A 57,671-nucleotide genomic window follows, 5' to 3' on the forward strand; every position below is an offset into this window, starting at 1 on the left:
TAACAATTGCGAAAATGAAATACACCAATTATTAGGCAATTATCAGATCGTAAAAGACAAAGGCTATGAAGTCATTACCGTAGCTGCTGATATGACCAAAGAAGCTGGAGATGGTCACGGTCACGAATTCCCTTGGAAAGAACAGCTTTGCGATTATAAAGGATTTGCAGGACCTAATTTTATCTCTTATGGTATTATAGGAACTCCAACCTTTTTTACTATAGACGAAAAAGGAAAAATAACAGGTCGTTATGCAAGATTAATTGATGCTAATATTTTGAATAATTTTGTCTTGACAACTGATAAATAATAATTTTATTAAATGAAAATCTAAAAATCAGGAAATCAAAAAAACGAATCTTTTCGATTAATAATTTTAATCTGAAAAATCACTTACAGAAACCTCGGAAGAAATGGCTTTCGAGGTTTTTTTGTAACATAATATTTCTGATATTTGTTTAAAATTGTGAAATCATGAAAAATTCTGCCCTAATTATTTTTGCTACTATACTGTTTTCTAACACTATAAATGCGCAATTAAAACCTGTAAAATATGCTGACGGCGATCAGGTATTAAATGGTTTATCTATAAAATCTGCTAAGAAAAGCAGCAATAATCCTGGTATTCTACTTTTGCCAGCCTGGTTAGGAATTGACAAAGCTTCAAAAGATATTGCGACTGAGTTATCTAAATTAGGCTATACGGTTTTCATCGCTGATATTTATGGTGAAGGAAATTATCCAAAAAATACTTCAGAAGCAGGAAAACAAGCCGGATATTACAAAACCAATTTTGCGGTTTATCAAAAAAGAATCAATGCAGCGTTACAGGAATTAGTAAAATCCGGCGCAAATGCAGATAATATTGTTGCTATTGGATATTGTTTTGGAGGAACCGGAGTTCTTGAAGCTGCCCGCGGACATTTGAACTTAAAAGGTGTGGTTTCATTTCATGGTAGTTTAGCCAGAGATGCAAGTCGCCAAGTTGAACCTATTACAGCCAAAGTTTTAGTTTGTCATGGTGCCGATGATCCATTTGAATCTAAGGAAGAAATTACAGCTTTCCAACAAGAAATGCGTGACTCTAAAGCCGATTGGCAAATGATTTATTATGCAAATGCCGTTCACTCTTTTACAAATCCTGAAGCCGGAAACGACAATTCTAAAGGTGCCGCTTATAATGCTGTTGCCGCAAAAAGATCATTCGAGCATTTACAGCTTTTCCTGAATGAAGTTTTGAAAAAATAGAAATTGTACGCAGATGACGCGGATTTAAACAGATTTACACTGATATTTAATAAAATAAATTCGTGCTAATTTGTGCAATTCGTGGCAAAAAAAAATAGCACGCAGATGACACAGATTTAAACAGATTTACGCTGATATTTAATAAAATTAATTCGCGTTAATTTGTGCAATTCGTGGCAAAAAAGGAATCAGCGAAAATCCGTTTAAATCAGCAACATCCGTGGGCAAAAAGCAAATAATTAACCAAAAAAATAAACCAACTAAAATAACCAATGTCACACAGTCCGATTAGAAAAGACAAAACCTGCTTAAATTGCAGGCATGTTGTTGAACAAAAATTTTGTCCAAATTGCGGACAGGAAAACACAGATAGCAGGAAAACATTCCACCATTTGTTTATCCATTTCTTTGAAGATTTAACGCATTATGAAAATGCTTTCTGGAAAACGATTAAAAACCTGCTTTTCAAACCTTCGACATTAACCAAGGAATATCTTTCAGGAAAACGACTGTCGTACCTTGCTCCTGTTCGTCTTTATATTTTTATAAGTTTTGTTACTTTTCTTTTAATTGCTTTATTTCCGAATAAAGTAAGCGAGAATCTTAACAAAAGTCAGGAAGAAATTAGTTCAAATTTTGAAAAGCCTAGCAAAAATAAAACTGAAAAGCACGGCAAGAAAGACTATTTGGAAGATAAAACGATGAAACAACTCGATAAAAAATACTTTCAATTAAGGCCGATGAAAGAAATCGACTCTATTCAAAAGTATGGAAAAGAGAGTGAAAAACTTTCTGATTTTGCCTATTGGACTTATGAAAAAGCGGTTCATGTCACGGAACATAATACAAAAAAGGAAATCATTGAAAAATTCATAGAATCTTTCATTCATAATATTCCAAAAATTCTGTTTATTATAATGCCTTTCTTTGCTTTCTTTTTATGGATTTTTCACAACAAAAAGAAATGGTACTATTTTGATCACGGTATTTTTACTTTGCATTATTTCTCCTTTTTGCTTTTAATTTTCCTCATCTTATTTATTATCAACAAAGTAATTGGCTTATTTGGAGAGGACACTCCGCTTACAGTCGTAGGTAATATTATTAATTTTGTTGGTATTCTTTGGATGTCTTATTATTTTTATCCTGCACATCATCGCTTTTATGGCGAAACCAGAATAGTGTCATTTATTAAAAGTTTCATCTTATTTTTTATAAACTTCTTTTTTATCCTATTTTTACTTGTTTTTTATATGTTATACATATTTATCAATTTACACTAACTAATCAATGAAAAAAACCTTACTCCTGTTATTAATTGCATCTGCGTTTTCTTGTTCGACTACAAAAGACGGTGTTGCTAAAGATAACTCAGATCCGACTAAATATATAAAAGTCATTACAGAAAAAGATCTAAAAAAAATGCTTTATGTTGTCGCTTCTGACGAAATGGAAGGTCGCGAAACTGGATCTAAAGGCCAGAAAAAAGCAGGTTTGTATATGATCGAACAATACAAAAAAAATGGAGTTTCGTTTCCAAAAGGAGCAACAGATTATTACCAACATATTCCCGCAGCTTTCTTAAATGCAAAACGTAACGAAAACCTACCGGATTCTGAGAATATCTGGGCGTATATTGAAGGTTCTGAAAAACCGAATGAAGTATTGGTTATTTCAGCGCATTACGATCACGTAGGAATAAAAAATGGCGAAGTTTATAATGGTGCCGATGATGATGGTTCCGGAACTGTTGCGGTTATGGAAATTGCTAAGGCTTTTGCAAAAGCAAAAAAACAAGGTCATGGTCCAAAACGTTCTATTTTATTCCTTCACGTAACTGGCGAAGAGCACGGATTACACGGTTCTCGTTATTACTCTGAAAATCCTTTGTTTCCTATCGCAAATACAATCACGGATATCAATATCGATATGATTGGTCGTCGCGATGTAGAACATGCAAAAACAAACAACTATGTTTACGTTATTGGTGCTGACAGATTATCATCAGATTTACATAATGCTGTTGTAGCTCAAAACGACAAATACACTAAAATAGATTTAGATTTTAAATTTAATGATCCTAAAGATCCAAATCATTTTTACGAGCGTTCTGATCACTACAACTTTGCAAAACACGGTATTCCAGCTGTTTTCTTCTTTAACGGAGTTCACGAAGATTACCACGGAAAAGGCGACGAACCTCAAAAAATTGAATACGACGCTTTAACTAAAAGAACACAACTGGCATTTGTTGTTGCCTGGGATTTAGCAAATAGAGAAAACAGACCGGTAGTTGATAAAAAATAGTTTTTTTTAAGGTACTGAGGTTCTGAGTAACTAAGGCTCTAAGGTTTTCTTTATAGACTAAAGTCTACAACCTGAGAAAAACAAAAAAGGGATGAGTTTTAAAAACTCATCCCTTTTTTATATTTATAGATTCCAAAAGAAAAACCTTAGAACCTCAGCACCTTTGTAACTTAGAACCTTCCTCTAGTCATTCATAGAAATCAAAAACTCTTCGTTGTTTCTTGTTTTCTTGAAACGATCATTTACAAAATCCATAGATTCTACAGGATTCATATCTGATAGATATTTACGCATAATCCACATTCTTTGTAAAGTTTTCTCGTCTAATAATAAATCATCACGACGTGTACTTGATGAAGTAAGATCGATTGCAGGGAAAATACGTTTGTTGGCAATTTTACGATCCAATTGTAATTCCATATTACCGGTACCTTTAAATTCTTCAAAGATAACTTCATCCATTTTAGAACCAGTTTCTGTCAATGCAGTTGCGATGATACTTAATGAACCACCATTTTCTACATTTCTTGCTGCTCCAAAGAAACGTTTTGGTTTTTGTAATGCATTTGCATCAACACCTCCACTTAATACTTTTCCTGATGCAGGCTGAACGGTATTGTAAGCTCTTGCTAAACGTGTAATTGAATCTAATAAGATTACAACATCATGACCACATTCTACCAAACGTTTTGCTTTTTCAAGAACGATATTTGCAATTTTCACGTGTTCTTGTGGTTCACGGTCAAATGTAGAAGCGATAACTTCACCACGTACGCTACGTTGCATATCTGTAACCTCTTCAGGACGCTCATCAATCAAAAGAACAATAAGGTAAACTTCAGGGTGATTTGCAGCAATTGCATTAGCAATGTCTTTTAACAACATTGTTTTACCTGTTTTAGGCTGAGCGACAATCATACCACGTTGTCCTTTTCCTATTGGAGAAAATAAATCGATAATACGAGTTGAAACTGAACTACCTTTTTCGGCTAATTTAAATTTTTCAGAAGGAAAAACTGGTGTCAAGTGCTCAAAAGAAACTCTATCACGAACAACTTGCGGATCGTGACCATTGATTTTAAGTACACGAACTAAAGGGAAAAATTTCTCACCTTCTTTTGGAGGACGAACCACTCCTTTTACTGTATCTCCAGTTTTAAGACCGAATAATCTGATTTGTGAAGTTGATAAATAAATATCATCCGGAGAAGCTAAATAATTATAATCTGATGAACGTAAGAATCCGTATCCGTCAGGCATCATTTCTAATACACCTTCACTTTCGATAATTCCGTCGAATTCAAAATCTGAATCTCTGAAATTATTCTTTTTATTTTTATGATTTGGGTTTTGATTTCCGTTATTTCCATTTCCATTCCCGTTTTGATTTGGATTCTGATTCGGGTTTTGATTTGAATTTGGATTTTGATTCGGATTCTGATTTTTATTCTGGTTCGGATTTATCTTTTTTACAGGAGCAGTAACTTCTGTTTTTTCTGTGATTTCCTTTTTTTCTTCTGTAGTAATCTGAGCTTCAGGAGCTGTTTCTCCAACCTCTTCAGAACCCACTTCTTTCGTAGCTTCTTTTTCTTTTTGCAAAGCGACCTTTTTCTCGTAAGCTGATTTATTAAACTTTACAATTTTTGGTCCTTTTTTTTGTATTTCTTTATTTTCAGAAGCTTCCTGAACTTCTGGTGTAACTTCTTCTTTTTGTATTTCTTCTTTTTGTACTTCTACAGCTTTTGGTGCTTGTTGTGCTTTTGGAGCTGCTTTTGAAATTGCAGGAGTTTTTACTTGTTTAGGAGCTTCTTCTACCTTATCAAATTCAAGAACTGGAGCATCTTTAGCAATAGGAGTTTTCTTTGCAGGAACTATTCTTGCTCTTTTTGGTTTGTCATCCTCTACTTTTTCGGCCACAGCATTAACTGGCGGCGCTACAGTCGATTCCTGATGTGCTAAAATCTGACTTATTAAAGTCTCTTTTTTAACGCCATTAAACTTTATAGTTTTAGCTAACTTAGCTATTTCTTGAAGCTCAGAAAGCTTCATTTCTTTTAATGCAGAAATATCAAACATGAATGTTCTATGAATTTAATTATTTTAAAGGAAATACTGTAAAAAGAATAGGTAGATATTTTTTTTCAATTGCCCGCAGTATGAAGTGCTTACGGTATTATGATGCAATAATACGAATAAAATTTAATCATACAATAGTATTTTAAAAAAAGAAAATATATTTTTGTAAAACAATTTTAGATCATGATACAACGAATTCAGACTATATACTTACTTCTTGCCTTTATCGCAACAAGTGTTTTAATGCTTTTTATTCCACTTTGGACATTAAATACAGGTAAAGTATTTTATTTTAATCAAGATCCAATTTATACTGTAATAGTTGGCTTAAGTACAATGTTAACTATCATTAGTATTATTTCATATAAGAAAAGACAAAATCAGTTTGTGATGAACAGACTGAACATAATATTAAATTTAATTTTATTAGGATTATTTGTATATCGATCTCTAAATTTATCTGGAGAAACTATTGTTTCAGAGAAAGGTATTGGGATGTTTCTACCTATTGTTGCTATCGTGTTATTAGTTTTAGCTAATAAAGCCATCAAGAAGGATGAAGATCTTGTAAAATCTGTAGACCGTTTGAGGTAAACCTATAAACTTAATTTTTTTGTGCGAAGAGAACCCGAATTTTATATTCGGGTTTTTTTGTGCCTTATTTTTATAACTTATTATGATATAAATTAATCCTATAAAGACCATTATACAGCGTCATTACTTTTAAGTTTGTACAAATCTCAACAAACACAAATGATGAACAAAATAAGAATCCATCTTGCTGACGATCATCAAATACTTATTGATGGTTTGACTAATTTATTAGGTACAATCGAAAACTTTGAGGTTGTAGGCAGTTCTAATGATAGTTCAAATATTTATGAGGATATTGCACAAAATAATGCTTGTATTTTAGTTATGGATATAAGCATGCCAAAAAAAGATGGTATTGAAGTTTTAAAAGAACTTAATCAAAAAGGAATTTCTTGCAAAGTAATTATTTTATCCAGTTATGACGATCTAAAAAGTATAAAAGACGCCATAAAACTAGGTGTTAACGGTTATCTAACAAAAAAATGTGCCGGTCAAAATATCATCGAAGCAATTAAAGCCGTTCATCAAGGTCAGGACTATTTTTGTAATACTGTAAGAGAAAAAATATTCAACAGTTTCACACAAAACAATTCGGAATTAAATAAAAAAATCCATACTGAAAATCATACTTTAAGCAGAAGAGAAATAGAAATTATCACTTTGATTTCACTTGAATATAGCGGAAAAGAAATTGGTGAGTACCTTTTTATCAGTACCAATACTGTTGAAACTCATCGAAAAAATATTATGAGAAAACTACAAACCAAAAACACAATTGGTCTTGTAAAATATGCTCTTAAAAACAATTTGATTAATGCTTAATTAGATTCTAAAATCTTTATTCAATATCTTTATACAATCGTTTTTAAAGCTTTCCTTGTACTTTTATTTACAACAAAATGCGCCCTCAAAACTACATTTGTAACGCATCAATAAAACTTTACTTCTTCCCTATTTCAATAATTTCGAGATCCTTAATTTTATCATCGTCAATTACAAACCTAAGCATTGTGCGAACTTGATGAAAACCACTTTTTCCAGCCGCACCAGGATTCATGTGCAGTAAATTGTTTTTCTTATCAAAAATCACTTTCAGAATATGTGAATGTCCGCAAATAAATAATTTAGGTGGATTCAATGCCATTTCTTCTCTTATTGCAGGATTATATTTCCCCGGATAACCTCCAATATGTGTAATCCAAACTGAAACATTTTCGCAGAAAAACCTGTTGTGCAATGGAAATTCCAATCTTGCTTGCGCGTCATCTATATTTCCGTAAACACATCGCAAAGGTTTAAGCTTTTTTATTGTATCCGTAACATTCAAATCACCAATATCTCCAGCATGCCAAACCTCATCGGCCTGATTAACATATTTTAAAATAGTATCGTCAATATGACTATGAGTATCGGAAAGTAAGAGGATTTTTTTCATTCTTTTTTTGAAGGGACAAAGGTTCAGAGGTGCAAAGGTACAAAGGTTTTTTTTAAAGATGCTAAGGTTCTGAGGTGCTAAGTTGCTAAGCTTTTAATAAAAAAATCCGATTCGCTTACGCAAATCGGATTTTCATATTTAATGTTAGATGCGTTTTTTTCACATCTTCACATTTGACATCTAACGTTTTACACCTATTAACAATTATTGTTTCTTAGGATTCTTAACATCTTTTGAATCTTTAGTATCCATCATTTCCATTAATTTCAAACCTAACAGACCACTAATTGATCCATCAGAACCACCGTTTCCGGAAATTAAAACATCTGGAATCACTTTGATGTTTCCTTTTCCAATTTCTTCTGTTACTTTATATCTGGTGAAATTATCGCCACCCATTGCACTAACTTGAAGTTGGTAAGATTCTGCAGTAGATTTACCAATTGCCATGATTTTTTCGGCTTCAGCCAAACCTGTTTTAGAGATTCTTTCTGCTTCTGCGCTTGCGTTTAGTTTCGTAGCTTCTGCCTGTGCTCCTGCTCTTGCTTTGGTAGCTTCGGCTTCTGCATTTGCACGCATTTTTGTAGCTTCAGCTTCAGCGTTTACATTCAGTTTTAAACTGGTTGCATCTCCTTCTGCTTTTTTAACTGTTGCATCTGCAGTACGTTGTGCGATCTCAACACTTTGCGAAGCACGAACGATCTCTTTTTGCATATCCGCAATCGCCGTTTCTTTCTCCATTCCCTGACGTTGTTCTTGCGCCATCCTTTGAGTTTGATACGTTTTTTGCTCTTCTTCAGCTAGTTTTCTGTCCGTTAACGTTTTCATCAATGAATCTGGCGGAACGATATCTCCAATCAAAGTATCAACAGCATTTACGTTGTATTCGTCAAGTACTAATTTGATATGATTTTTAGCCGATTCCTGACGTTCTTTTCTTGTACTTAAGAACGAAATTACATCGCTATCTTGCGCCGAGTTTCTGAAATAGTTACCAATTGTAGGCTCTAAAACCTGAGAAACCAAGTTGTTCATACTTCCAAAACGTGCAATTACTTTTGGAGCTTCTGCAGCAGGGACGTGGATAATCTGAGCTACGTCCAGGTTAAACGGGAAACCATCTTTTGAACGAACTGTAATTGTCGAAAGGTTTTTATCTAAATCATGTGATTCACTTCTCGCATTTGCCCAGTTCAAAACCAAGTTAGTTGTTGGAACTGCTTCCAATTTAGTCGTATATTTATTCAATGCATATTTTCCCGGTCCAAGTGGTTCCATCCAAACACCACGTTGTCCTTTCGAAACAATATTTCCGTGTTTAAAAGTATCTCCGGTAACATCTTGTCCGTCTTCTCCAATATACGAAATTACAACACCTACATAACCAATTGGCACATCAGTCATTGGGTTTTGCTCGATTTGTATTCCCCACGTATTAATGTAATATGATCCAGCCAACATTACCTGAGGCTGCAAACCACGATTTCCGCCAGTATCCAGGAACTTATCAAAATCCTGAAAGTTATTATGACCTTCAACAAATTTTCCGGCAATTTGCCCTTGCGGAATTGGTTCTCCATCAAGAGCCGTTACGATCCCAATCATGTTCTCGTAAATCTTAATTTGATCTGCAATTACAATTTCGAATAAGAACGTATTAATACGATACGAACCCGTTGTAATAAATGCAGTTTGACGTCCTTTTTGCCCGCCATTGTCTAAGAAAAAAGTAGCATCCTGAAAGTTATCACTGTCTACTTTTCTAGCCAGAATTCTACCAGTTGGGATTTCTTGTCCGTCCTTACTTAAAACAAGTCCAATTTTCCCTTCTGGAATAACTGTAAATCCTGTCATATCAATTGAATATTGCCAGATCCACATTCCCCAGTATAAACCCGGAGCAAGCGTTTTTGCCTGATAACCTGCTTCTCCTTTTGTCGCAATAATACGACCATCAGGAAGTGACTTGTCTGCACCAAACAAAACGAATTTTTTGGTCACTAAACCAATTTTATCTTCTGGAACCATTACCATTCCGAAGAAAACGCGTAAAATAAATTTGTAAAAAATAATGGAGAATAGGATTAAAAGTATCCACCAGTAAGAAGTAATTTCATTCATAATTTTGATATTTAGACTACAAACATAGTAGAAATACTTCCTGTTAAAATGAAATATTTTAAAAATTAACTTTTGCCAATTTTCTCCAAAAAATGTTAAAAAAAAGGTTTGATTAAATCGTGTGAATTGTCAATTTCTGACACGATTTTTTGTTGGATAAACTATGATTGGTATTTTTGGTTTTAACAGTTTTTTGACAAGGTTCTGAGATTCTGAGATACTAAGGAACTAAGTTTCTCTTTTGAAATTTTTGAAATTGAGTTGTAAAGAAAAATACCAGTTTTTCTGCGAAGATTTTGAGGTTTTCCGTAAAAATGATTACATATTATATGCATAAAAACCGTTATCCCGTTATGTTAGACGCACTACTGTGCGTCTCTACGATATACGTTGCAAAAAAAAATCTCAGAACCTTAGCTACTCAGATCTTAGCAACTTTTAAAAAAAACCTTTGTACCTTTGCATCTTAGAACCTTTGAACCTTCACCTTGAGATATTTTATTCAATTTGCTTATAACGGAACACATTATCATGGCTGGCAATTTCAGCCCAACGCTTCTTCTGTTCAGGAAACTTTAAACAAAGCTTTTTCGGTTTTATTAAATGCTCCTATTAATATAATGGGCGCCGGAAGAACGGATACTGGTGTTCACGCACAGGAAATGTACGGGCATTTTGATTTTGAAAACCCTATTGATGTTCCGACTTTAGTACATAAACTGAATTCGTATTTACCAAAAGATATTGCCATTTTTGACATTATATTGGTTCATGATGATGCGCATTGCAGATTTGACGCTACTAAAAGAACATATGAATATCATATCAATACTGTTAAAAATCCATTTTCGGAGGAATTGAGTTGGTATTTTAACCAAAAATTAGACGTAGCTTTGATGAATGAAGCCGCAAAAATCTTACTGAATCATACCGATTTTCAATGTTTTTCGAAAGTAAATACGGATGTAAATACTTTTGATTGCACGATTTTTGAAGCTTATTGGAAACAAGAAAACAACAAACTAGTTTTTACGATTTCGGCGAATCGTTTTTTACGAAATATGGTTCGCGCCATTGTGGGAACTTTGGTAAATATTGGTTTACATAAAATTTCTCTGGATGATCTGGAAAGCATTATTGCAAGTAAAAGCAGGGAAAAAGCCGGATTCTCGGTTCCGGCACACGGATTATATTTAACCGAAATTTATTACGATTACTTATAGCTGTAGGCCTTAAGCTTTAAGCAATAAGCTTTCACCGCAAAGTGTTAAGAATATTGTCTAAAGCTTATAACTTAAAGCATTGAAAAAATAAAAATGAAAGCAAAAGCATTTGATACCGGATTATTCAAACGAATTTTAAAATATACAAAACCTTATAAATGGCGCTATTATGGCGTTATCATTTTTGCCGTTTCACTTTCGATTTTTGCGGCACTTCGTCCTTATTTATTAAAACAAACGGTTGACGGCTATATCAAGACGCATGACAAGCATGGTTTGTTGATGTATATTACATTAATGGGCGTTGTACTTTTATGCGAAGTTTTCTCTCAGTTCTATTTTGTGTTTTGGGCAAACTGGCTTGGACAGGACATTGTTAAAGATATTCGAACCAAACTTTTCAAACATATTTTGAGTTTTAGAATGAAATATTTTGATTTGGTTCCAGTGGGACAATTGGTTACCAGATCAGTTTCGGACATTGAATCAATTGCTCGTATTTTCAGCCAAGGTTTGTTTATGATTATAAGTGACTTGATGAAAATGTTGGTTGTTTTGATTTTTATGTTTTATATGAATTGGAAACTGACATGGATTGTGGTTGTTGCAATGCCAATTTTGGTTTACATTACCCGAATTTTTCAGCGCAAAATGCAAGTTGCTTTTGAGGAAGTTCGTACGCAAATTGCCAACATGAACTCGTTTGTACAAGAGCGCGTTACGGGAATGAAGATTGTTCAGCTTTTTAATCGTGAAAAAATTGAAGCCGAAAATTTTAGAGTTATCAATGATAAACACAGAGTTGCCTGGATAAAAACGATTCTTTATAACTCGATATTTTTCCCAATTGCCGATATTATTTCGTCTATTACTTTGGGATTAGTTGTCGTTTACGGTGGATTTAAAATCCTGAACGGAGATCATTTTACGACTTTCGGAGATTTATTCTCTTATACCATGTTTATTGGAATGTTGTTTAATCCGTTGCGTCAGATTGCGGATAAATTCAACGAGATGCAATTAGGAATGATTGCTGCCAATCGTGTTTTTGATATTATCGATACTCAGGATCATATTCAGGATACAGGAACGCTTGAAGCTCCAGTTTTTAATGGAAGCATCGAATTTAAGGACGTACGTTTTAGTTATATTCCAGAAGAAGAAGTTATAAAAGGTATCGATTTATCTGTAGCTTCAGGGCAAACTATTGCCATTGTCGGTTCGACTGGAGCCGGAAAATCAACTATTATCAATTTACTGAATCGTTTCTACGAAATTAATAGCGGTACTATTTTTATCGACGGTCACAATATTGAAAATTATACTTTGGCTTCTTTACGAAAACAAATTGCTGTGGTTTTGCAAGATGTTTTTTTGTTTGCCGATACAATTTACAACAATATCACTTTGCACAATCCTGAAATTACGCGTGAACATGTTTTGAATGCTGCCAAAAAAATTGGTGTACACGATTTTATAATGAGTCTTCCGGATAATTATGATTTTGATGTAAAAGAGCGTGGTGTAATGCTTTCGTCAGGACAACGACAATTGATCGCCTTTTTACGTTCATATGTGAGTAATCCGAGCATTTTGATTTTGGATGAAGCTACGTCTTCGATTGATACTTATTCTGAAGAATTAATTCAGCGTGCAACCGAAACAATCACTAAAGGAAGAACTTCTATTATTATTGCACACAGATTGGCTACGATTGTAAATGCAGACAAAATTGTGGTTATGGATAAAGGTTTGATTGTAGAACAAGGAACGCACCACGAATTGCTTAATAAAATCGACGGATATTACAAAAATCTATACGATTCGCAATTTTCAGTCGCTAACTGAGATTTGAAATGCTAAAAAAGTTCTTAAAAAAGTTAAATTAGCGTTATAAGAATCATAAATGTGGTGCTTCGCAACCAGCACTATAGCAGTCTTTTTTATTGGATTCTTTATCTTTGAGATACAGAAATCAAATGTAAAAGAAAATGCCACAAAACAGATTTTATCCAAACGAACAGTTCAAAGAAATAGAAATAAATGCTTCATTACAACTACGTTATGCCATTTCAAACAGAGGCCGATTAATAAGCTTTACTGATGAAATTGAAAACGGCCGTCTCTTAAAAGGCGGACTAAGTGATGGATATCCAACTTTTAGATTTAAGGTAAAAAAAGACGACAAGATTGTCAATAAATATCTCTTTTTATACAAATTAGTTGCCCAATATTTCCTTCCGAAAAAATCAGAAGAACAAACTTATGTATTGCATCTGGATTACAACCGAAGTAACGATGATGAAAAAAACTTACGCTGGGCGACAAAAGCCGAAATGATGGAACACAGCCGCAAAAGTCCGCGTGTGATTCAGGCGAAAAAGAACCTTATCGAACACAACTTAAAAGCTGATGGACGAAAATTGACAACCACAAAAGTGATGTTGATCAAAAAAATCCTGGCTCGTCCGGAACAAAAAACACGTCTAAAAATGATCGCAAAACAATTTGGCGTAAGCGAAATGCAAATAAGACGTATTGCCAGCGGAGAAAACTGGGGACACGTTAAGGTCTAATTATTAATTGTGAATTATTAATTTATTTCACTGTGAGCGAAGTCGAAGAGTTTTCCAATGAGAAAGGTCTTCGACTTTGCTTTGTTAATGAAAGTTTTATTTTGCAGATTTAGAGTAAAAAACATAATTTTAAATTAATAATTGATAATTAACAATTCACAATTCGCACAATCTCTGTGAAAAGATCAAAATCAGTGTGGGTAAAAATAAAATTTCAAGTGTTTTTTAAAATAATTCCTTAAATTCGCAATCACAAATAACAAAAAGAAAATCGGAAAAGAGTTTCGGAATTATAAACCTCATTTTCGGTATTAAATACTAAAAACCAAAAAAATGAAATACGACGTTATTGTTTTAGGAAGTGGTCCTGGCGGATATGTAACAGCTATTAGAGCTTCACAATTAGGCTTTAAAGTAGCTGTAGTTGAAAAAGAAAACCTTGGTGGTGTATGTTTAAACTGGGGATGTATCCCAACAAAAGCATTACTAAAATCAGCTCAGGTTTTTGATTACTTAAAACATGCTTCTGACTACGGATTGAAAGTTTCTGAATTTGACAAAGATTTCCCAGCAGTTGTACAACGTAGCCGTGGTGTTGCTGAAGGAATGAGCAAAGGAGTTCAGTTCTTAATGAAAAAAAACAAAATTGACGTTATTGAAGGTTTTGGAAAACTAAAACCAGGTAAAAAACTTGACGTTACTGATAAAGACAATAAAGTTACTGAATATAGCGCTGATCACATTATCATCGCAACTGGAGCTCGCTCTCGTGAGTTACCAAACTTGCCACAAGATGGTGTAAAAGTAATTGGTTACAGACAAGCAATGACTTTACCAACACAACCAAAATCTATGATTATTGTAGGTTCTGGAGCTATTGGAGTTGAATTTGCACATTTCTACAACTCAATGGGAACTGATGTTACTATTGTAGAATTTATGCCAAACGTTGTTCCTGTAGAAGACGAAGATATCTCAAAACAATTTGAGCGTTCTTTGAAAAAAGCCGGAATCAAAGTTATGACTAACTCATCTGTTGAGCGTATTGACACAACTGGTGCGGGAGTAAAAGCATTTGTTAAAACTGCAAAAGGTGAAGAAGTTCTTGAAGCTGACATCGTTCTTTCGGCGGTTGGAATCAAAACTAACATTGAAAACATAGGTTTAGAAGAAGTTGGAATCGCTGTTGACAGAGATAAAATCTTAGTAAACGCTTACAACGCAACTAATATTCCTGGATATTATGCAATTGGAGACGTTACTCCGGGTCAAGCTTTGGCTCACGTAGCTTCTGCTGAAGGAATTAACTGTGTGGAGAAAATTGCTGGTTTACACGTAGATCCAATCGATTACGGAAACGTTCCTGGTTGTACTTACGCAACTCCAGAAATCGCTTCTGTAGGTTTAACTGAAAAACAAGCTAAAGAAAAAGGATACGAATTAAAAATTGGTAAATTCCCATTCTCAGCTTCAGGAAAAGCAAAAGCTGCCGGAACTCCAGACGGATTCGTAAAAGTAATTTTCGATGCAAAATACGGAGAATGGTTAGGATGCCACATGATTGGTGCTGGTGTTACTGATATGATTGCTGAAGCAGTTGTAGCTCGTAAACTTGAAACTACAGGTCATGAAATCCTTAAATCTATTCACCCTCACCCAACAATGAGCGAGGCTGTTATGGAAGCTGTAGCTGATGCTTACGGCGAAGTAATTCACTTGTAAAAAATATTGTATTGATGCATTTGCATTAATACGAGTTACATATTATTTTCAATTTAAAATCCGATTTGTGAAAGCAAGTCGGATTTTTTTGTGCTATTAAAAAAGCAGGCATAAGCACGAATCAATACGAAAACTTGTGGAGCTATAAAAATTAAGGATGAATTTAACCGCAAAGGGCGCAAAGCTTTTTTTGTTATAGATTACGCTCATTAAACGCAAAGTTCGCAAAGCTTTATCAATATAGCTTTGCGAACTTTGAGTTTATATAAAACCTTACGAATAAAAAACCTTTGCGCCCTTTGCGGTTAAAATAATTAATCAATACAAAATATTTTATATTTTTCCACAGTTTTTTCTGTTGATACATAAATACATAAAACATTCTTAAAATCGACAATTATCATTGGCTGTTTTGTAGTAAAAAAATTATATTTACCTAATAAAAAAAATATCATAAAATACATGTAATGGAAAATACACCAATATTTTTTGCAGACGGAGAAAGCCCTAAAATGATTGAGGCATTTAAAAAAGCACAGGAAACTTTTAAATATTTTTGGAGAGAATTATCATGGGAATATCGCCGAATAGTTCCGGCACTCAATGTAGCTTGTGTAAAACTAGCCTTTACACAAGAAATAAATAATAATACCGCAGTTGAGCATATGTGGATTAATGAGATTAATTTTGATGGCGAAAAAATAAAAGGCATCTTAGTAAACGATCCAAACGAATTAACAAATGTTGCTAATGGTGATTATGTCGAAATTCCGGTAAACCAAATTAGCGACTGGTTATTTGCTACAGATGATAAAACATACGGAGGTTTTACAATACACGCTATGCGATCAGAAATGAGCGAAACCGAAAGAGAAGAACATGACGAAGCATGGGGTTTAAATTTTGGTGACTTTAACGATATTCTCGTTGTATATGAGCAGAAAGAGAAACCAGAAAATATCGTCGAACATCCTATGAGTAAAAACATGAAAGAAAGTCTTGTTGAGTTCATAAAAACAAATCCGAATGAACTTACAGCGCAAGACGAATCAGGATATACTTTTTTACATAGAGAAGCAATTGCCGGAAATAGTTCTATTGTCGAAGTTCTACTAGAATCAGGTGCCGATAAAAACGCAAAAACTTACAGCGATAAAACTGCACTAGATTTCGCAGAACAACTAAAATGGGAACATTTGATTTCGCTTTTAAAATAACATTATCTAAAATCCGATTTGTAAAAGCAAGTCGGATTTTTTTTTACTTCATATAATTCTATTCTGAAAAAACTTCTAAAGAATACAACTCTGCAAGAGATAAAACAAAATTCTGTAATACAATCAGATACATACAAAAATTTTGAAATTTAATCTTTTTTCGTACATTTAACTGTCTTACAAGCCTGATCTTCAATCAGATTTATCTTCGCCTGAATAACTTTTATATCAGCACAAAAAAACAATCAAAGAAACTTTATTCCAATCTGAATAGAAGTTCTGTCACACTCAGTCAATTTATTTAAAGGCTGAAAAAAGATGAAATCCTAAATTTTGTAATCACTATAAATTGCTATTATGAAAAAAATTCTTCTTTCTTTTTTGTCTGTGTTGTTACTTACAGCCTGCAATAAAACCACCACTACAGAAAATACCGAAAAAACAAACAATGCAGATACTGCAACTACTGCATTTAAACCCGCTAACATCAAAGAAGAAATTCTTTATCAGCGTGGTGTTGAAACCGCTATTTGGGGAATGCCTGCTGTAAATTATCTGTTAATGTACGATGCTTTGACTAAAATAAACGGTGAATATAATCAAGTTGTTATCTGGCCAAAACTATTAGATTGGAAAAATCAAACCTTAACACCAAATCCTGATGTTATTTATCTAATGCCTTTCTTCAACACAGAAAAAGTTGGACCAGTAGTTCTTGAAATTCCGCCTGCTGACAATGGAGTTTTCAACGGAAGCGTAATGACTTATTGGCAAAATTCTATTCAGGATGTTGGTCCGGGTGGCATAGATAAAGGAAAAGGAGGAAAATACCTTTTTCTTCCGCCTGGTTTTGACAAAACTAAAATACCTTCTGGCTACATAATACTACAATCAAATACTTATCGAGGTTATGCATTGTTGCGATCCGTATTAAAAAGCGGAAGTGCAGCTGATGTTGCCGCAGCTGTTGACTATGCTAAACGCATTAAGGTTTATCCTTTTAGTGAAGCTTCAAAAAATCCTGCTACGGTTTTTGTAGATGCCAGTGAAAAGATATATGAATCTAACATAGCTTTTGATTTCAGTTATTATGAAACATTAAATAAAATAATTCAGGAAGAGCCTTGGTTAGAAAGAGATAAAGCCATGATTGATCCATTAAAAACCATTGGAATACAAAGAGGAAAACCTTTTAATCCTGATGCCCGTACAAAAGAAATACTTTCTGCCGCAGCCAAAACTGCTCACGCCTATTTAAATGATAATTTAGAAGCAACAACTCCATTTTTCAAAGATACACATTGGATTTTTCCTGTAGCTCCAGAATTTGGCGCAAATATACAAGGCGATTATCAAGTTCCAGATTCTTATCCTACAGATAATAGAGGGCTTTTGTACACTATAGGTTTTTTCAGTGCCAAACATATTGGAGAATCTCAATTTTACTTAATGCAAATAGTTGACAAAGAAGGCAATCCGCTAGACGGAAATAGTACTTATAAAGTAAATGTTCCTGCCAATGTTCCCGTAAAACAATATTGGTCCATGACCGTTTACAATCGCGAAACCCACACATTTATTCGCAATGCAAAATGGGCTGGACGTTCCTCACAAACACCCGGACTTAAAACAAACAGCGATGGTTCTGTAGATCTTTATTTTGGTCCAACTCCACCTGAAAGTGGCGAATCTAATTGGGTTCCAACAGATCCTAAAGGCAAGTTCGAAATACTGGCACGTTTTTATGGCCCAAAACCAAACTTGTACGATCAAAGTTGGAAATTGAATGATTTAGAAAAAGTGAAGTAATTAAAAACTGCATTTCTTAATTTTTGATAAAAACCAAAATCCGATTTGTGAAAACAAGTCGGATTTTTTTATCATTCTATAGAAATAAAAATTAATTATAGAAACAATATAGAACCTGATTTTTAATAATAAAGCACTAATTTTGCAACGCCAAAAAACAAATCTACATGAAAAAATTAGTGCTCCTTTTAGCAATTTCTCTTTTTTTATCACACAATCTATTTGCACAAACAAAAGTTGAAACCAAAAGTATTTTTGCAAAATCATATACTTATGTAAATGACTTTGAAAAAATTCTTACTGCAGATCAAGTCAAAACTTTAAACGATTTTTTAAAATCAAACGATACAAAAAACAAAAACAAAGTACTGATCGTAACAACATCTTCTATAGCTCCATATACTGATTTGGGCGATTATTCATTAGAATTAGATAAATATTTGATGTCTAAATTAAATATTGATACAACTGTTTTAATCGTCATTAGTAAACAATTAAGACAAATTAGAGTTCAGGGAACCGATAAAAGGCAAACTAAAATAAGCGATCAGGAAATAAAAGATGTTGTGTCTGCTTATATAATTCCGGAATTAAAAAAAGGCGATTACTACAAAGGTTTATACGAAGGTACGCATCAAATTATTAAAAAAATGGAATAAGAAATAAGGAAAGCCATTTGATTCCTATCATTATTCTTTCCGGAGACACTGTAATATTATCACCTATATTTTCATAACTTTATAACAAATAAATCAGGTTATGAAAGAAATATGCATTGTTGAATTTCCGTCTAATTTAGGTTTAAAAGAACCTCAGCCCGGAAAAGAACCCGGCGTAAAAAAGTTGCCCGATTGGTTTTGGAAACATAATTTGCACAAAGCCATAAATCCTGCAAATATTCTAAGGTTAGATCCTCCCAGATATTCAAATATCAGAGATCTGGAAACCAACATTCTCAATGCAAATTCATTAGTCGAATATGCGCGAGAACAAGCCTATTTAATAAATAATTTATTGAGCCAAAACAAATTTCCTTTTGTACTTGGCGGTGATTGCAGTATTCTTTTAGGACCAGCAATTGCATTAAAACAAAAAGGCAATTACGGATTATTTTACCTCGACGGACATACTGATTTCATGGATATTTCACTTTCTGAAACTGGAGGCGTTGGCGGAATGGCAGCTTCTATTGTAACCGGAAACGGACCTCAAAAACTGACCAATATCCTCAATTTATCTCCTTATATAAAAGAAGAAAACCTCTGGTGCGTAGGCAATCGCGAATATGATGACAAATACGAAGATCAAATTAAAAATTCCACAGCAACGTATATAAGCCTTCATGCACTACGAAAGCAAGGTATTTTAAATTGCCTACAATCATTCCTTTCTCAGATTAAGAACAAAAATCTCGATGGATTTTGGCTTCATATCGATGTCGATGTTTTAAACGACTCGATAATGCCATGCGTTGACAGCAGAACTCCTGACGGCTTGACTTATGACGAGTTTAACGAACTTACCTCCTATTTATTTCAAAGTGATAAACTAAGCGGACTCGAAATAACAATTCTCGATCCAGATTTGGACACAACCGGAAAATACACAAAAGATTTTGTTGCAAATATCACCAATACTTTTAACTCAGTAAAGAATTAGATTTATGTGATATTAAAAAAACTTCTTGTGGCTATTTTATAAGTAGAAGCGAAATAATTTTGCACTGTTTCACAAAAACATCTAAAAACTTAAAAATCAGCACATGAAAACAAAAATATCACTTCTTGCGCTTATAGCTTTTTCAATAACTTTTTCAATACTTAGCTGTAAAAAAAGCAACACGACAAAAAAAGACAAAGAATTAACTGCAATTGAAAAACTAACCGAAGGAAACAAACGTTTTCTAGACGAAAAAACAGTTCATCCACACCAAAACAAACAAAGTATCTTAGCAAATCAGGACGGACAAAAACCTTTCGCTGTAATTATCACTTGTTCAGACAGTAGAGTTTCGCCAGAAATCGTATTTGATCAGGGAATCGGAGATTTATTTGTGATTCGTAATGCAGGAAATTTAATTTCTGATATCGATATGGGAAGTATCGAATATGCTATCGAACATCTCGATACAAGATTAATTGTTGTTTTAGGTCACACTGAATGTGGCGCCGTAAAAGCATATATTAATGATAAAGACGGAGCTTACAAAAAACATTTCAATCATATCGATAATATAGTTGAAACAATATCACAAGAAAAAGAAGAGATCGACGCAGATAAAACTACTCCAAAAGCAACAAATTATTTAGGAGCAATTGACGCTAATATCAAACATTCTACAAAATTAATTCAGGACAATCCAATCGTAAAAGAACATAAAATTCAAATTGTTTCTATGCGCTACGATGTACATACCGGAAAAGTGGTGCAATTGTAACCAACATTCAATATAAAATACTAAGATCCGATTTGTGAAAGCAAGTCGGATTTTTTTTATTTGAGCGATGTTCGCCGCGGCGAATCGGGCTATTCGCTACAAGTCCTCGCACTTCCTTCGTCAGGCTGTGAGCTTTCCAATTCTATCCCAATGCTATTAAGTTAAGCTTTTAGAAAATAAAATCCGTTTTTATCTGCGTTTTTACGAAGTAAATCTGTTTTATCCGCGTCAAAATTAAACGCTGATTTTACTGATTCGTTAAAGCGAAAACGCTGATAAAAACGGATTTTTCTAATCACTTTCTTGATTAAACTGTTAAGTAATTTTGCAGATTTCCCCTTAACTTAATGATATTGTCTTCTATCCCTCACGCAAACACAAAACTTCAAAACAATATTCATTTTATATTGATTTATTACAATAAAAAAAAGACTAATTTAGCTATGAAAAATAACTTCAAAAAAGTCTTGCAGCAAGTTATTCACCGATTCAAAATCAAATAAAAAAGCTCATTATCATGAATGCAGCCGTACAAGATTATAACAATTCGCAAACTAGTTCAAACAAAGAAATCTGCAATCAATTGGCAATTATAATCAACGAGAATCTGTCAGATTACGAGAACAAAATCTGGCATGCACATCCGGTTTGGTTTCTTGACGGAAATCCAATTGTAGGTTACAGTAAACTCAAAAATTCTGTTCGCTTATTATTCTGGAGCGGACAATCTTTTGATGAAGAAAAATTGGCAAACGAAGGCTCATTCAAAGCTTCAGAAATTCGTTATACAGCTGCCGAACAAATAAATAAAGAAGACTTAAAACGATGGCTCAAAAAAGCCACAGAAATACAATGGGATTATAAAAACATCGTCAAACGAAAAGGAGTACTCGAACGATTAAAATAACATCATTATTTAGCCATATAAAAAAATAGATCTTATTTTTAATATCGAAAAATGCCCGAAAACGAATTCAAAGCTTTTAAATAGAAAATTGTTTTAAACCAAATGAAAATAATTCCCATTAGAAAAAACGACTATGATTCCTTAAGAAAGTTGTTTTTAAAAGAAAGGCAAAACACCTTTCATTGGCTTGATTCTGAAGAATTTCAATTAAATGATTTCGATCGATATACAAAAGGAGAAGTTATATTGGTTGCTATTCTTGACGATATTCCCGTTGGTTTTATTTCAATCTGGATGAAAGACAATTTCATTCATCATTTGTATATTGATCAAAAATATCAAGGAAACGGCATCGGAACCGAATTATTAAAAGCTGCAATCCAGAAAACCAAACTCCCAATTACTTTAAAATGTCTCGAAAACAACACAAAAGCCGTTGAGTTTTATCTCAAAAAAGGTTTTTTCGCAGTAGAACGCGGACAATCTGACCATGGCGGATATATACTTTTCGAATTATTAAAAAACATTAACTAACTCCCAAAATAAAAAATGAACACGCAAACTATAATTCTTCTAAGCGGTCTGCTACTTATTTTAATTTCCATATTTTCGTCTTATCGAAAAACTCAAAAAAGTAAAAACCTACAAACACTTAATCCAAATGAATTAATACCAGGACCAATAGTACACGATAAGCTAACCGATGACCAAATTGAAAAAATCAAAAAAATCCAATCCACTTTTTCAGATGTTTACCCAATATCTTTAGAAGATACTATTACAAATTTTAAAAGAGATCGAAATCCTGATAACGAAATAAGAGTTTGGTTCAATATGATGCAGGCTTATGAAAAATTCATCTTAAAAGATTCCGAAATAACGTTAGAAAAAAAATCTGAAGTCTTCAAATTAATTCTATTACGTTCTATGATGGACGAAAGTCAAGTACGAAGTCAAACTGAATGTAAAATATTAACTGAAATTGAAATCAACGAAATCTTTGAGTACTATACATTTGAATCTAAACCATTAATAATAGAATAATTTTTTAATAGCAATCCTATTTTGAACCGAGCATTTCAAATATTTCTTTTTCTTTTAGTTACTACCTTTTCAGTGGCACAGGATAATTCTAAATCAGAATTAAAACTTACTAAATACAATAATATTCTGCATACTAAAATTTATAGAATTGAAATTAATGATTATCAAATTGTAGAACTTATAGCTTTAAAAAATGGAGAATACGATGGCTACCTTATCAATTGTATTTGGAAAATAAACAAAAACCAAAACAGGACCAAATCGATTACTCAGAAGATAAAAATTCAAAATTTAACTGTCAAAAAGTTAATGGCGGAATTAGAAAATGGAAAGTTCGAAACCATTCCTGATTGTCAGGATTTAAAAGGCTGTATTGAAGGATTAGATGGAACAACAATTAGTTTTTATGTCTATAAAGAAAATATTTCGCGCAACTACTCTTACTGGGAACCCGAATCAGATTATTATTATAAAGATAAAATAATCCCCGAAATACTTCAAATAAGAGAAATCTTGAAATCTATCAATCATGAATTTGATCTAAGAACAAGTTTTGCAGAATTTCGAGATAATTTACCCAAAGGAAAATATACTTATGGAATGGTCATAATTGAAAAAAAATAAATTAAATAACCCCTAAAAAACGAAACAAAACCCAAATGACACAAATTACAAAAAAAGACATCGACAAACCAATTGGAGGATTATTCTTCATGATTATCAACACAACAATTTGGTCTTTTATAGCCGAATATTATCTCGAAAATAAAGATTACAGACTTGTTGGAGTTCTTTTAGGTTTTATCATTACAGCTTTTTTATACTTCTATTTTACGTTTACCAAAGCACAAAAAACGTTGGCTGATACTGTCGAAGAAAAAACCACCGAAGAAAAAGCTAAAGAAAAATGGTTCTTAATCATCTTTGGTTTAGAAGGTTTGGGAATACTTGTAGCTAGAAATGTTTTAATGAACATTAATCATAACGAATTGTTTATTTCGTTTTTTGCTCTGGCAGTTGGTTTGCACTTTTTTCCGTTAGCCAAAATTTTCAACCGTACTTTCGATTATTATATGGGAACCTGGACTTGCTTCTTTGCCATTCTTGGTATTTATTTAATAACTCAAAAAGTAATACCAGTAAATCTTGCAAACGTTGTGGTTAGTTTAGGTTGTGCAATTGCAACCATTTCTTACGGCGTGAGAATGATTAATGAAGGCAGAAAATTACTCTTGGTTAAAGCAAATTAAAAATATAGAACTCTTTATTTTCAGCCGCAAAATCAAAGAAGGTCTTAAAAAATCATAGATTTCTGGCAAAGCCCCGATTGAAACGGCATCCTTTTCATCCGCTTTTCGCGGATGAAAAGATATAGTGGAAAGCGGGACAAGAGTTCTTATTAAAATATTTTTTCTGCTCCTTAAAAAAATTAAAAAACCTTGATTTTATTGAATACAGTCATTCTTTTAAAAAGTCTAAAAAACTTTTTAAAGGCAAATATTTTATATTTATAAATAAAAATTTATCGTTTATCAATAAATTTTTATTTATATTTGTCCTGTATTTATCTAAAACAAAATATCATGTCAACAAAATCAACCATCATTTTAAAAGTCCTGAATGTTGTTTCATGGATTGCATTTATTGGAGCTTGCATAAAAGCGGGATCACTTTTGGTCTCTTATTTTATAAGTATGTTTTACGACGAAGTTGGAGCAAAAAACTTATCGTTGGGTTTAGATTTATCTCAGCTAAAAGCTTACGATCAAGTAGATTATTCTATAATGGTTTTCTGTATTATTGTGATTACTGTATTTGAAGCTTTGATCTTTTATACGCTGATTCAGATTTTCATGAAAATAAATATGGTTAGTCCTTTTCATGAAACTATTGGAAAATTAATTGAGAGAATGAGCGGATTCGCTTTATTAGTTGGAATTTTTAGCGAAGTTGTAGTTTCTTATTCTCAAAAATTTACTGTTCTGAAAATAAATCTTCCAAATCTTATGGAACATATCGGACTTGGAAGTTCTTTTCTGTTCTTTGCCGGAATCTTGTATTTTATTTCTCAGCTTTTTGCGAGAGGCATTGAATTACAAAAAGAAAACGAATTAACGATATAAACTATGCCAATAATAGTAAACTTAGACGTAATGATGGCGAAAAGAAAAATGTCATTAAACGAACTTTCTGAAAAGGTAGATTTAACTTTATCCAACCTTTCGATCTTAAAAACAGGCAAGGCAAAAGCGGTTCGGTTTAGCACGCTCGAAGCAATCTGTAAAGTGCTGGATTGCCAGCCGGGCGATATTTTAGAATTTGTAGCCGACTAATTTTTATTCCGATTTTAGTATTAAAGAACAGTTCTCTTTTTCTTTTATAATAAATTCCCAAATCTGTCTGAAATCCCCCTTATAATTGTCGGCTTAACACCCTAATATATTGATTTTTAGAAAGTAAATTTGTTATATTAATTTCTAAAAACAAATAATTATGAGTGCATCAGATTTTACCACAACTATAAAAGTAGATCAATCTCCTCAGGAAGTTTTTAATGCTATTACCAATGTTCGTGGTTGGTGGTCAGAAGAAATTGACGGAAACACAGCAAAACTTAACGACGAATTTGAGTATCATTATGAAGATGTTCATCGCTGTAAAATAAAACTAATCGAAGTGATTCCGAATCAGAAAATTGTTTGGCTAATTGAGAAAAACTATTTCAAGTTTACAGAAGACAAAACAGAATGGACAAACACAAAACCTACGTTTGAAATTTCGGAAAAAGACGGCACAACCGAACTTCGTTTTACGCATTTTGGTTTGGTTCCGGAATACGAATGTTTTGATATCTGCAGAGATGCCTGGACAACTTATATTCAGAAAAGTCTAAAAAATTTAATTACTACCGGAACCGGAAATCCAAATGGAAAAGACAAACCTCAAACCGAAAATGAGAAGAAACTTTCTGCAAAATAATACAAGTACTATTTTAGGCTAAGACAATCGTAGATTTGGCTAAAGCAATTGATTTGTTGTTATGGAACTTTGTAACAACAAAAAAACAGAACGATGAAAATTATAATTACAGGTTCTCTAGGGAACATTAGCAAGCCATTAGCAACGAAACTGGTTCAAAAAGGACACGACGTTTCAATAATTACGAGCGATGCAGGAAAACAAAAAGAAATTGAAACTTTAGGAGCAAAAGCAGCAATTGGATCTGTAGAAGATGCAGCGTTTTTAACGCAAACTTTTACTGGAGCAGATGCCGTTTATTGCATGATTCCGCGTGCAAATTATTTTGATCCTAATCTTGATTTGGACGCTTTTACTCGCAAAATAGGAAATAATTACGCAGAAGCTATCAAAAATTCAGGTGTAAAACGTGTGGCTTTTTTAAGTAGTATTGGCGCACATTTAGAGAAAAATTCAGGAATAATTCAGCGTTATAATGAAATAGAAAGTATTTTGAACAAACTTTCAAATGTTGGGATTACTTTTATGCGTCCAACTTCTTTCTATTATAATCTGGAAAGCTATATTCCTATGATTAAATTTCAAGGTCATATTACCGCCAATTATGGTGCTGACGAAATTATTCCGTGGGTTTCGCCTTATGATATCGCAGAAGCAATTGCTGACGAACTTACAACTCCGCTTGACGGAAAGAAAATTCGTTATGTTGCAAGCGAAGAATTAACAGGTCATGAAACAGCCAGAATTTTGGGTGAAGCAATTGGAAAACCAGATTTAAAATGGGTTTTATCAACAGATCAGCAAACTTTGGATGGTTTAATAAACATTGGAATGCAGTCAAAAATTGCCGCAGGTTTGGTCGAAATGTACGCAGGACTTTACAATGGTTCTCTTGGTGAAGATTACTATAATAACAGACCAGCAGAAATGGGGAAAGTAAAACTAGCAGAATATGCAAAACATTTTGCGGCTTTATATAACCAAAATTAAGTAACTTGTAACATGGCAAATCAGCAACCTCATCGTATAAAAAGTATCAGCGAATTTCATGAATTTAGAGATTTGCCAAAACCTGAGCATCCATTAGTCAGCGTTTATAACTTTGAAGATCTTAAACATCTGAACGAAGCGGAACCAAAAAGTTTGATGCTTGATTTTTATTCGATTGCCTTAAAACGCCATGCAAATGCAACCATGAGATACGGTCAGCAGGAATATGATTTTAAGGAAGGTGTTTTGCTATTTATTGCGCCGGGACAAGTTTTTTCTATAGAAGGAAATGCAGAACTTCAGCATACAGGATGGTCCTTATTGGTCCATCCTGATTTTTTGTGGAATACGCCGCTTGCCAAAAAAATCAAACAATATGAGTATTTTGGATATTCAGTTCATGAAGCTTTACATCTTTCTGATAAAGAAGAAAAAATGATTATCAATATCATCAAAAACATTCAGAACGAATATCAATCTAATATTGACAAATTCAGTCAGGATGTAATTATTGCTCAAATCGAATTACTTCTTACCTATTCTGAACGCTTTTATAACCGCCAATTTATTACCCGAAAAATCAGCAGTCATAAGATGCTGGAACGTTTAGAAAATCTATTAGAAGACTATTTCTCAAATGATTCTTTATCCAAAAAAGGATTACCAACGGTTCATTATGTTGCCGAAAATTTAAACGTTTCGCCAAATTACCTAAGCGGATTATTAAAACTACATACTGGTCAAAGCACGCAACAACATATTCATGATAAATTGATCGAAAAAGCCAAAGAAAAACTCTCGACAACTCATTTATCAATTAGCGAAATTGCCTTCGAATTAGGTTTTGAACACCAGCAATCCTTTAGTAAATTATTTAAAATCAAGACAAATGTTTCGCCTTTAGAATTCAGGCAATCTTTTAGTTAAGTATAATCTCTACAGGACAAATATTGCATTCCTAATTATTTGTTACCAATATATAATCTCTACGATATATGATTTTCAGAATCTAAATACGGTTCAAAAAAACTCAATAATTTGATTATTAAGATATAATCCTTTAGGATTTAAATATTGGTAAAAAAACTAAACTCTTAAAATAAAAATATCCCATGGGGATTACACTTATATGTTTTATAATCCAAATCATTTACAGAATTATTAGGTTATAAAATCGGATTAATTAACACAATGCAAGCAGAACAATAGCATTAATTTCCCTAAATTCGTCGTTAATAAACGAAAGATATGAATCCGATTTTTAAAAGTGTTCTGGCCGTTATAATTGGTCTTTTTGTAGGAAGTGTTGTCAATATGTTCATCCTATTATTGAGCAACTCGATTATTCCAGCTCCAAATGGCGCCGACGTTACAACTGTAGCAGGTTTAAAAGCAACCATACATTTATTCGAACCAAAACATTTTATTTTTCCATTTTTGGCACACGCACTCGGAACTTTTGCCGGAGCAATAGCTACCGTTTTAATTGCTTCGACTCACAAAGCAAAACTGGCTTTAATAATTGGCTGTTTCTTTTTATTAGGCGGTATTGTAAATACTTTCACACTGCCTTCACCTCTTTGGTTTACCATTGTAGATTTAGTTTTTGCTTATTTACCAATGGCATATCTGGCAATAAAATTGTTCTCAAAAAAGGATCTAAAAGCTGTAATCTAACGCAAAGAATAATCCCGAATAAATCAATGAAAAAAATTGGACTTGTTGGCGGAACCAGTTGGGTTTCTACAATCGATTATTATAAATTCATTAACGAAGGTGTTAATAAAAAACTGGGCGGATTACAATTTGCAGAATGCCTGATTTATTCTTTGAACTTTGGAGACATTCAGGAAAAAACCTGGCCAAACTCATACGAATTGGTACTAAATGCTTGCTTAAGTTTAAAGAAAAGTGGCGTTGATGCCATTGTTCTATGTGCAAATACAGCTCATATGCATGCAGACAAAATTGAAAAAGAAATTGGATTACCTCTAATTCATATTGGTACAGAAACTGCAAAAGCCATAACGCAAGAAAAAATCACTACTGTTGGACTATTAGGAACTTCGTTTTCTATGGAAATGGATTTCTATAAAGATCGCCTAAAAAGTTTTGGATTAAATGTATTGATTCCGGAAAGTCAGGAAAGCCGAAATTATATACAGCAAGTTTTAAAACAAGAATTAGGTAAAGGAATTATAAATCCGGATTCTAAGCAAAACTATATTAAAATTGCAAACGAATTAATCTCGCGTGGAGCCGAAGGTATTATTTTAGGTTGCACCGAAATTCCTTTGTTAATCGATCAAACGGACTTTTCAGTTCCTGTATTTGATACCACAAAAATCCATTCAGATGCCATTGTAGACTTTATTTTATCCTAAAAATAAAGAGCAATAAATCTGTACTTGTTTTTATTTCAGAGAAGTAAATTTCATAACTTAGTTAGCTTTTAAATTCTAAAATCATGACTAAGAAATATATTGCTCAGGAATTTCTAAAACTCGCGGCAAATGGGCATTCTCACGAAGCTTTTCGACTTTATGTAGGCAAGAATTTTAAACATCACAACGCTTACTTTAAAGGCGATGCCGAAACTTTAATGCTCGCGATGGACGAATCATCACGAAAAAATCCATACAAAACTTTTAAAATTCATCACGCTTTAAGAGACGGAGATATGGTTGCCGTGCATTCACATGTAAAACAAAACTCAACTGATTTAGGCACAGCTGTTGTACACCTTTTTAAATTTGAATCAGATAAAATAGTAGAACTTTGGGATTTGGGACAATCGATTCCAAAGGAAATAAAAAACGAAAACGGGATGTTTTAGTTTATAGTTTTCAGTCACAGTCAAAATTGCAACTGAAAACTTGAAACCTGAAACTTGAAACAATAATACCTCCTAAAAATGGCAAAAAACAAAACAACAGAAACAGAAAACAATGTTGACGATTTCATAAGTGCTTTTGTCGAAGATGAAACCAAAAGAAAAGATTCTTACGAACTTATCAAAATTATGCAGGAAGTCACTGGTTTTGAACCCAAAATGTGGGGGCCAAGCATTATTGGTTTCGGAAGTTATCATTACAAATACGACAGCGGTCACGAAGGCGATGCGCCATTGGCAGCATTTTCTCCAAGAAAAGCAGCAATTTCACTTTATGTCTATTCACCTTCAGATGAAAAAGAAGAAAAAGAAGAATTACTTTCGAAATTAGGAAAACATAAAGCTTCAAAAGGATGTCTTTATGTGAAAAAATTAGCAGATATTGACGTCGAAATTCTAAAGAAAATGATTTCCCTTTCGATAGAAAACACAAAGAAATTATATCCCTCAAACTAAAATATGATCACAGCCTTATTACTTATAATTTTCACTTTAGGAATTGCACTTTACTTCTTTTTACAACATCCAAAATTCGGGAAAGCACCTTCTGGAGAAAGACTGAAATTGATTCAAAAATCGCCTCAGTATAAAAACGGAAAATTCCAAAACGAAAATTTCACTCCGGAACTTGCCGAAGGTTATGGATACTTTTCTGTAATTTCTGATTTCTTATTTAAGAAAGTAGATCGAAAAATTCCAACTGATTTAATTCCGTCTATAAAAACAAATTTACTGGAACTTGATATCAATCAGGATGTTTTGATATGGTTTGGACATTCTTCTTATTATATTCAGCTTGAAGGAAAACGTTTTTTGATAGATCCTGTTTTTAGCGGAAACGCCTCGCCTATTGCCGGCACAACAAAAGCATTTAAAGGAACTGATATTTATACCGTTGATGAACTTCCGGAAATCGATTTTTTATTAATCACGCACGATCATTATGACCATTTAGATTATGAAACGATTATAAAATTAAAATCGAAAGTTAAAAAAATAATCTGTCCGCTTGGAGTTGGTTCACACTTCGAATTCTGGGATTTTCCACTTCAGAATATCATAGAAAAAGACTGGCACGAAAAAGTAGAACTTGATCAAAATCTGACACTTTATACCGCTCCGTCTAGACATTTTTCGGGCAGAAGTTTTAATCGCTGCAACACGCTTTGGACTTCCTTTATATTAGAATCTAAAGACTTTAAAATGTATTTGGGTGGCGATAGCGGTTACGATTCTCACTTTGCGAATATTGGTGCAAAATACGGCCCTTTTGATATTGCACTTATCGATAACGGTCAATATAATCCTACCTGGAAATACATTCATAATTTACCCGAAGATGTTATAAAAGCCATGAAAGACTTAAATACAAAGCGAGTTTTTCCGGTTCATTCTTCCAAATTTTCATTGTCGCTTCATTCCTGGGATGAACCTCTGAAAAAAGTAACTGAATTAAACGCAGCTTCAGAAAAACCGATTCCGCTTGTAACACCGATGATTGGCGAATTAGTCGAATTAAAAAACGAAAAACAAGAATTTAAACAATGGTGGAAAGGAGTTAGATAGATTATAGACTTAAGATTATAGATTATAGATTATAGATTGGAACACGTTTACTTTGTCATTCCGAGGAACGAGGAAGCTCCGTGAGAAGTTCGACAAAGATTGGGTTTTCGTTACGGAGTTACTTGCGAAGATTCCTCGTTCCTCGGAATGACAAAAAGAGAATAAAAAATTACGCCATTAATAAAGTACAAAATGAATAACCCAAACTATACTATCCGAAATGCTTTTCCTTCAGAATTTGAAGAAATAGGCAAATTATTGATTAATGTTTACTCGCAATTAGATGGTTTTCCGAAAGAAAATGAGCAACCTAATTATTATAAAATGTTGGCTAATATTGGCGATTTTACCAATCATCCTGAAACAGAACTTTTAGTCGCAATCGACGAAAACAATACGATTCTTGGTGCCGTGGTTTATTTTAATGACATGAAATATTATGGTTCCGGCGGAATTGCAACTCAAGAACAAAACGCAGCCGGTTTTCGATTATTGGGCGTTGATACAAATGCTCGCGGGAAAGGAATTGGCAAATTTCTAACACAGGAATGCATCAAAAAAGCCACTGATAATAAACGTCAGCAACTTATAATTCATTCGACTTTGGCAATGAAAACTGCTTGGAAAATGTATGAAAATCTGGATTTTAAAAGATCGGAAGATTTGGATTTTATGCAGGAAGAATTGGCTGTTTTCGGATTTAGATTAAAAATTACTTCCTAATATAATACCTCAAAAAACCTTGAAATCAAAAATATCTTTCTTAGCAATTGCATTTCTGCTTGCTGTAAATGCGTTTTCTCAAAATACTTATATTTTTCTGGGATCTTATAATCGTGATAAAACAGCAGAATCTATTCAGGTTTATCAATTAGATACTATAAATGGGAAATTGAGCAAAATAACCGCTATAAAAAATGTTGTAAATCCGTCGTATCTGACTTTGTCTCCAAACGGAAAATATCTATACGCTTGTACCGAAACCAAAACGCCAAATGCCGGAAGTGTCAGTAGTTTTGAGTTTAATCCGGAAAATAAAACTTTGACCTTTTTGAACAGTCAAAAAAGCGGCGGTGAAAACCCTGTTTATGTTGCGGTTCATAAAAGTGGGAAATGGCTCGTAAATGGCAATTATACGGAAGGAAGTGTTTCTGTTCATCCGCTTTTAGAAAATGGAAAAATAGATTCTCTTGCTCAAAATTTTCAATACTTGGACGGAAGTGTTAACAAAGAACGACAAGACAGATCGCACATTCATTCGACTGTATTTTCGCCTCAAAATGATTATTTATTCCTGCCGGATCTTGGTGCCGATAAAATACGTTGTTATCAATTTGACGCAACTCAAAAGCAACCTTTGGTAGAAACAGATCATCCTTTTATAAAAACAGATTTAGAAGCCGGACCTAGACATTTTACTTTTCATCCCAATCAGAAATTTGGTTATTGTATCGAAGAAATGGCCGGAGCAATAAGCGTATATCAATATGAAAATGGCATTTTGACCAAAATTCAACACATAAACACACATCCGGATAACATTAAGGAAGGTTTTGAAAGTTCTGACATTCATATTTCGCCTGACGGAAAATTTCTATATGCGACAAACAGAGGAAAAGAAAACAATATTGCAATTTTTTCTATTGCTCAAAATGGTCTTTTGAAAAACATTGGTTATCAATCGACTTTAGGAAAACATCCGAGAATTTTTGCTATCGATGAAACTGGAAAATTTCTTATTGCAACCAATGTTCTTACCGGAAATGTGGTAGTTTTTAGAAGAAATCAACAAACAGGATTGCTTAAAAAAGTCGGAAAAGAAGTTAAAATGGAAAATGTTTCTTGTGTTCAGATTAAACAGATTTAATTTAGTTTGCTCACGGATTTTGCGGATTGAACAGATTGACGCGGGTTTTTTATTCGCATTTTACGTCATTGCGAGGAACGAAGCAACCACACTCATAAAAGTATTGCGAGATTTAGCAAAGTGAGATTGCTTCGTTCCTCGCAATGACAAGATTGTAGCAAATAAACATAAAAACAACTAAAAAATGAAAAGAATAACAGTCTTCTGCGGATCGAGTTTTGGTACCGAAGAAATTTATACAGAACAAGCAACATTACTTGGACAAACATTTGCCAAACAAAATATAGAATTAGTTTACGGTGGCGCAAATGTTGGTTTGATGGGTGCTGTGGCTGATGGCGTTCTTAACGAAGGTGGAAAAGTAATTGGAGTTCTTCCGAACTTTTTGAGATCTAAAGAAATCGCACATCTCGGTTTAACCGAATTAATTTTGGTCGAAAGTATGCACGAAAGAAAAACCAAAATGAACGATTTATGCGATGGCGTTATTGCGCTTCCGGGTGGTTTTGGAACTCTCGAAGAACTTTTTGAAATGCTGACTTGGGCACAATTAGGTTTGCATAAAAAACCAATCGCAATTCTAAACATTAACGGATTTTATGATTCCTTAATTGAACTAACCAAAACAATGGTCGAAAAAGGTTTACTGAAAGATGCCAATAAAAATATGCTTTTAGTAAGCGATAACATTGATGATTTGTTAGAGCAAATGAAAAATTATGTACCGCCAACAACTGGAAAATGGATTGATAAGGACAAATCGTAATCTTATGATTTGTTCTAATTTTTAAATTGCTTCTTATAATCACTCGGATTCAATCCTGTATATTTTTTAAACAATCGATTCAGGTGACTTGCATCGCTAAAACCAAACTCGTATACAATTTCATTGATTTGCATATTAGTAAATTTCAATCTGGTTTCGATGAGTTTTACTTTGTAGGCAATCGTATATTGTTGAATGCTTTGTCCTGTTTTAGTTTTAAAATACTCACTAATATAAGTGGGCGAAACATTGAATTTCAACGCCATTTTTGTTGCTTTTAATTCCTCAGGCTGATAAATATTATGATGCACATAATTCAATAAATCCAAACTCGAATCTGCATTAGATTGATTAAGAGCAAATGGCGAAATAAGCGAAATATTTCTGGCAGCAATCGTAATAATAGTATTCAAAATTTGTTTAATTACTTCTTGTTGCTGCGGAAAATTACTGCTTTCTTCTCTAATCAACGCTTCTACCATCGCACGCAACAAAGGTTTATCGGTTACGGTTTTTAAAATACATCCCGGTAAATGATTGTGGTTGTGAAAGATAAATTCTAATTTCTGAATCCAGTCGTTGCTTTGTGTTTTGAGATAACTATCATGAAATCTGATAAAGAAAAACTTTGTTTTCTCTATAACCTCAAAACTATGAGTATCTTGCGGAAAAATCAAAAACAATTTATCGTTACTATAAGGCAATCGATGATCGTTGATTATCTGAATTCCTTTTCCTTCTAAAACAAAAACCATTTCAAAAAAAGTGTTTTTACGTTCTTTGGCTTCATATTCCGAAACTTCCAAAAACTGAAGTTCAAAAGGATGGTATAAATTTCTAATTTCCATCTTCCAAAAATACAAATTAATCCCATGATTGTACAAATTTTAAAAAGGTGTTCTTCGCAACTTTGCATTATAAAATCATACAAAAATGGAAACAACCTCTTTTTTATTATTACGCCTTGCCATCGCCATTAGCATGTTTGGACACGGATTGGTACGCTTGCCAAAACTAACCACTTTCAGTAACTGGATGATTGGCAGTTTTGAAAATTCTATGTTACCAAAATTCATCGTAACACCTTTTAGCTACATTTTGCCAATAGCCGAATTCGCAATTGGTTTACTCTTATTGCTTGGCTTGTTCACGAAACCATCTTTAATTGCCGGAGGCATTGTAATGCTTGCCTTATTATTTGGAACCTCAATGATTGAGAACTGGGAAGCAGTTCCATCACAACTTATTCATATTGCATTTTTTGCCTTATTATTACATTTTATTGATTCGAATAGCTGGGCAATTGATTTATTAATTAAAAAATAAAAACCATGAGTTCAAGACGAAATTTTATAAAACAAACCGGAATTATCGGTATGGTTGGAATGATGAATCCTCTGGAAACTTTTTCGGAAGTTTCAAAAACGGCTCCTTTATTTACACCTCAAAAGACAAAATGGGCCGATGGTTCCAGATTAATTGTTTCAATTTCGATGCAATTTGAAGCTGGCGGACAACCCCAAAATGCAGAAAGCCCGTTTCCTCAAAATATACAAAAAGGGTATATTGATCTTCCTGCCGCAACCTGGTATGAATACGGTTATAAAGAAGGTGTTCCGAGAATGCTGGACAATTGGGATAAATTAGGTGTAAAAGTGACTTCGCATATGGTTGGAACTGCTGTTTTGAAAAATCCACAACTCGCCAAAGAAATTGTGCAAAGAGGTCATGAAGCCGCTGCACACGGAATGAGCTGGAGCACACAATATACAATGCCATATGACGAAGAAAAGAAATTCATAAAAGATGGTGTTGACGCCATAAAAAGTGTAACAGGTTTTACGCCTGTTGGTTACAATGCAAACTGGCTTCGCCGCGGAACAAACACTTTAGAAATCCTGCAAGAACTTGGTTTTAAATATCATATTGATGATTTAAGTCGTGATGAACCTTTTATTATTCAGGTAAAAAACAAAGATTTTGCCGTGATTCCGTATACAATTCGATGTAATGATATTGTTTTAATTGAAGGAAAAAACTTTTCGGCAGATCAATTTTTGCAACAAGCGAAAATGGAATTTGACCAACTTTATACCGAAAGTGAAACACAACGCCGACAAATGTCTATAAGTTTTCATGATCGTATTGGCGGAACTCCACAAATGGTAAAAGCAACAAACGATCTTATAAAATACATGCAACAACATCAAGGCGTAAGCTTTAAACGTAAAGACGAAATCGCCGAAATCGCTTTGCACGACAAAACAACTATAAGAGAATAAATTATATATTTTAGATTGTTGATTTTAGATTATAATCCATACAGGTAAAACTTGTGTGGATTTTTTATTTTTCGAAAACTGGAAAATGAATTGGTAGGAAAACTAAATCATAATTACATATATTCGCCGTGAAAAAAATCTATCCAAAAACATGAAAAAAATTATTTTCTTATTATTTACAATTACTTTAATCACATTCACAACAACCGCACAAGAATCAAAAATTAAATTTGGAGTACAAGGAGGTTTAACTTATTCAACCTTTAGAGGTTATCACTCTTTCACAAATGAAAAACCGGGTTTATCTTATTTATTTGGAATTTCATTTCAATATAAATTAAATGAAAGTCTGTCTTTAAAAGCTGATTTAAATTATGACAGAAAAACACAGTTTACAAAAGGAACATCGTCAAGTTGGTATACTCCGGATAACCCAATGCCACCAGCAGATGCTATTTATAATTTTAAGTCTGTTACATATCTAAATTACATTACACTTCCAATAATGCTAAAATTCAGTTTTACCCATAATAAGAGTTTCTATATAAATGGTGGACCTTATTTGGGTTATTTAATTAAGTCCGGAATGACGTTTGAATCTTCCAGAAAACAAACTCCAGATGAAGATCTGGAGAATACAAAATACAGAAAGTCATTAGATTTTGGAATTTCAGCAGGTTTTGGAAAAGAATTTAAATTAAATGATAAACATTCTATCTATGTTGAATTACGCGAAAATTTAGGCTTAACAGATATTGCGAATCCTGATATGCCAACTGACGAATCAATGAAAACAAATTCTTTTAATTTAATTACCGGATTTACGTTTTAATTAAATTTTGGTGCATATAATAGCTTAAATTCTTAAATTAGGGGTTTAGAAAAATATTTCACGTTTCAAGTTTACACGCCCGTTTTGTCATTCCGAGGAACGAGGAATCTCCGCAAGTAGCTCGCCAAAGATTGACTTTTCCTTACGGAGTTTCTCACGGAGATTCCTCGTTACTCGGAATGACAAACTAAACTTTTTTTACATTTCACATTTTACAAACAACATCTGACCAACAAAAAATGAAAGTAGAAAACAACCACTTCGCAAAAGCCGAAATGCTGATTAGAAAACCTGTTTCAGAAGTTTTTCAGGCTTTTATTGATCCGGAAATCACCCGTAAATTTTGGTTTACCAAAGGTTCCGGAAAATTAGAACAGGACACAAAAACCGAATAGACATGGGAAATGTATGGTTTTTCATTAACGGTGACAACGCACGTTTTGCAGGAAAATAAAAAAATTGTAATCGAATGGGGAAATCCTGATGAAACCACTTTAGTCGAATGGATTTTTACTCCGTTAAACGAAAATGAAACTTTTGTAAGCATTACAAATTCAGGTTTAAAAGGAGATTCAGATAAAATAATCGATCAGGTTCGAAATTCTACAGAAGGTTTTACGTTAGTTTTGGCTGGAGCCAAAGCTTATTTAGAACATAATATTTTATTGAATTTGGTCTTGGATCGTTTTCCGAAAGGTCTCGCGTAAGAATATTATAAATTCAGTTTTTTAATCTTTTAATCGCGCAAAGTCGCAAAGTTTTTTTGTTTCACGCAGATTTAAAAAGATTTAGGCTGATATACGCAGAATTATATCATATTAAAAAAAAATCTGCTTAAATCCGCGTAATCTGCGTGCTAAAACTCTGCGACTTCGCGTCTTTGCGAGAGATTCATTAATCTATTCTTCACAAAAATTATAAAAAATGGACATTAAGAAACCTGAGAATATCGACGAATACATTGGCGCATTCCCAAATGATGTTCAGGAAATTTTGGAGAAAGTGAGAATGACAATCCAAAAAGCGGCTCCGAATGCCAAAGAAAAAATCAGTTATTCGATGCCGGCTTTTGAGCAAAACGGAATTGTGGTTTATTTCGCCGCCTTCAAAAATCATATTGGCTTGTATGCTTTACCAAGCGGACACGAAGCTTTTGCAGCAGAACTTTCGAAATATAAATCAGGAAAAGGCTCTGTACAATTTCCTTTAAATCAACCAATGCCTTTTGACTTAATTACCAAAATTGTAAAATTCAGAGTAAAGCAAAATCTAGAAAAAGCAAAAAATAAATAAGATTTCCAGACGTTGTTTCTTATGTTCTATAAACTAACCACAAACCGAACTAAACCAATTCTATGAAACAATTACAAATCTTTATTTTACTTCTTTCGCTTTTTACAAGTCCTTTTATTATCGCTCAAAATGAACCTTTAATCGAAAAAGAACTTGCAGAATTGCACAAACCAACCCGAAAAATTCAAGATTCTATTTCGAAATTAATTAAAGATTACAATCTTAAAATAGAACTTGAAACAGATTCTACTAAACGAAATCTGCTTACACTTCGTTTAGACACACTTTGGAATGCGAAAGATCAAAACGATATAAACCAATTAAAACTTGACTTTGATTTTGCCAAAAAACATCCAAATTCATTAAAGGCTTTGCAAATAATGAAAATAAATGTTGGTCGTTTTACAGGAATGAATTTCTATGACACTTTCGTGGAAGTTTTCCAAAATTTTTCTCCAGAAGTAAAGAATTCCGAAGAAGGCAAAGAAATGTCAAAACGACTAAAGTACTTCAAACAAAGCAAAGTTGGCAGTATTGCTCCCGCATTTACATTAAAAGATATTAACGGTCAAACCGTTTCGCTAAGTGATTTTAAAGAGAAGAAATACGTACTAATAGACTTTTGGGCAAGTTGGTGTGCTCCATGTCTTGAAGAACTGCCTTATATCAAAGAATTGTACAAAAAATACAACCAACAAGGATTTGAAATCATTAGCGTTACTGAAGATGAAAAAGCCGATCTTTGGAAAAACGCTATTGCGAAAGAAAAAATCGAATCCTGGAAACATCTTTCTGCTACTGAAAACAAAACTACAATTGTCAATGATTACTTTGTTTTCGGAATTCCGCATAAAGTTTTAATTGACAAAAACGGAGTCATTATTGGAAAATGGAAAGGTGGCGGCGAGAATAATAAACATGATTTACAACAGCTTTTGAAATCTGTTTTTGAAGCTGAATAAACAATACAATGAATTTACAAGAACATTATAACGAACTCTACAAAAAATCTTCTGAAGCTATTTTAGCAGGTAATTACAAACTGGATTCTCAAATTAATGACAAATCTGATTTGCGTTTTGGGATTACTTTATTAATCAGACCAAGCGAAACTATTAAGGCTAATATTCTGTTCTTTTTAAACGAATTAAAAGCGATTGATCCTTTACAATATTATTATCCGGATTCTGATATTCATATTACTGTAATGTCGATTATTTCGTGTTATGAAGGTTTTAGTTTAAACAAAATTACAATTGCAGATTACGTTGAAATTATCAAAAAAAGTCTGATTGATGTAAACGAAATTAAAATTAAATTTCAAGGCATTACAGCTTCACCTTCTGCTTTGATGATTCAAGGTTTTCCAACGGATGAATCTCTTAATAACTTACGGGATAAACTACGCAAGAATTTTAAACAATCAACTTTACAACAAAGTATTGATAGCCGATATGCCATTTCAACGGCGCATTCTACAGTTTTAAGATTTCAGGAAAAGCTTCAAAATCCAAAACAATTAATAGACGTTGCAGAGAAATTTCGTGATTTTGATTTCGGAGAATTTAAAGTCGAAAATATCGAATTAGTTTATAATGATTGGTATCAAAGAGAAGAAAACACAATACATTTAGAAGATTTTAATCTCTAGTTTTTTGCCACTAATTTATTTTTCTCTGCCACGAATTTCACGAATGAGCACGAATTTTTGCTCAAATTGACATAAAATTTCAGCATATTTCAATTAGTAAAAATTAGTGCAATTCGTGGCAACTATTTGTTATACTCTTTACCAGAAAAATTCCCAAAATGCCACAAAACTCCAGATGGATCGTGTAAAAAACATTCACTTCCCCAATCAAAATGTTTCGTTGGAGTTAATTTTACGCCGTATTTCTCCGTCAGATTGAGTTTCAAAAGTTCGTTGTAATAATAATCAACATCTTCAACTTCGAGAAAAATCATTGTGTTTTCGATCCAGCTTTTATCATAATAATCCTGAAGATAAAAGGCTAATTCCCCTGTTTTAAAAACAGAAAACTTTGGATCTAAAACGCCTTCTTCAAAACCTAAATCCTGATAGAAACTTCTGGAGATTTCAAAATCTTTGGCTCCAATAAATGGGCGGATTGATACTGCTTTGTGTTTCATAATTCGTTGAAGTTTAAAATTTAGAAATTCAATTTATCTCTTTGACAAAACCAAGTCGGCTGACAATCAGATACTATACAACCACCAGATATAGATTTTACCTTTTCATTTTCTTCTTTAGAAATTATCTTCCCATTTTTATCTGTAGGATTTCCATCTTTATCCTTGTAACTTATTCCTGCTGACAATCCGTAAATAATCGGAAGTACTTCATCATTCTTACTACAAATTGGACAAACATTATTTCTATCTTTTGAATAAGGACAAGTCGATGTATATGGAATTTCTACATTCTCTACTTCATTTTCTTTTAAGTCCATCATATAACAAATATTAATGGGATAATTCCTCGGCGAAATAAATATTTTTATTTTCTTCTCCGCTTTTACATCTTCGAATACAAATCTTAAATCAGAATCAACTTTTATACTATCTGTCTTAATGCTTGTTTTTAAAATTATATAAGTATTTTCAAGAACCTTTTTATAATTCTCAGGATCTTTTAAAATTAGCTTACCTGTCAATTTACCCGTTTGCGAAAAACAGGAAAATGAAATCAATAAGAAGTATAAAAGTATTTTTTCTTTCATCTAAATAATTATATGATTTTCAAGAATTATCTTTTCTTAAAAATAATAATTCAATCTCAAAACCAAATTCTATTGACCAAAACCAAGTTGTTTTCTTAAATCAATATTTAAACTATATTGTTCCTGAACCGGAATTATTTTTCTTGAGTTTTTATTGATATCGCTTCCTTCGGCTGTCCATAGAAAAGGATAAAAATTAAAAACCTCATCACCTTTTAATTTCGAAACTTCTTGTCGCCAGCCATTCCATCTGTTGCCTTCATAGAATTTATCCAAATCATTGCTAAAACAAAATCCTAAAAATTCAGAATACGTAATATCAAGTGGTTCATATTCGAGATTGTCCGGAGAAAAATAATAAACCTTCCCCAAATCAGTTCCTAATCCGCCGCCATTTAAAAGGTAAAAACCGCCAATTGCATCATCAGCAATTAATGTAAAAGAAGGTGTTTCGCCAAACTCTTTAAATGTTTTTCCTTTATTCCAATCTGAAAGTGTGCGATTAAATTTTGAATTTCCCGAACCCAGAATTCTAATCCAGCCATCATCAACCAAAATTCCGCCAGTCATAAAAATAACCGCTCCTAATGATGAACGCGTAGTAACTTGAGTATTATATAATGTTTCTTTGGCTTTTGAAGCGTCAACGGGTAAAACCTCAACTTTGTTTTTTGCCGTTTTAATCCATTCTTGAACAGTCGCCCAAGCTGGATCTTTTTTATCTATAAGTTCTTCAGCGCTTTTCATTTTGTTTTGAGCTGTTATTGTAAGAGTCAAAAACAGCAATGCAATCAGGGAAAACCTCAGTTTCATTTTATTTAAATTGTAAGAATTATCTCTTAAAACTAACTTTTCTTCAAAATATTGCCTAAGCCACGACCAATTTGCTCAATCGCTTCCAGACCTTTTGTCAATGGTGTTGCGGTAAAATCTTCGTAAGCATCCATTGAAGTTTCTTTGCGATCATCTTGAGCATAAACCAAAATCAAGTTATTATCACTGAACGATCTTTCGAATTTCTGAGGCAATTTATCAAATATAGAATGATAAGAAACGGAACCTTTTCTGGATAAATTGAAAACAATTAAATCTGTTGGTTTTATTTCATCTGAAATTGATTCAAAATTATCCCAATCCAAAATACTTTTAAAGCCTAACTTCGCATTCAACTTCAATTTAGTAGCAACTTGTTGAATCGCTTGATGTGTTTTATACTCAGCGTAAATCACAATCGGAATACTTAATTCTTGCGATAATCGGCAGATTTTCTGTAACAAAAGATGGAATCCAACGCCTCTTTCTGAAAAAGGAGGACAAATGAAAACCAATCTTTTCTCTTCGATAAATGTTTTTTGAAACCTACAGATAAATAAACTTTTGTCTACATTATTGATAATTGAATCTACATTTTCACCAAAAATTTTATCCAGGAAACCTGTTTTTCTTGGCCAGCCTACAATCACAATATCAGACATAATCTCTTTTGAAGTTCTCGCAATTCCGCTTGCAGGATTGTGGTCAATTCTGGCAATCGTATTAATTTTTACTTCTGAAGCTGATCCTTGAATTACAAATTTATCAACGGCTTTTCGATACTTTAATATATTTTTTTCCGCCTGATCATTATTAGGAACAATCGTTAATAAAGTAACCGGATTGGCTGATTTTTTATCTTTTATCAAAAGGGCAAAATCTAATAAACTGGCTGTAGCCGAAGTTTTTGCTAACGGAATTAAAATATGTTCGTCTAAAATTTGATCACTATTTGCTTCTTCATGCGAAACTTCTTCTTCGCAAATGGCAATCTTTTTAGCCGCTTTTTCAGTTGCAAAAGAAGCTACAATACAAGTAATCAGAATTAAAATAATAGTTCCGTTTAAGATGTTTTCATCCAGAATTTTCGCTTTAAATCCAACTAAAATAACCGCCAATGTTGCAGCCGCGTGCGCACTGCTTAATCCGAAAATAAGTTGTCTTTCTGTCTTTGTATATTTAAAAACAATTTGGGTAAAAAATGCTGCGATCCATTTTCCAAAAATAGCGACAACACTCAAAGTTCCGGCAACAATTAACGCTGTTGGACCGCTAAGAATCACACTTATATCGACTAACATTCCCACAGAAATCAGGAAAAACGGAATGAATAATGCGTTTCCTATAAACTCAATTCTATTCATCAATGCTGATGAATGCGGAATTAATGGATTTAATGCCAAACCGGCAACAAAGGCTCCAATAATTGGCTCTACTCCTGCTACTTCTGCCAAAAACGCGGCGAAGAAAACTACAGAAAGTACAAATATATAATGGGCGTGTTTCTCACTTTCTAATTTCTTAAAGAACCATTTTGCAATCCTCGGAATAACAAAAAACATAATTGCCGAGAATATCGCCAATGAAACGGTTAGTTTTATCCAAAATGCCTGATTCAGATTTCCCTGACTACTTCCCATAATAATGGCCAAAATAATCAAAACGGCAGTATCCGTTAAAATCGTTCCTCCAACGGTTATGGCAACTGCCTGATTTTTTGCAATTCCTAGTTTACTCACAATTGGATACGCTACCAAAGTATGCGTTGCGAACATACTTGCGGTCAAAAAACTAGCGTTAAAATCGTAGTTCAGTAAATAAAAACAAACCGGAAATCCTATCGAAAGCGGGAAAATGAAAGTGAAAAATCCGAATAATAAACTCTTATTTCGATTGGCTTTAAACTCATTCATATCAAGTTCAAGTCCGGCAATAAACATAATATAGAGAAGTCCAATTGTCGAAAATAAATCAACGGCAGAATTTTTTGCCAGAATATTTAATCCGTGAGGTCCAATGATTACACCAGAAATAATAAGCCCGATAATTCCCGGGATATTAATTTTTTTAAGTAAAATTGGGGACAAGAGTATAATAAAAAGTATTAACGAAAAAATCAATACTGGGTTACTAAGTGGTAATTCGAATTCGTGTATGAAATGCTTGAAAAATTCTATCATATTATAATTTTATCTTCTTTGTGGTATTTTAATTTTTCGCGAAAGGAAGTTCAAATTAAAATGAGATTTCAGAAGTTATTATGTACCGATTTATCTTAAATCAAATCGGATTCTTTAGTGATTGCTTCTCTACAAAAATACCTAAAAAAAAATGCGAACTTCTCACGAAAACCGCATATTAAGCAATAAAATTTGTTTCGTTACCAAATTAATAAAATTTAATATTTTTTTTAACAAAATCGCAACATTTCTAATTCAAAGTAAATCTTCTTTGCATTATTCAATTATCTTTGTCTTAATAAAAATTACGCAATGGAAGAATGTATCTCTGTTTTTGATATGCTTAAAATTGGTGTTGGTCCCTCAAGTTCACATACTTTAGGACCTTGGAGAGCCGCAGAACGTTTTTTGGAAGAGCTGAAAGACGAGTCAATTTTAGACCAGATTAAACGAGTAAAAGTCGATTTGTACGGATCACTTTCTTTAACCGGAAAAGGTCACGCAACTGATTTATCGGTTATGTTGGGTTTAAGCGGGCAAGATCCCGAATATATTCCTGTTGATAATATTGCCGGAATTATCAAAACAATCGAAGATACAAACGAAATTATTCTGGCAAACGAATTCAAAGTTCCGTTTTACTTTCTTCAGGATATTGTCTTCAATAAAGAGTTTCTTCCCTTTCATGCAAATGGACTAAAATTTACGGCTTATAAAGCAGATGATTCTGAATATGAGTCTACTTTTTATTCGATTGGTGGAGGTTTTGTTGTGAAAGAAGAACGCACAAATGCAAAAATCAAAGAGGAAATAAAATGTGCTTTCCCATTCCCGATTCAAAATGCAGTTGAGCTTTTAAATTATACGATTTCAGAAAACAAATCGATCTCAGAAATTGTTTATGAAAATGAAAAATCGATGCGTCCGGAAGCCGAAATTCACTCAGAATTAATACGCATCTGGAACACAATGTTAGAATGTATGTACATAGGTTGTCATACCGGAGGAGTTCTTCCCGGCGGATTAAACGTTCGCAGAAGAGCTTTTGATATGCACCAAAACTTAATAGGTTTGTCTAATTATTCAGATCCGCAAAGCTGGCTGGAAGAAATTAGAAAAACCGAAGTAAAATTTCGCCAGATCTTAAAATGGGTAAGTTGTTTTGCACTTGCCGTGAATGAAGTAAATGCTTCTTTGGGTCGCGTTGTTACAGCGCCTACAAACGGAAGCGCTGGTGTAATTCCGGCTGTTTTAATGTATTATTTGGTAATCGAAAACCATAATGCAGGCGAAAAAGAAATCAAACAATTCCTGATGGTTGCCGGAGAAATAGGAAGTATTTTCAAAAAAGGTTCAACAATTTCTGCTGCAATGGGCGGTTGTCAGGCCGAAATTGGTGTTTCGTCATCAATGGCTGCCGCAGCGCTTTGCGAATTAATGGGCGGAACTCCTGCTCAGGTTTTAATGGCTGCCGAAATCGCTATGGAACATCACCTTGGTTTAACTTGTGATCCAATTGGTGGTTTGGTTCAGATTCCGTGTATCGAAAGAAATACTATGGGCGCCATAAAAGCTATAAATGCTGCCGAATTAGCGCTTGAAACTGATTCTAAAAATGCAAAAGTGCCTTTGGACAAAGTAATTAATACAATGTGGCAAACGGCAAAAGACATGAATTCTAAATACAAAGAAACCTCCGAAGGTGGATTGGCAATCGCCGTAAATATGGCGGATTGTTAAAATAATTATTTGCCACAGATTAAAATGATTAACACAGATTCAGTAATAGAAATCTTTTTAAATCCTTTAATCTGTGGCAAAAAAATCATCACATTATTATTCTTCCATTAAAATAGAAAACAGTCAATTCATACTTGAATTTAAAGATAAGAAGCTATTCCCTATTGAAATATTTATCGAATGCTGATTTCAATCTATAATTATTCAATACTTTTACACCTTCAAAAAAAAACAAAATGTCAGTAGCAAAAAAAGATTATAAAAGAATCACAACAAAGTCATTAATCGAAATGAAAAGCAACGGAGAAAAAATCTCTATGTTAACAGCTTACGATTATACAATGGCAAAAATTGTTGATACCGCAGGAATCGATGTGATTTTAGTGGGAGATTCAGCATCAAATGTTATGGCGGGTCACGAAACGACATTGCCAATTACCTTAGATCAAATGATTTATCACGCTTCGTCTGTAGTTCGCGCTGTCGAAAGAGCCTTAGTTGTCGTAGATTTACCTTTTGGAAGTTACCAATCTGATCCAAAAGAAGCTTTGCGTTCTGCAATTAGAATCATGAAAGAAAGTGGCGGTCACGCTGTGAAACTTGAAGGAGGAAAAGAAATTAAAGAATCAATCAAAAAAATATTAAACGCCGGAATTCCAGTTATGGGACACTTGGGTTTAACTCCGCAATCTATCTATAAATTTGGTACGTACAGCGTTCGTGCAAAAGAAGATCAGGAAGCCGAAAAATTAATCGAAGACGCCAAATTACTAGAAAAAGTAGGTTGTTTTGCGGTTGTTTTAGAAAAAATCCCTGCTCATCTTGCTGAACAAGTTGCTAAAAGTATTTCGATTCCGGTTATCGGAATTGGTGCCGGAGGTGGCGTTGACGGACAAGTTTTGGTTATTCACGATATGTTAGGAATGAATAATGAATTCAGTCCGCGTTTCTTACGTCGTTATTTAAACTTATACGAAGAAATGACAAAAGCAATTGGTCAATATGCAGCGGATGTGAAATCTCGCGATTTCCCTAATTCTGGGGAACAATACTAGATTAGATTTCTTAGACTTCTTAGATATTTAGACTTCTTAGATTTTATTTTGTATACTTAATTATAAAACAACAAATCTAAGAAGTCTAAGTCAGTCTAAAATCTAAGCAAGTCTTATCTAAAATCTAATCAATCAAAAAAATGCATCAATTTAAAGAACTTTTAATTTGGAAGAAAAGCAGATTGTTTTGTTCTAAAATTTATAATGCAACAGCAAAATTTCCAAGTGAAGAAAAATTTGGAATTATAAATCAATTAAGAAGAGCATCTGTATCAATTCCTTCAAACATTGCAGAAGGTTCATCAAGAAATTCAAACAAAGATTTCGCCCGATTCTTAGAAATTGCAATTGGTTCAGCTTACGAAGTAGAAACACAGCTTTTAATTTCTTCTGATCTTGGATTTATCAATGAAGAAAATACAACTGAATTGATAAAACTATTAGAAGAAATCACAAAAATGACTTCTAGATTCAGAGCCACTTTATTATAATCTTTTTTTTTAATCATAAGTCCAAAATTCTAAGAAGTCTAAGTAAGTCTAAAAATCTAAGCAAGTCTAAAATGAAAATTCTTTCAGATAAAAATAATCTACAAGTTCTACACGAAGACAATCACATTATTGTGGTTAACAAACGCGTAGGCGATATTGTGCAAGGTGATAAAACCGGAGATAAACCTTTATCTGATGTTGTAAAAGAATACATTAAAGACAAATACAATAAACCTGGTGACGTTTTTCTGGGTGTGATTCATCGTTTAGACAGACCCACAACGGGAATTGTTGTTTTTGCCAGAACCAGTAAAGCATTAACACGCATGAACGAAATGTTCAGCAATCGTGAAACTCAAAAAACGTATTGGGCAGTTGTTAAAAATAAACCTCAGGAAACAAAGGCTAAATTGGTTCATTATCTCAAAAGAAATGAGAAAAACAACACTTCAAAAGCACATTTAAAAGAAGTTCCGGATAGTAAAATCGCCAGTTTAGATTATACTATTATTAAAGAACTTCAAAATTATGTGGCATTAGAAATTAATCTGCATACTGGTCGCCATCACCAAATTAGAGCTCAATTGGCCGCAATTGGATCTCCAATTAAAGGAGATTTAAAATATGGTTTTGACCGAAGTAATCCTGATGGCGGAATTCATCTTCATGCCAGAAAGTTAGTTTTTGTGCATCCGGTTTCTAAAGAAAACATTACAATCATTGCTCCTACTCCAGACGAAACAATTTGGAATGCGATATGATTTTTATGATACAATTGTTAATTTTTTAATTTTTATCGATTAACTTGCATAGACAAAAATCAAGTGAATCATAAAAATGGACTATAAAAACGACATCGGATACAGAAAAGAAACGCTCAAAAAATTGTTGTATAACATTCAAAAAAGCGAAGATTTAATTGTAAAAGCTTTATACGATGATTTTAAAAAGCCAGAATTTGAAGCGGTTTTAACGGAAACGAATTATGTCATTTCCGAACTAAAAGACACCATCAAAAACATTCACAATTGGGCAAAACCAAAACGTATTTTGCCTTCTCTTCTTAATTTTCCTTCTACAGATTATATTTTTAAAGAACCTTACGGAAATGTTTTGGTTATTGCGCCCTGGAATTATCCTTTTCAATTGGCATTATGTCCTTTGATTTCTGCCGTTGCTGCAGGAAACAGAGTGGTTTTAAAACCATCAGAACTTACGCCACATACCTCAGCAATAATTGCAAAAATTATCCAAAAAACATTTCATGTCAATCATGTTGAAGTTTTTGAAGGCGGCGTTGAAGTTTCGAATAAATTACTGGCAAAACGCTGGGATTATATTTTCTTCACCGGAAGTGTTTCTGTTGGAAAAATCATCGCCAAAGCTGCAGCCGAAAATCTGACTCCGATTACATTAGAATTAGGCGGAAAAAATCCTTGTATTATTGATGAAACGGCAAATTTGAAACTTGCAGCAAAACGTATTGTCTGGGGAAAATTCATAAATGCCGGACAAACCTGTATTGCGCCGGATTATATTTTGATTCAGAAAAACATGAAAGTCAATTTTCTTTCGTTTTTAATGGAAGAAATCATAAAAGCTTACGGCAAAAAAATGGAAAAATCTCCTGATTTTGCCCGCATTATAAACACAAAAAACTGGGTTCGTTTAGACAGTATGATAGAAAAAGAGAAAGTAGTTTTTGGAGGTGAAACAGATGCACACAATCTCTATATTTCTCCAACTTTAATCGAAGAACCTGCTCTCGATAGTCCAGTTATGCAAGAAGAGATATTTGGTCCAATTTTACCAATCCTAACTTACGAAACTGAAGCTGATCTTCAAAATGTAATCAGCCGATATGAAAAACCTCTTGCTTTTTATGTTTTTAGCGAAAATAAGTCTTTTGCAAAAAAACTAATTACTACTTATTCTTTCGGTGGCGGATGCATTAACGATACAGTTGTTCATTTTTCGAACAAAAGATTACCTTTTGGCGGCGTTGGTCACAGCGGCATTGGCGCTTATCACGGTCAATTAAGTTTTGACATCTTCTCGCATCATAAAGCGATCGTAAAAAAAGGAAACTGGCTCGATTTACCAATGCGGTATGCACCTTACAAAGACAAATTGGCTTCGATTAAACGTCTATTAGACTGGGTGTAAGTATAAAAAAACGATTTCGTAATGTTTTGTAGATTTTCATACGGAATTGATTAAAAATATTATATTTACGTCTGATTAACCAGCTTAACTTACAAGAATATAAAACAATTTTACTTCTAATGAAATCTACACTTGACCAAATTGAAGACATCAAAAAAAATGGATATACCATAGATTTTGGGTCCACTTTTAATTACGCTTTCGAAAACTACAAAAAAATAGCACTTTATTCAGGGCTTATTATATTGGTTTTTTCAATTATTATAGCGGTCCTTGCCATGGGATTAGCCGTTACCATTTATGGTGTTGCAGCAATTAGTAAAGATTTTATTCTGGATTTAGAAAATCAGAAACTTTCTTATCTCGAGCAGCTTCTTTCTATAGGTGCTGTTTCTCTATTTGCAGCTTTATTGGCTCCTTTTGGAGCTGGATTTCTTAAAATGGCAGATTGCGCAGACAAAGACGAAGAATTCAACGTTTCGACAATTTTCACTTATTACAAAGCACCCTATTTTACTCAGTTATTCATAATGGCACTAATTATAGGATTAGTAAGTAATGCTATTTCGGCTGTTATCGAAAGCTTTGGAATCGTACTTTTAGGAACTGCAATTTCAATTTTTATATCATTTTTCACTTTTATAGCAATTCCTTTAGTCGTTTTTGGAAATTTAAGTGCTGTAGATGCCATAAAAGGAAGTATAATTGTAGTAACTAAAAATCCGCTATTAATTTTCGCATTATTTATCACCGGTATAATTGGCTCTATGGTTGGCCTTATTGGTTGTTGTATTGGAGTACTTTTTACTATTATTTTTAATACTTCTGTAACATATGCGACTTATTTCTCGATTTTTACTGAAGAAGAAGAAAAAGATATAATTGAATCAATTGGACAATCAGATTTAGAATAAAACCGAAGTTTCTAAGTAAAAAAAGGGCTTAACCTACTCTTTTTAGAGCTTTCAAAAATGCTATTTTACTAAACCAACATACCCCGAATTCTATGGTAGCTAACTGTAGTTTCTTCAATTCATTGATTTCAGGAATTGCTTTAATCGGCAATGTCCTGAAATCAATTATAACAAATTGGTATGTTTACAATTCTGATATAATTTTCTACAACAATCCTAAACTCATCATCTTAGGATTATCCCTTTTTGGATTTCTGGCATTATTGGTTTATCAGTTTTTTCGAATAAAAGCCAGAATTGGTTATTTTATCGAAAAAAAGAAAGAGGCCGAAACTGCAAGTAAAGAATATCAATTGTATATTTTATTCTTTGGAATTGCAGTTATTGTAATCGAAATAATTAATGAAATCTTCAAAATCAGACCAAAAAGTTTACTTATCGTAAACGTTTCCATTGGTTTTACAGTTCTCCTTATTTATTTAATAACAGACAAAGTCAAATGGCTTCGAGATAGAATTCAGCAAATTTTCATTTTCTGTTTCTTTATATACATAACCTATGTTTGCTACAATATTGTTCGTCTTGCAAACGATGTTGTTCCGGTTATTGTATTTTTAATCTCCTTTTTCTTTTCGTATAATATTCTAAAACCAATAAAAACGTACTGGTTTTTTGTTGCTCTGGTATTTGTTTTTCTTATTACAACCGTTACTTTTCATTTAATTCCGATAAAATCTTCTGTATTATTAATTAATTTCTGCATTCTTATTTTCATTATCAATCAGGTAAAATATGCCGTTTTATTAAACAATCGGGATAATTTTAGATTTGCAAACGAAATTGTTCATAAAGGAAATTCATTAACAATTGCTACAAATCAAAAAGGCGCAATATTATTTTGCAGCGAAACAGTAAGTTCTATTTTAGGTTATTTACCGGACGAAGTTATGGGTTTTGACTTCTGGAAACTCACAAAAGACGAAGGATTCATAGAAAACAATCTTCCAATACATTATCAGGAAAACAAACTTTATATTCGAAAATTAAAAAGCAAAAATGGAGAATATAAATACATTCAATGGAAAGATAAAAAATTCTCAGACGACTTAATTATCAGTATTGGTCAGGATGTTACGGAACAAATCAATGTTCAGGATCAATATAAAAATCTAATTCAAACTGCGACTGATATTATTTTTGAAATTGATGTCAACGGACATTTTACTTTTATTAATGAATTTGGATTTTCAATTTTAGGCTATTCTGAAAATGAAATTATATCCAAACATTATTCAAATTTCATTCACGAAAATTACATTAGAGGCGCTGTAGATTTTTATGAAAATCTGGTCATCAATGAAAATAATTTCCCTACAATAGAATTTCCGGTTATTAAGAAAGACGGATTAGAAGTATGGATTTCTCAAAAGATTATTGTTCGCAAAAATGATCTTGGCGAAACTATTGGTTTTGCCGGAATTGCCAGAGATATTACTGAGATCAGAAATATCGAAAACGAGAAAAAAAGACGTCTCGAAAAAATTGAAGCTTACAATAATTCGACAAAAAAACTATCGACAACAGACTTTAGTAAATACGATAATTTAAATACTGTTATTGATTATATCGTCAAAGAAGCGGCAACGGTAAGCAAAACAAACAGAGTAAGTTTCTGGAAATATTACAAAGATTTAATTACTTGCAAAAACATATTTAGCCTTGACAATCAAAACTTAAGCGACAAAAATATATTAGATAAAGAATCGTATCCAATATATTTTGAAACCTTAAAAAACAAAGCTATTATTAATGCTCCGGATGTTTTTAATAAACTTGAAACTTCTGAATTTCAGAAACTCTATTTCACCAAAAATCACATCAAATCGATGCTTGATGTTCCCGTATTTTTAAGCGGGCAATTGGCTGGTGTCGTTTGTTTTGAAAGTACCGAAGAACAAAGAGAATGGGATAACGAAGACATTAATTATGCACGAACCATTTCTGACGTAATCTCGCTGGCTATTTCATCGCAAATGCGTTTAGAAGCTGAGCGTAAATTAGAATTTAAAAGTCAATTGTTATCTGCGCTTTCTCTTTGTACAGAGAAATTTTTGCTAAGCAAAACGACTCAGGAAATGTTTCAGGAAACTTATGATTTAATTGGAAAAGCAGCCAAAGTAGATCATATGTATTACTACGAAAGAGACTTTACAACAAATACAGTAAGTCAGAAATATAAATGGTCCAAAAGTGGCGTTCAACATCAAATTACACCATTAAGGCAGCTTACAGAAGATAATTTAAAAGAAATTTACAACGTCGCTCAAAGCAAAAAAATCCTTAACACGCTTACGCGAAAGCTTGAAGACACCTTTTTTAAGCAACTTTTGATTGATAACGAAATCAAATCAATTTTGATTTTACCGCTTTATATCAACGATATTTTTACGGGATTTATAGGTTTTGACGATTGTACAAATGAGAAAAAATGGTCTGAAGAAGAGATTTATATTTTTCAGGTTCTAGCCAATAATATCTCTTCTGCTTTAGAGCGAAATCGGAATGAAAACAAAATTCTTGAAAGTGAAGAAAAATTCAAATTAATAGCCAATAACATTCCCGGAACCGTCTATTTATCCAAATTTGATGCTTTTTCGACTAAAATATTCCTTAGCGATGAAATTTTGCATTTAACCGGTTATTCAAAATCTGAATTTATTGAGAACAATTTATCGTTTTTATCCCTAATTCATCCGGATGATAAAGAGGAAGTAATCAACAGCCAGATTGATAATTTGCAAAGCGGAATGCCTCTTCATAATGTATATCGAATTCAACGAAAAACTGGTGAATATATTTGGGTGGAAGAATTTGGCGATGTAATCAAAAAAGGTGACGAAATTGAATTTGTGGGTGGAATCTACTTTGATATTACAAACAAAAAAGAAACCGAAGACGCGATAAAAGCCAAGCAATTAGCGGAAGCAGCCAATAAATCTAAATCTGACTTCCTGGCGAATATGTCGCACGAAATCAGAACTCCACTAAATGGCATTATTGGTTTTACACATTTATTGATGAAAACCGAACTTGAAGAAATTCAGGAAAAATACATGACTACGATAAATCAATCGGCACATTCATTATTGGAAATTATCAATGACATTCTTGATTTTTCTAAAATTGAAGCTGGAAAACTGGAGCTTTTCATTGATTTGTACGATATTAAAAAAGTACTCGGTCAGGTTTTTGATTTGATTGTTTATGAGTCAAACCAAAAAAATCTTCAATTGGAACTCAATGTCGATCCTGATGTTCCTAAATATATTTGGACAGATATTGTACGTATCAAACAAATTTTGATCAATTTACTTTCGAATGCAGTAAAATTCACCAACGAAGGTTCTATAAAGCTAAATGTTTCGGTTCTGGAAAAATTCAAAAGCAACAATTGTGTGATTCGATTCTCTGTAATTGACACAGGAATTGGAATTTTAGAAAAAAATCAGAAGAAAATTTTCAAGGCATTTTCGCAAGAAGATAGTTCTACAACGAGAAAATTTGGAGGAACCGGTTTAGGATTAACTATTTCGAACCAATTATTGGCTCTTATGGAAAGCCGATTACAACTGGAAAGTAAAATAGATATTGGAAGTAATTTTTATTTTGATTTAAATCTAAAAACAAGCAATCAAAGTATAAATGAAAAATACAATGCTGAGTTAAAGAAAATGAACTCAAAAGCGGATTGCACTAATGAATTAAGTGATAAATCAATAACCTTTTTGATTGTAGAAGACAACAAGGTAAATATGATGCTGCTAAAAACTATCATTAGAAATTTATACAATAATGCTTTTATTTATGAATGCGAAAATGGATATGAAGCTGTACAGCAATTCGAAAACATCAATCCAAATATGGTTTTTATGGATATTCAAATGCCAATTATGAATGGCTATGAAACCACAAAAGCAATTAGAAATACTAGCCGCGGTAGAGATATTCCCATAATTGCCGTTACTGCGGGAGCCGAAAAAGAGGAACGCAACAAATGCATTTCAGCCGGAATGAACGATTACATTTCGAAACCAATCATGAAAGGAACTGTCGAAGACGCTTTGACAAAATGGTTAAAATAATTAAAAGTAAATGAGATTGACTAGTCTCTAATTCCAAAAAAAAATATAAATTCGTAGAGATTTACCCTACAATAATTTTTAATACAGAATACTATGAAATGGAAAGGAACTAGAGAAAGCGATAATGTTGAAGACAGAAGATCAATTTCTGGCGGAAAAGTAGCCGTTGGTGGTGGTATTATTGGAATAGTAATTTTGTTGCTAAATGTTTTTGGTGGCGAGACGGGACAAACTATAGGTTCTGCTTTAGAACAAATACAAGGCGGACAACAACAAACAACTCAAACAGCTGCTCCCTTAAGTAAAGAAGATGAAGAAATGGGACATTTTGTAAGATCTGTTTTGGCTAAAACTGAAGACACTTGGGACAAGATTTTCACAGAACAAGGAATTACCTATAAGAAACCGAAATTAGTGCTTTTTAAAGGCTCTGTTAACACTGCTTGTGGTGGTGCATCTTCGGCTTCGGGACCATTTTATTGTCCCGGAGATCAAATCGTATATATGGATTTAGATTTCTTTGAAGAACTTCAAACTAAATTTGGTGCAAAAGGTGGTGATTTTGCTATTGCATACGTTATTGCACACGAAATTGGTCATCACATACAAACTCTGTTAGGAACATCAGTTAAAATGCGTCAGGCGCAAGAAGGAAAAAGCGAGGCTGAAGCCAATAAACTTTCGGTTGCACTAGAACTACAAGCGGATTTTTATGCAGGAGTTTGGGCTCATGATAACCAACAATATATAGAAGCTGGTGATATTGATGAAGCTTTGAGCGCTGCAAATGCCGTTGGTGACGATGCAATTCAAAGCAAAATGCAAGGTCACGTTGTTCCGGATTCCTTTACACACGGAACATCTGAACAAAGAATGTACTGGTTCAAAAAAGGTTTTAAAACCGGCGATATCAAACAAGGAAATACTTTTGACGAAATTCGTTAATCCGCAAACCAAATATAACAACCAAATGAGCATGACTTAAACGTCATGCTTTTTTTGTGCCTTTTTTTGTCTTTTTTGAACCATATAAGTGATATGTAGAGATGCACAGCAGTGCATCTAACCCAACGTAAGTCAATATTTTTTGTCATATTGAACCATATAAGTGATTTAAGTTCATTTTAGATGGAACTTGTAAAAATCCTTGCTGTACATCCTAAAATAACGGAGAATCCTCATTTTTGTCATTTCGACGGAGGAGAAATCATACTCGCGGATCGACACAGATTATCGACATTTCTTTGTGGAGCTTCTTGTGTGATTTCTCCTCCGTCGAAATGACAAGATCGCGTATAGCTAAAATGAACTTAAATCACTTATATGGTAAAAGAAAATTATAAGCACAAAAAAAGCCTTGAATTTCTTCAAGGCTTTAAATTTCTGGGTGGCTGACCGGGTTCGAACCGGCGACCCGCGGCACCACAAACCGCTACTCTAACCAGCTGAGCTACAACCACCATTTTTGCTTAGCGAGTGCAAATATATAACAAAGGTTTACTTCTACAAAGAAAAAAATGAAAAATTTTTAGAAAAATTACATCAAATTTTCTAAACTATTGACTGCCAAACACCTTTCAACAGTAAAACCTTCAGCAAAATCTTTACCAACTAACCTTCCTAAGTCCTGCGCACGATAATTTAGACTTTCAAAAAAGTTTTTACTCGTAATTGGTGTTACAGGTTCTGTTGAATTTGGATCATAAAACTGAGTTTTATAAGCCATAATCGCTTCTACCTTTTTCTCTTCAAAACCTGTGATGTCAACTACAAAATCCGGTTGAATGTTTTTCCACTGAATATAGTGATAAACCACTTTTGGTCTCCATGGTTCCTGATTCTCTCCATCTACCGAAGTTTCGATCTTTACCAATCCTGATAAAAAGCAAGCGTCAGAAACCAATTTGCTCCCTTTTCCGTGATCGATATGACGATCGTCAATTGCATTACACAATACGATTTCAGGTTTATACTTACGAATCATTTTTATAACCTCTAATTGGTGTTTTTCGTCATTTACAAAAAATCCGTCACGCATCTCCAGATTCTCACGAACCAAAACACCTAATATTTTTGCCGCATCTGCAGCTTCAGAATCTCTGGTTTCAGCAGTTCCTCGCGTACCTAATTCACCACGCGTTAAATCTACAATACCAACTTTTTTTCCAAGAGATACTTCTTTTAAAATTGTTCCCGCACAACCTAATTCTACATCATCCGGATGTGCCCCAAAGGCTAATATATCTAATTTCATTTCGTTTTTTGTTTTTTTTTGTTTCACGTTTCAGGTTTCAGGTTAACATTCAGAACGTGAAACTTGAAACCTGAAACTTGAAACTTTTTTCTCTAACAATTACTATTCTTTTTTACGTTCAAAACCCTTTTCATCGTCATTGATTTATTGACGCTTTCCTCCCATTCATTTTCGGGAATACTCTCTTTTGTAATTCCGCAACCCATGTATAATATTGCTTTATTATCCTTGATTTGCATGCTGCGTAAATTTACAAATAAATCAGAGCTTGCTATTTTGTTCGCAAAACTGCTATTTAATTCGCCTAGAAATCCAGTGTAGAAAGTTCGGTCATAATTTTCATTTTCGATGATAAAAGCTTTTGCTTTCTTCTTTGGCAAACCACAAACTGCAGGCGTTGGATGCAAAGTATCAATAACTTCTTCAAGCGTTGAATTATCGTTTAAAACTCCCGAAATATCAGTTTTAATATGCCAGATCGATCCAGCTTTCAAACTGTAAGGTTCTGTAACATTAACCGAAGCCGCGACTTCACGCAATCTTTTTACAATAAAATCAGTAACATATTGCTGTTCGTCTTTTTCTTTTTGCTGCCAAAGAATCTCAGATTCTGCCGTCGCTTTCTGAGTTCCCGCCAAAGCAGTCGTTTCAAAAACATTTCCGCTTGCTTTCAATAATTGTTCCGGCGTTGCTCCCATCCAAAGACCAATTTGAGGATGAAAAAAACAATACGAAAAAGTCGTTGGATACAAATGAATCAAACGCTGAAAAATGGTACTGAAATCGAAATTAACTAAGTCAATTGTTTCGCTTCTGGATAAAACCACTTTTTTGAATTCGTCGTTTTTAATCGCTTCAATTCCTTTTGAAACCAAATCTTCATATTGATTTTTGGCTTCCAAATCAAAATTTACTTCTTCGATTTCATTAAAATCAAAATTAACTTTAGTTTGTTCGGCACTAATAATTTTTGATTCTTCTTCCGGAATTA

Annotated in this window: 57 protein-coding genes, 1 tRNA gene and 1 pseudogene (2 of these 59 only partly in view); 48 read left to right on the forward strand and 11 right to left on the reverse strand. The window is 33.2% G+C overall.

What is annotated here, in order from left to right; all coding sequences use genetic code 11:
• The 4 genes from WN975_RS11420 to WN975_RS11435 form a co-directional block, all read left to right on the forward strand.
• Positions 1 to 310: the final stretch of a redoxin domain-containing protein gene (locus WN975_RS11420; RefSeq protein ID WP_337966644.1), read on the forward strand. It extends 404 nt beyond the left edge of the window; 310 of the gene's 714 nt are visible here — the last part of the coding sequence; its start codon lies off the left edge, out of view; it ends in the stop codon at positions 308 to 310.
• Positions 311 to 474: 164 nt separating this feature from the next.
• Positions 475 to 1,248: a dienelactone hydrolase family protein gene (locus tag WN975_RS11425; protein ID WP_337966645.1), complete on the forward strand. Its 774-nt coding sequence runs from the start codon at positions 475 to 477 to the stop codon at positions 1,246 to 1,248.
• Between the two features lie 272 nt (positions 1,249 to 1,520).
• Positions 1,521 to 2,531, forward strand: a complete 1,011-nt coding sequence (locus tag WN975_RS11430; protein ID WP_337966646.1) for a DUF3667 domain-containing protein — start codon at positions 1,521 to 1,523, stop codon at positions 2,529 to 2,531.
• Between the two features lie 7 nt (positions 2,532 to 2,538).
• Positions 2,539 to 3,555, forward strand: coding sequence for a M28 family peptidase (locus WN975_RS11435; protein ID WP_337966647.1), 1,017 nt, complete (start codon positions 2,539 to 2,541; stop codon positions 3,553 to 3,555).
• A 183-nt stretch (positions 3,556 to 3,738) separates the two neighbouring features.
• Here the strand turns inward: WN975_RS11435 and rho are convergent, their stop codons facing one another.
• Positions 3,739 to 5,631, reverse strand: coding sequence for a transcription termination factor Rho (gene rho / locus WN975_RS11440; protein ID WP_337966648.1), 1,893 nt, complete (start codon positions 5,629 to 5,631; stop codon positions 3,739 to 3,741).
• Between the two features lie 183 nt (positions 5,632 to 5,814).
• Between rho and WN975_RS11445 the strand changes: the two genes are divergently transcribed.
• Both WN975_RS11445 and WN975_RS11450 read left to right on the forward strand, forming a co-directional pair.
• The gene (locus tag WN975_RS11445) at positions 5,815 to 6,225 is read left to right on the forward strand and encodes a DUF4293 domain-containing protein (RefSeq protein ID WP_337966649.1); all 411 of its coding nucleotides are present in this window, start codon (positions 5,815 to 5,817) and stop codon (positions 6,223 to 6,225) included.
• Positions 6,226 to 6,384: 159 nt separating this feature from the next.
• Positions 6,385 to 7,047 (forward strand): response regulator transcription factor, encoded by a 663-nt coding sequence (locus WN975_RS11450; RefSeq protein ID WP_337966650.1) that lies wholly within the window; start codon positions 6,385 to 6,387, stop codon positions 7,045 to 7,047.
• A 118-nt stretch (positions 7,048 to 7,165) separates the two neighbouring features.
• On the opposite strand, the gene WN975_RS11455 is transcribed toward WN975_RS11450, so the two are convergent.
• Both WN975_RS11455 and WN975_RS11460 read right to left on the reverse strand, forming a co-directional pair.
• Complete coding sequence (locus WN975_RS11455) at positions 7,166 to 7,660, reverse strand: metallophosphoesterase family protein (RefSeq protein ID WP_337966651.1); 495 nt, start codon at positions 7,658 to 7,660, stop codon at positions 7,166 to 7,168.
• 204 nt (positions 7,661 to 7,864) lie between these two features.
• Positions 7,865 to 9,781 carry an SPFH domain-containing protein gene (locus WN975_RS11460; protein ID WP_337966652.1) on the reverse strand — a complete coding sequence of 639 codons (1,917 nt, stop codon included), beginning with the start codon at positions 9,779 to 9,781 and terminating at the stop codon, positions 7,865 to 7,867.
• Positions 9,782 to 10,269: 488 nt separating this feature from the next.
• Between WN975_RS11460 and truA the strand changes: the two genes are divergently transcribed.
• The 27 genes from truA to WN975_RS11595 all read left to right on the forward strand — a co-directional run bounded on the left by truA (position 10,270) and on the right by WN975_RS11595 (position 33,777).
• Positions 10,270 to 11,004: a tRNA pseudouridine(38-40) synthase TruA gene (gene truA / locus WN975_RS11465; RefSeq protein WP_337966653.1), complete on the forward strand. Its 735-nt coding sequence runs from the start codon at positions 10,270 to 10,272 to the stop codon at positions 11,002 to 11,004.
• Positions 11,005 to 11,097: 93 nt separating this feature from the next.
• On the forward strand, positions 11,098 to 12,852 hold the full coding sequence (locus WN975_RS11470; protein ID WP_337966654.1) for an ABC transporter ATP-binding protein: 1,755 nt from the start codon (positions 11,098 to 11,100) through the stop codon (positions 12,850 to 12,852).
• 143 nt (positions 12,853 to 12,995) lie between these two features.
• Positions 12,996 to 13,580 carry an NUMOD4 domain-containing protein gene (locus WN975_RS11475; protein ID WP_099708802.1) on the forward strand — a complete coding sequence of 195 codons (585 nt, stop codon included), beginning with the start codon at positions 12,996 to 12,998 and terminating at the stop codon, positions 13,578 to 13,580.
• Between the two features lie 333 nt (positions 13,581 to 13,913).
• Positions 13,914 to 15,302: a dihydrolipoyl dehydrogenase gene (lpdA, locus tag WN975_RS11480; protein ID WP_017496030.1), complete on the forward strand. Its 1,389-nt coding sequence runs from the start codon at positions 13,914 to 13,916 to the stop codon at positions 15,300 to 15,302.
• Between the two features lie 467 nt (positions 15,303 to 15,769).
• Entirely contained in the window at positions 15,770 to 16,519 is a 750-nt protein-coding gene (locus WN975_RS11485; RefSeq protein WP_337966655.1) for a DUF2314 domain-containing protein, read from the forward strand.
• A 357-nt stretch (positions 16,520 to 16,876) separates the two neighbouring features.
• Positions 16,877 to 18,328 carry a DUF1254 domain-containing protein gene (locus WN975_RS11490; protein ID WP_337966656.1) on the forward strand — a complete coding sequence of 484 codons (1,452 nt, stop codon included), beginning with the start codon at positions 16,877 to 16,879 and terminating at the stop codon, positions 18,326 to 18,328.
• Between the two features lie 167 nt (positions 18,329 to 18,495).
• Entirely contained in the window at positions 18,496 to 18,987 is a 492-nt protein-coding gene (locus WN975_RS11495) for a TPM domain-containing protein (protein ID WP_337966657.1), read from the forward strand.
• A 100-nt stretch (positions 18,988 to 19,087) separates the two neighbouring features.
• Positions 19,088 to 19,987 (forward strand): arginase family protein, encoded by a 900-nt coding sequence (locus WN975_RS11500; RefSeq protein ID WP_337966658.1) that lies wholly within the window; start codon positions 19,088 to 19,090, stop codon positions 19,985 to 19,987.
• Positions 19,988 to 20,090: 103 nt separating this feature from the next.
• Positions 20,091 to 20,765 (forward strand): carbonic anhydrase, encoded by a 675-nt coding sequence (locus WN975_RS11505; RefSeq protein ID WP_337966659.1) that lies wholly within the window; start codon positions 20,091 to 20,093, stop codon positions 20,763 to 20,765.
• Positions 20,766 to 21,282: 517 nt separating this feature from the next.
• The gene (locus WN975_RS11510) at positions 21,283 to 21,672 is read left to right on the forward strand and encodes a DUF1801 domain-containing protein (protein ID WP_337966660.1); all 390 of its coding nucleotides are present in this window, start codon (positions 21,283 to 21,285) and stop codon (positions 21,670 to 21,672) included.
• 102 nt (positions 21,673 to 21,774) lie between these two features.
• Positions 21,775 to 22,206 carry a GNAT family N-acetyltransferase gene (locus tag WN975_RS11515; protein WP_337966661.1) on the forward strand — a complete coding sequence of 144 codons (432 nt, stop codon included), beginning with the start codon at positions 21,775 to 21,777 and terminating at the stop codon, positions 22,204 to 22,206.
• Positions 22,207 to 22,221: 15 nt separating this feature from the next.
• On the forward strand, positions 22,222 to 22,716 hold the full coding sequence (locus tag WN975_RS11520) for a hypothetical protein (RefSeq protein ID WP_337966662.1): 495 nt from the start codon (positions 22,222 to 22,224) through the stop codon (positions 22,714 to 22,716).
• 72 nt (positions 22,717 to 22,788) lie between these two features.
• On the forward strand, positions 22,789 to 23,340 hold the full coding sequence (locus WN975_RS11525; protein WP_337966663.1) for a hypothetical protein: 552 nt from the start codon (positions 22,789 to 22,791) through the stop codon (positions 23,338 to 23,340).
• 35 nt (positions 23,341 to 23,375) lie between these two features.
• Positions 23,376 to 23,966, forward strand: a complete 591-nt coding sequence (locus WN975_RS11530; RefSeq protein WP_337966664.1) for a hypothetical protein — start codon at positions 23,376 to 23,378, stop codon at positions 23,964 to 23,966.
• A gap of 333 nt (positions 23,967 to 24,299) precedes the next feature.
• The gene (locus tag WN975_RS11535; protein WP_337966665.1) at positions 24,300 to 24,839 is read left to right on the forward strand and encodes a DUF2975 domain-containing protein; all 540 of its coding nucleotides are present in this window, start codon (positions 24,300 to 24,302) and stop codon (positions 24,837 to 24,839) included.
• A gap of 3 nt (positions 24,840 to 24,842) precedes the next feature.
• Positions 24,843 to 25,049, forward strand: a complete 207-nt coding sequence (locus WN975_RS11540) for a helix-turn-helix transcriptional regulator (protein WP_337966666.1) — start codon at positions 24,843 to 24,845, stop codon at positions 25,047 to 25,049.
• Positions 25,050 to 25,209: 160 nt separating this feature from the next.
• Positions 25,210 to 25,695, forward strand: a complete 486-nt coding sequence (locus WN975_RS11545) for an SRPBCC domain-containing protein (protein ID WP_337966667.1) — start codon at positions 25,210 to 25,212, stop codon at positions 25,693 to 25,695.
• Positions 25,696 to 25,788: 93 nt separating this feature from the next.
• Positions 25,789 to 26,685 carry an NmrA family NAD(P)-binding protein gene (locus tag WN975_RS11550; RefSeq protein WP_337966668.1) on the forward strand — a complete coding sequence of 299 codons (897 nt, stop codon included), beginning with the start codon at positions 25,789 to 25,791 and terminating at the stop codon, positions 26,683 to 26,685.
• A 12-nt stretch (positions 26,686 to 26,697) separates the two neighbouring features.
• A complete protein-coding gene (locus tag WN975_RS11555) occupies positions 26,698 to 27,612 on the forward strand; it encodes a helix-turn-helix transcriptional regulator (RefSeq protein WP_337966669.1) in 915 nt (304 codons plus the stop codon).
• A gap of 321 nt (positions 27,613 to 27,933) precedes the next feature.
• Entirely contained in the window at positions 27,934 to 28,362 is a 429-nt protein-coding gene (locus WN975_RS11560) for a hypothetical protein (RefSeq protein WP_337966670.1), read from the forward strand.
• A 26-nt stretch (positions 28,363 to 28,388) separates the two neighbouring features.
• Entirely contained in the window at positions 28,389 to 29,069 is a 681-nt protein-coding gene (locus WN975_RS11565; protein WP_337966671.1) for an aspartate/glutamate racemase family protein, read from the forward strand.
• Positions 29,070 to 29,152: 83 nt separating this feature from the next.
• Complete coding sequence (locus WN975_RS11570; protein WP_337966672.1) at positions 29,153 to 29,521, forward strand: nuclear transport factor 2 family protein; 369 nt, start codon at positions 29,153 to 29,155, stop codon at positions 29,519 to 29,521.
• 78 nt (positions 29,522 to 29,599) lie between these two features.
• Positions 29,600 to 30,034, forward strand: a complete 435-nt coding sequence (locus WN975_RS11575) for a DUF1801 domain-containing protein (RefSeq protein ID WP_337966673.1) — start codon at positions 29,600 to 29,602, stop codon at positions 30,032 to 30,034.
• A gap of 3 nt (positions 30,035 to 30,037) precedes the next feature.
• Entirely contained in the window at positions 30,038 to 31,144 is a 1,107-nt protein-coding gene (locus WN975_RS11580; protein ID WP_337966674.1) for an MBL fold metallo-hydrolase, read from the forward strand.
• 192 nt (positions 31,145 to 31,336) lie between these two features.
• Positions 31,337 to 31,867, forward strand: coding sequence for a GNAT family N-acetyltransferase (locus tag WN975_RS11585; protein ID WP_337966675.1), 531 nt, complete (start codon positions 31,337 to 31,339; stop codon positions 31,865 to 31,867).
• A 19-nt stretch (positions 31,868 to 31,886) separates the two neighbouring features.
• On the forward strand, positions 31,887 to 33,011 hold the full coding sequence (locus WN975_RS11590) for a lactonase family protein (RefSeq protein WP_337966676.1): 1,125 nt from the start codon (positions 31,887 to 31,889) through the stop codon (positions 33,009 to 33,011).
• Positions 33,012 to 33,195: 184 nt separating this feature from the next.
• Positions 33,196 to 33,777 (forward strand): TIGR00730 family Rossman fold protein, encoded by a 582-nt coding sequence (locus WN975_RS11595; protein WP_337966677.1) that lies wholly within the window; start codon positions 33,196 to 33,198, stop codon positions 33,775 to 33,777.
• A 14-nt stretch (positions 33,778 to 33,791) separates the two neighbouring features.
• Here the strand turns inward: WN975_RS11595 and WN975_RS11600 are convergent, their stop codons facing one another.
• On the reverse strand, positions 33,792 to 34,625 hold the full coding sequence (locus tag WN975_RS11600; protein WP_337966678.1) for an AraC family transcriptional regulator: 834 nt from the start codon (positions 34,623 to 34,625) through the stop codon (positions 33,792 to 33,794).
• Positions 34,626 to 34,710: 85 nt separating this feature from the next.
• Between WN975_RS11600 and WN975_RS11605 the strand changes: the two genes are divergently transcribed.
• From WN975_RS11605 to WN975_RS11635, 7 genes and pseudogenes are all read left to right on the forward strand, one after another.
• A complete protein-coding gene (locus WN975_RS11605) occupies positions 34,711 to 35,103 on the forward strand; it encodes a DoxX family membrane protein (protein WP_099708830.1) in 393 nt (130 codons plus the stop codon).
• A gap of 5 nt (positions 35,104 to 35,108) precedes the next feature.
• A complete protein-coding gene (locus WN975_RS11610; protein ID WP_337966679.1) occupies positions 35,109 to 36,059 on the forward strand; it encodes a polysaccharide deacetylase family protein in 951 nt (316 codons plus the stop codon).
• A gap of 151 nt (positions 36,060 to 36,210) precedes the next feature.
• On the forward strand, positions 36,211 to 36,891 hold the full coding sequence (locus tag WN975_RS11615; RefSeq protein ID WP_337966680.1) for a porin family protein: 681 nt from the start codon (positions 36,211 to 36,213) through the stop codon (positions 36,889 to 36,891).
• A 239-nt stretch (positions 36,892 to 37,130) separates the two neighbouring features.
• Positions 37,131 to 37,598 (forward strand): annotated as a pseudogene (locus tag WN975_RS11620) (SRPBCC family protein).
• Between the two features lie 217 nt (positions 37,599 to 37,815).
• Positions 37,816 to 38,184, forward strand: coding sequence for a DUF1801 domain-containing protein (locus WN975_RS11625; RefSeq protein WP_337966681.1), 369 nt, complete (start codon positions 37,816 to 37,818; stop codon positions 38,182 to 38,184).
• A 62-nt stretch (positions 38,185 to 38,246) separates the two neighbouring features.
• A complete protein-coding gene (locus tag WN975_RS11630) occupies positions 38,247 to 39,146 on the forward strand; it encodes a TlpA disulfide reductase family protein (protein ID WP_337966682.1) in 900 nt (299 codons plus the stop codon).
• Positions 39,147 to 39,154: 8 nt separating this feature from the next.
• Positions 39,155 to 39,835 carry a mutarotase gene (locus WN975_RS11635; RefSeq protein WP_337966683.1) on the forward strand — a complete coding sequence of 227 codons (681 nt, stop codon included), beginning with the start codon at positions 39,155 to 39,157 and terminating at the stop codon, positions 39,833 to 39,835.
• A 122-nt stretch (positions 39,836 to 39,957) separates the two neighbouring features.
• Here WN975_RS11635 and WN975_RS11640 read toward each other — a convergent pair whose 3' ends face one another.
• From WN975_RS11640 to WN975_RS11655, 4 genes are all read right to left on the reverse strand, one after another.
• Positions 39,958 to 40,335 (reverse strand): glyoxalase, encoded by a 378-nt coding sequence (locus tag WN975_RS11640; protein WP_337966684.1) that lies wholly within the window; start codon positions 40,333 to 40,335, stop codon positions 39,958 to 39,960.
• A gap of 20 nt (positions 40,336 to 40,355) precedes the next feature.
• The gene (locus WN975_RS11645; RefSeq protein ID WP_337966685.1) at positions 40,356 to 40,925 is read right to left on the reverse strand and encodes a hypothetical protein; all 570 of its coding nucleotides are present in this window, start codon (positions 40,923 to 40,925) and stop codon (positions 40,356 to 40,358) included.
• 69 nt (positions 40,926 to 40,994) lie between these two features.
• Entirely contained in the window at positions 40,995 to 41,738 is a 744-nt protein-coding gene (locus WN975_RS11650; RefSeq protein WP_337966686.1) for a DUF2625 domain-containing protein, read from the reverse strand.
• Positions 41,739 to 41,770: 32 nt separating this feature from the next.
• Positions 41,771 to 43,918: a cation:proton antiporter gene (locus WN975_RS11655; RefSeq protein WP_337966687.1), complete on the reverse strand. Its 2,148-nt coding sequence runs from the start codon at positions 43,916 to 43,918 to the stop codon at positions 41,771 to 41,773.
• Positions 43,919 to 44,230: 312 nt separating this feature from the next.
• Here WN975_RS11655 and WN975_RS11660 point away from each other — a divergent pair, with 312 nt between their 5' ends.
• The 8 genes from WN975_RS11660 to WN975_RS11695 all read left to right on the forward strand — a co-directional run bounded on the left by WN975_RS11660 (position 44,231) and on the right by WN975_RS11695 (position 55,371).
• Positions 44,231 to 45,658, forward strand: coding sequence for an L-serine ammonia-lyase (locus tag WN975_RS11660; RefSeq protein ID WP_337966688.1), 1,428 nt, complete (start codon positions 44,231 to 44,233; stop codon positions 45,656 to 45,658).
• Between the two features lie 236 nt (positions 45,659 to 45,894).
• Entirely contained in the window at positions 45,895 to 46,713 is an 819-nt protein-coding gene (gene panB, locus WN975_RS11665) for a 3-methyl-2-oxobutanoate hydroxymethyltransferase (protein WP_099708841.1), read from the forward strand.
• A gap of 140 nt (positions 46,714 to 46,853) precedes the next feature.
• Entirely contained in the window at positions 46,854 to 47,204 is a 351-nt protein-coding gene (locus WN975_RS11670; RefSeq protein ID WP_337966689.1) for a four helix bundle protein, read from the forward strand.
• 71 nt (positions 47,205 to 47,275) lie between these two features.
• On the forward strand, positions 47,276 to 47,965 hold the full coding sequence (locus WN975_RS11675; protein WP_337966690.1) for an RluA family pseudouridine synthase: 690 nt from the start codon (positions 47,276 to 47,278) through the stop codon (positions 47,963 to 47,965).
• Between the two features lie 76 nt (positions 47,966 to 48,041).
• Complete coding sequence (locus tag WN975_RS11680) at positions 48,042 to 49,370, forward strand: aldehyde dehydrogenase (protein ID WP_337966691.1); 1,329 nt, start codon at positions 48,042 to 48,044, stop codon at positions 49,368 to 49,370.
• 119 nt (positions 49,371 to 49,489) lie between these two features.
• Positions 49,490 to 50,284: a hypothetical protein gene (locus WN975_RS11685; protein WP_337966692.1), complete on the forward strand. Its 795-nt coding sequence runs from the start codon at positions 49,490 to 49,492 to the stop codon at positions 50,282 to 50,284.
• Positions 50,285 to 50,376: 92 nt separating this feature from the next.
• Positions 50,377 to 54,426 (forward strand): PAS domain S-box protein, encoded by a 4,050-nt coding sequence (locus WN975_RS11690; RefSeq protein WP_337966693.1) that lies wholly within the window; start codon positions 50,377 to 50,379, stop codon positions 54,424 to 54,426.
• A 93-nt stretch (positions 54,427 to 54,519) separates the two neighbouring features.
• Positions 54,520 to 55,371 (forward strand): neutral zinc metallopeptidase, encoded by an 852-nt coding sequence (locus WN975_RS11695; RefSeq protein ID WP_337966694.1) that lies wholly within the window; start codon positions 54,520 to 54,522, stop codon positions 55,369 to 55,371.
• Between the two features lie 441 nt (positions 55,372 to 55,812).
• Here WN975_RS11695 and WN975_RS11700 read toward each other — a convergent pair.
• The 3 genes from WN975_RS11700 to WN975_RS11710 all read right to left on the reverse strand — a co-directional run.
• A tRNA-His gene (locus WN975_RS11700) sits at positions 55,813 to 55,886 on the reverse strand.
• Positions 55,887 to 55,963: 77 nt separating this feature from the next.
• Complete coding sequence (gene bshB1 / locus WN975_RS11705) at positions 55,964 to 56,680, reverse strand: bacillithiol biosynthesis deacetylase BshB1 (RefSeq protein WP_337966695.1); 717 nt, start codon at positions 56,678 to 56,680, stop codon at positions 55,964 to 55,966.
• Between the two features lie 92 nt (positions 56,681 to 56,772).
• Positions 56,773 to 57,671: the 3' portion of a chorismate-binding protein gene (locus WN975_RS11710; RefSeq protein WP_337966696.1), read on the reverse strand. The gene runs 184 nt beyond the window's last position; only the last 899 of its 1,083 coding nucleotides appear in the window; the start codon falls outside the window, past its right edge; it ends in the stop codon at positions 56,773 to 56,775.

The organism is uncultured Flavobacterium sp. (assembly GCF_951805225.1).
In the GTDB taxonomy this organism is placed as follows: domain Bacteria; phylum Bacteroidota; class Bacteroidia; order Flavobacteriales; family Flavobacteriaceae; genus Flavobacterium.

Coding starts and splice junctions, on each gene's coding strand:
- WN975_RS11425 (WP_337966645.1), top strand. CDS start 475: ATGAAAAATTCTGCCCTAATTATTTTTGCTACTATACTGTTTTCTAAC.
- WN975_RS11430 (WP_337966646.1), top strand. CDS start 1,521: ATGTCACACAGTCCGATTAGAAAAGACAAAACCTGCTTAAATTGCAGG.
- WN975_RS11435 (WP_337966647.1), top strand. CDS start 2,539: ATGAAAAAAACCTTACTCCTGTTATTAATTGCATCTGCGTTTTCTTGT.
- rho (WP_337966648.1), bottom strand. CDS start 5,631: ATGTTTGATATTTCTGCATTAAAAGAAATGAAGCTTTCTGAGCTTCAA.
- WN975_RS11445 (WP_337966649.1), top strand. CDS start 5,815: ATGATACAACGAATTCAGACTATATACTTACTTCTTGCCTTTATCGCA.
- WN975_RS11450 (WP_337966650.1), top strand. CDS start 6,385: ATGATGAACAAAATAAGAATCCATCTTGCTGACGATCATCAAATACTT.
- WN975_RS11455 (WP_337966651.1), bottom strand. CDS start 7,660: ATGAAAAAAATCCTCTTACTTTCCGATACTCATAGTCATATTGACGAT.
- WN975_RS11460 (WP_337966652.1), bottom strand. CDS start 9,781: ATGAATGAAATTACTTCTTACTGGTGGATACTTTTAATCCTATTCTCC.
- WN975_RS11470 (WP_337966654.1), top strand. CDS start 11,098: ATGAAAGCAAAAGCATTTGATACCGGATTATTCAAACGAATTTTAAAA.
- WN975_RS11475 (WP_099708802.1), top strand. CDS start 12,996: ATGCCACAAAACAGATTTTATCCAAACGAACAGTTCAAAGAAATAGAA.
- lpdA (WP_017496030.1), top strand. CDS start 13,914: ATGAAATACGACGTTATTGTTTTAGGAAGTGGTCCTGGCGGATATGTA.
- WN975_RS11485 (WP_337966655.1), top strand. CDS start 15,770: ATGGAAAATACACCAATATTTTTTGCAGACGGAGAAAGCCCTAAAATG.
- WN975_RS11490 (WP_337966656.1), top strand. CDS start 16,877: ATGAAAAAAATTCTTCTTTCTTTTTTGTCTGTGTTGTTACTTACAGCC.
- WN975_RS11495 (WP_337966657.1), top strand. CDS start 18,496: ATGAAAAAATTAGTGCTCCTTTTAGCAATTTCTCTTTTTTTATCACAC.
- WN975_RS11500 (WP_337966658.1), top strand. CDS start 19,088: ATGAAAGAAATATGCATTGTTGAATTTCCGTCTAATTTAGGTTTAAAA.
- WN975_RS11505 (WP_337966659.1), top strand. CDS start 20,091: ATGAAAACAAAAATATCACTTCTTGCGCTTATAGCTTTTTCAATAACT.
- WN975_RS11510 (WP_337966660.1), top strand. CDS start 21,283: ATGAATGCAGCCGTACAAGATTATAACAATTCGCAAACTAGTTCAAAC.
- WN975_RS11515 (WP_337966661.1), top strand. CDS start 21,775: ATGAAAATAATTCCCATTAGAAAAAACGACTATGATTCCTTAAGAAAG.
- WN975_RS11520 (WP_337966662.1), top strand. CDS start 22,222: ATGAACACGCAAACTATAATTCTTCTAAGCGGTCTGCTACTTATTTTA.
- WN975_RS11530 (WP_337966664.1), top strand. CDS start 23,376: ATGACACAAATTACAAAAAAAGACATCGACAAACCAATTGGAGGATTA.
- WN975_RS11535 (WP_337966665.1), top strand. CDS start 24,300: ATGTCAACAAAATCAACCATCATTTTAAAAGTCCTGAATGTTGTTTCA.
- WN975_RS11540 (WP_337966666.1), top strand. CDS start 24,843: ATGCCAATAATAGTAAACTTAGACGTAATGATGGCGAAAAGAAAAATG.
- WN975_RS11545 (WP_337966667.1), top strand. CDS start 25,210: ATGAGTGCATCAGATTTTACCACAACTATAAAAGTAGATCAATCTCCT.
- WN975_RS11550 (WP_337966668.1), top strand. CDS start 25,789: ATGAAAATTATAATTACAGGTTCTCTAGGGAACATTAGCAAGCCATTA.
- WN975_RS11555 (WP_337966669.1), top strand. CDS start 26,698: ATGGCAAATCAGCAACCTCATCGTATAAAAAGTATCAGCGAATTTCAT.
- WN975_RS11560 (WP_337966670.1), top strand. CDS start 27,934: ATGAATCCGATTTTTAAAAGTGTTCTGGCCGTTATAATTGGTCTTTTT.
- WN975_RS11565 (WP_337966671.1), top strand. CDS start 28,389: ATGAAAAAAATTGGACTTGTTGGCGGAACCAGTTGGGTTTCTACAATC.
- WN975_RS11570 (WP_337966672.1), top strand. CDS start 29,153: ATGACTAAGAAATATATTGCTCAGGAATTTCTAAAACTCGCGGCAAAT.
- WN975_RS11575 (WP_337966673.1), top strand. CDS start 29,600: ATGGCAAAAAACAAAACAACAGAAACAGAAAACAATGTTGACGATTTC.
- WN975_RS11580 (WP_337966674.1), top strand. CDS start 30,038: ATGATCACAGCCTTATTACTTATAATTTTCACTTTAGGAATTGCACTT.
- WN975_RS11585 (WP_337966675.1), top strand. CDS start 31,337: ATGAATAACCCAAACTATACTATCCGAAATGCTTTTCCTTCAGAATTT.
- WN975_RS11595 (WP_337966677.1), top strand. CDS start 33,196: ATGAAAAGAATAACAGTCTTCTGCGGATCGAGTTTTGGTACCGAAGAA.
- WN975_RS11600 (WP_337966678.1), bottom strand. CDS start 34,625: ATGGAAATTAGAAATTTATACCATCCTTTTGAACTTCAGTTTTTGGAA.
- WN975_RS11605 (WP_099708830.1), top strand. CDS start 34,711: ATGGAAACAACCTCTTTTTTATTATTACGCCTTGCCATCGCCATTAGC.
- WN975_RS11610 (WP_337966679.1), top strand. CDS start 35,109: ATGAGTTCAAGACGAAATTTTATAAAACAAACCGGAATTATCGGTATG.
- WN975_RS11615 (WP_337966680.1), top strand. CDS start 36,211: ATGAAAAAAATTATTTTCTTATTATTTACAATTACTTTAATCACATTC.
- WN975_RS11625 (WP_337966681.1), top strand. CDS start 37,816: ATGGACATTAAGAAACCTGAGAATATCGACGAATACATTGGCGCATTC.
- WN975_RS11630 (WP_337966682.1), top strand. CDS start 38,247: ATGAAACAATTACAAATCTTTATTTTACTTCTTTCGCTTTTTACAAGT.
- WN975_RS11635 (WP_337966683.1), top strand. CDS start 39,155: ATGAATTTACAAGAACATTATAACGAACTCTACAAAAAATCTTCTGAA.
- WN975_RS11640 (WP_337966684.1), bottom strand. CDS start 40,335: ATGAAACACAAAGCAGTATCAATCCGCCCATTTATTGGAGCCAAAGAT.
- WN975_RS11645 (WP_337966685.1), bottom strand. CDS start 40,925: ATGAAAGAAAAAATACTTTTATACTTCTTATTGATTTCATTTTCCTGT.
- WN975_RS11650 (WP_337966686.1), bottom strand. CDS start 41,738: ATGAAACTGAGGTTTTCCCTGATTGCATTGCTGTTTTTGACTCTTACA.
- WN975_RS11655 (WP_337966687.1), bottom strand. CDS start 43,918: ATGATAGAATTTTTCAAGCATTTCATACACGAATTCGAATTACCACTT.
- WN975_RS11660 (WP_337966688.1), top strand. CDS start 44,231: ATGGAAGAATGTATCTCTGTTTTTGATATGCTTAAAATTGGTGTTGGT.
- panB (WP_099708841.1), top strand. CDS start 45,895: ATGTCAGTAGCAAAAAAAGATTATAAAAGAATCACAACAAAGTCATTA.
- WN975_RS11670 (WP_337966689.1), top strand. CDS start 46,854: ATGCATCAATTTAAAGAACTTTTAATTTGGAAGAAAAGCAGATTGTTT.
- WN975_RS11675 (WP_337966690.1), top strand. CDS start 47,276: ATGAAAATTCTTTCAGATAAAAATAATCTACAAGTTCTACACGAAGAC.
- WN975_RS11680 (WP_337966691.1), top strand. CDS start 48,042: ATGGACTATAAAAACGACATCGGATACAGAAAAGAAACGCTCAAAAAA.
- WN975_RS11685 (WP_337966692.1), top strand. CDS start 49,490: ATGAAATCTACACTTGACCAAATTGAAGACATCAAAAAAAATGGATAT.
- WN975_RS11690 (WP_337966693.1), top strand. CDS start 50,377: ATGGTAGCTAACTGTAGTTTCTTCAATTCATTGATTTCAGGAATTGCT.
- WN975_RS11695 (WP_337966694.1), top strand. CDS start 54,520: ATGAAATGGAAAGGAACTAGAGAAAGCGATAATGTTGAAGACAGAAGA.
- bshB1 (WP_337966695.1), bottom strand. CDS start 56,680: ATGAAATTAGATATATTAGCCTTTGGGGCACATCCGGATGATGTAGAA.